The organism is Psychrobacillus sp. FJAT-21963 (genome assembly GCF_001420585.1).
GTDB lineage: Bacteria > Bacillota > Bacilli > Bacillales_A > Planococcaceae > Psychrobacillus.
The window spans coordinates 1-57671 of record NZ_LJIY01000001.1; the positions used below are offsets into that span (position 1 = coordinate 1).

Genomic DNA, 57671 nt, shown 5'->3' on the forward strand with positions numbered 1-57671 from the left:
CTTCATCATCCGCTCGACTTGCATGTATTAGGCACGCCGCCAGCGTTCGTCCTGAGCCAGGATCAAACTCTCCATAAAAGAGAACTTAAAAAGCTCATTTTGTTTTGCCGGCATCATCATTAAATGATGTCAAAATTGTTTTGCTATCCGACTAACCGAAGCTAGTCTATCAAGCTATATGTCTTAACGTTTTGCATGTTCAGTTTTCAATGTTCATGTTTAAAATTTATTGTGTTGTCGTTTTGGCGACTTTAATATCATACCAAATCTCGTTATCTATGTCAACAACTTTTTTTATTTTATTTTCGATGTGAATCAGTAATAAAAATGACAACTTGATTACTATACCACCCTTTTAAACTTATGGCAAGTCTTTTTCTCGAACTTCTAAATGAAGATGGTTGCATCATCAATCTTTAATACTTAAGTAAAATAAAAAGTACCAGAATATAGCTAAACGTTTAGGAATTGATGTGTTTTACAAAATGGCTAAAGATTACGTTTACTAAAATCTATATTATAGAAGAAACTCTAATGATGATGAAAATATTTCTTATCAACAATTAAAGAACAAGTAAGAAAGAAAGTTATTGATTAAAGCACTTGTTATTTAGCAAATAGATGTCACCCTTGGCACTATGTAGACCCACAATAATCAAGTGCTTATAATTAATTCTGTAACACAATCCTTAACATTAAGAAACTGGCCCCATAGATTCAGTAATAATAAAAATATGTTCCTTCAATTTGACTTTTTTTAAATTCTCTACTTTTTCTACCCCCGGAGTGTACCCAAAACACTCGTCATAGTTAGTGGCACTGTATTTACTAATCGCTTCAGGATAAGGTTGCCACATTAATTCATCGTTCATAAAGTCATTATCTTTTAAGTCATCAAAAAAGAATTCAAATCTGGATGAAACAACATTAACAGATCCTTTCCTAAAGTATAATAAATTTACATACTTATCTTTTTCCCATAATATAATATCACCCATTGCGGTTGTAAAAATAGGAATCGCCTGCTCATGCCTTAGATAACTTCTCTCTAAAATCTAAATAATCGTCTGGATTAATAACTTTTAAAAAGTCATTTACGAAAGTACCAAAACCATTTTTTTCCAGGTTTCTATTAATTCTTCAGGAAGTTTATCCTTATATTTTAAAATAACAACTTCATCAACTGTTTCATTTTTTATAAAATCGCTAAATATTGTTTCCAATTAAAATACCCTCCTTTGATTATTGAGTTAATTCACATTTAAATAAGTATTCTTTAGCTACTAAGGTGTCATATTCTTAGCAATTTCCCTAATTTGTTCATCAACAACATCAACTCTATATTTCCATTGTGAACCTATCGAGGAATTTACTCTTCTATCCCCTAAACCTCCAATAATGTCTTCTCTTCCTCCAGCTATTTGATCTGGATTATGAAGTGCTACTTATGTTTCCAGCCATTCTGAAGCTTACTGTGTCGCATCTGCTCTGGAAGGTCCTTGCTTTCGCAGTTTAGCAATTTTATCTTTAAGTGCTTCTTGTCTAGCTGATAATTTACTGGTTATTTATAAGAGATGAAATACATTAAATAGGGTATACGTTTTAAAGGTGTTGTAAGTACTATATAATTTGTTAATACATCATCAAGGGATTATAAGGGTTATCACTATTCTATTATTCTACAAGCGGTTTATTTGACACTCCGTACCACCTAAACTATAAAAAATGACCTTGATATAATTTCAAGGTCATCAATAGAAGGGTATTATTTATAAGCTTTCTATATAAACATCTGAATTAGTTTTTAGTCCCTTCTCTAATGCTTTCATTAACATATCTATTAAGTCCTCACCCTCACTTGTTATAAAGTAATTAGATAAGTTTGTGATATCCTTACTAATATTATCACCCCAAGGTGGTCTTTTAGATAGATCTTCAATATCCCATATTACTTGTGATGGACTATAACTCTGTAATTTCTTTTTTATTACTTCTAATTCAGTTATAGCACTATCAATATTCTCATTCTCAAGTTTCCCGTTATAGAGTTCATTTAATAAGAAGGGATACTCAGTTCCCCAACCATTTCGCTCTAAATGATAGTTTATTGTAGAGAAAAAAGAGTGTAAGAAATCGCCATGCCCGACTTGATACCAGTAATATTTCACCTTAAATCCCACAGCCATTCTTCTCACCTCAATCAATTTGTTTTAAATCTTATATCTACTTTACCATTTGTTTTATTCATAATCTTTTCATACAATTCATCTAAAATTTCATCTGATACATTTTGTCCTCTAATATCAATTATAACAGACTGTTTTGTATCGTTAGGCAAATCACTTAATCTTTTTTCTACCTGCTTTGACACGTTATTAACTAATCTACTACGTCCGCTTGAAGTAGTAATCTTATAATTTTTCACCTCAATACTATGCCCGGTCTGATACAAATCTGGTCTAGAACTACCTTTTTCTCCATAAGGTACTTCTTTACCATCTTTAAAAGACTTTTGAGCATTATACTCAGGGAAATCCTTCTCTACATCAATTTCAGATTGTCTCCATGACAGTCTAGTTTTATCTATACCCTTACCAGCATCCTTAGCATTTTCCCTAGCCTTCAATAAATCATGGCCAGTATCCGCGACTTTTAAAGGTTTGACGAAAGTAAAGGCAGCTGCTTCTATCCGTTCGTTTACTGTCGCTTCAGGTCCCACGATGGTTGCAATGTCTCCTAAAAAGAAGTCATAGGAGGCCATTGTAAATGGCGCTAAACCATCGGGTGTTCCTGATCCATTTCCGCCCATAACTTTTCTTTTGCCTTCGAAAGTGACCATAATTGATATCAATCTCTAATGTCTGCTTAATATTGATTATAATATTGCTTAATTTAATCATAAATGCCTTTAACAAAAAACCTTGAAAAGCATATAGCAAATCAAGGTTTAAATATCATTATATTTTTATTAACGTAGGTATGTTTATTTAGTATTATTGTTAATATTTTTTTATACTCTTCAATTATCTTGAAATCTCGTTGTCTATTCTCGTTTGGGATGATGCCTAATTTTTCATATCCCCAAATTACTTGTTGCTCATAACTGTCATCATTTTCTAAATTTCTATAATTATAGTCAATATTAAATTTTCCATTTGAAGTTAATTCAAATGTTAAATTAGTCCATTGTTCTTGTTTTTGATTTTTAAATTCAAACCATAATTCTTTTAGATATTCATATAATTAGTGTAATTGCCTATTAAATTCGCCTTCATTAATATTATCCATATCTTCAATATCTAAACTATAAATAGGTGTTTCTTTTTTATGAGGATAGTAGTAGAAATAAGTTCGATTACTCCACTCTGTTACTTCGGAATATAATAATACTTTATCCCAAGATTCAGGAATAATAAAATTTAAGTGTTGTCCTATTTTTTGATACAGTTGCTCCATTTTTTCTTTGTTCATTTATTTACCTCCATATATGTTTTCCAAGACTTCCACAGATTTTTTACCATCAATTTTATACTTCATTTCAAATCTACTTGGTCGTAAAGACTGACCTTCATATATTGGTTTTACATCTACCGACACTTGTTGACCTTCTTTCAAAGCTTTTGCCCAAGAATATTCAAGTTTTTTATAAGCACTTACATTAACATTCCCATTCATTGCAACTATAAATCGTCTTTTTGATATCGATATCCATTTGTTTCATATTTTACATTCGGCTTTAATTTAAGTTCATCTAAAAAATGACTATCATCTTTAATAACATTATTAACAATCTTACTACCTTCACCCGTACCCTTACCAGCATCCTTAGCATTTTCCCCAGCTTTCAATAAATCATGGCCAGTATCCTCGACTTTTAAAGGTTTGACGAACGTGAAGGCAGCCGCTTCTATCCGCTCGTTCACTGTCGCTTCCGGTCCAACGATGGTCGCAATGTCTCCTAAAAGAAAAGGTGCGAAACCATCTGGAGTTCCTGATGATGGCGTTGAACCATAGATTTTAATTAACTCTTATCTTCTACTTAAAGTTCTATTTTTTCATCAGAATCATAAAATAAATAGATTCTAACTTTTAATGTGTAAAGGGGACAAGAAGATGTTTGCTGTATTTTTTTATGAAAATAATTCTATTGTATTAAATCAAGCTTTAAGAAATATACCTTCTATTGATGAAGATATTAGAATTAAGGGACGTAAAGGAAAAGTTACTGGTGTTCAGGAGATGGAAGAAAACATTATTCATGTACAAGTAGAGTTTGAAAAAATAGTGGATAAAAACAAAAATGCTCTGAAAGATCTTGGGAAAAATAAAAAGAGATAACTCACATTGAAAAACTTATCTATTCGTTTAGAATTGGAAAAGCCCTCACGTGCTTAATCACTGAGGGCTACAAACATTATTAAGTTTCGAAATTACCATGACAAATTATTTAAGATTTAGTAATCTTGAATATTAGCTAGTACTAAAACTACTACCTAATACGTCACGAACTTCATGGACGACAACAAATGCCTGATCGTCAACATTGCTGACGGTCTGTTTCAATTGGACTAATTCCTGTTGGTTGATGACAATATAGAGAACATCTTTTTGGTTCTGGCTATAGCCCCCACGACCTTCCAAAATCGTCACGCCGCGTGTCATGTTATCTAAGATAAATTGACGAATCGCTTCTGAGTGCTCTGAAATGATCGTTACTGCTGTCCGGTTATTGAGCCCTTCAATTACATAATCGATTACTTTAGATCCTAAGAACACCGCAACAAGGGTATACATCGCTTTTTCCTGACCGATAATGAATACCGAACCAGCAATAACAATAATATCAATCACGAGGACACCCTTCCCCAGACTCCAGCCTAAATATTGATTAGCTAAACGTGCTAGAATAGCAGATCCTCCTGAGGTTCCACCTGCCCTAAACATCATGCCGAGACCCAGACCTACAAACACTCCTGAGAATAAAGCGGCAAGCAATGTATCTCCATTCAACTGATGGCCAACGTCTTCAGTTATGAATAGAAAAAATGATGAAAAAATAATCCCGAGTACTGTATAAATCATTGTTTTTTTATCGAAAAACTTATAACCTACCGCTAAAAGAATTGCATTGATCAGAAGGTTCACGATACCAGGTGACCAATCAAATAAATAATGAGTAATCACCGTGACCCCGATGATGCCTCCTTCGGATAATCGGTATGGGATTGCGAAATAGTTAATACCGATTGCGAATAATAGAGACCCTATAACAATTAATAATATTTCCTTGATACTTTTCTTTGTCATTTAATTCCTCCTACAAATTGAACCCGGCAAAAAATAGGGCGTTTAGCCGCGATTCGGCCAAACGCCACGTTATGTAGTTTACTGTTGGTCTTCCAGCTCCCATTTCTTTGCATGTTTCTGAATTATTTCCATTAATATTTTCATTGCTGGCGTCACCCACTTATCCTTATGAAACGCAAGTTGAGTAGTCACGAATTCCTCATTGTGCACCCAAGGCAACGCAACCAGACTACCTCGTTCCAGCTCATCTTTTACAGTCATCAGGGGTAAATAGGATAGACCTAATCCGCATTTGACTGATTGCTTAATGGCCTCGATATTCCAAAAAGTGATACGCGAACAGCTTACTCCCTCTTCTTTGATCCATCTTTCAAGCAAATCTCGATAACTGCCCGACTCCGTAAGAAGTAACACTTCTCCCTCTAATTCGGTTGGAGTAATTACTGCTTTGTCACATAAACGGTGACCTGGTGGAGCAATCATCACCAATGTCTCTTTAACTAAATCGCTTGTGACAATATCTGGACCTAATTTTTCAGGATTTGTAAATAATGCTAAATCAAACTTTCCGGATTTCAATTCATTGTTAAGTTCCTGGCTTTCGGATGGTTGCAAAATAAGATGGACATTTGGGTAAGTTCTCTTAAACTCGTACAGTATTGTTGGCAACCTGTATACCATTAACGATTCATTTGCACCAATCAAGACGGTACCAGAAGGCTCCATATTTAACCGTGAAGAATCGATTGCTTCCTGGTAAAGCTGTAGTATTTCCTTTGCATACGATGCTAGATGTGTCCCAGCATCCGTCAAAACAACAGTTTTTCCTAGCCGGTCAAAGAGACGATTCCCAACAGCTTCCTCCAGTGCCCTAATATGATTAGTAACCGTGGATTGTGTATAACCCAATTGTTCACCAGCGCGCGTAAATCCACCACACTCCGCGACAACTAAAAAGGTTTTTAGGTTACGAAGCTCCATAGTTATTCCCCCTATACGAATAATATTCTTCATATTGTATAGGAATCAGATCGGAAAGACGATATTTTTTACTCCCAACGAATAGTATAATATTCGAATCTAAATTAATGAAATGAATTAATTTAATTAAAATCATTCAAAATTTTAGGGTTAATGTTAAAATATTTAATACGAATTATAAATCTTTTGAAATTAAACTATTAAAGATAAGTTTTTGTTACAATAGCCTTTAAATACTTTATTAAGGAGAACCACAATGGAAAAATTACAGTTTTTGTATCAACTTAAACTTATTCCTTCCTTATTAGATCAAGCAAATTGGACTGAAAAAGAAAATTCAATCGTCCAACACCATTTTGAGGTGCTACAAAATCTACAAGAGGATGGAAGGCTCCTGTTAGCTGGTAGAACTTTGAACTTAGACCCAATCGGAATTGTTATTTTAGAAGTTGACACAGAGGAAGAAGCATTTGAACTTATGCATAACGACCCCGCTGTAAAAGAAGGAATAATGGAAGCACAACTATTTCCTTACCGAGTTGCTTTATATAAAAAGTAAAAACAATGAATAAATCTGCATATTAACGAGAAAGAGCCCTCCTTTTTTTATCGGAGAGCTCTCTTTGTTTCATAATTAATTCCAACGTCATGTCAACAATTCATCAATCCATCTTTGTACTTTCAACCCTTCCTCAAACGAAACAACTAGGGACTCCCTACCGTTTAACAAGCCATGACATGCGTCCAGAAGACTCTGTGGCTGATTGTCAGGTACAACTTGAACAGCTTCTTGGTCCTTTTCACTTACCCAGAGTTCTGACCAATTTCGGATTGTCATTACTTTTTTTGTTCCCATAACCTTAAATTCTAGAAGTTCTTCCTGTCCAATTCCTGACAGGCTATTTAAAACAATCGGTATCCCACTTTCTGTCTTAGCAATTGCAGACACACCTGTTTCACATAGATCCTCATTTTCTGGGTAGGTTGTATAGTGGGAGGAAATCGTAAAATTACCGAAAAGATGATACATAAGTTGTAAGTAATGTGGAAATATTTCTCTTATGAAGCCTCCTTGTTCTCTTGAAGCAATCCAAGGATTTTGTTGCCATTTCCTTGGCCAATGTGGAAAATATGTATGCAGCTCTATCTTAACAATATCACCAAGAGAAGCTGACGTAATCTCTTTTTTAAGACTTTGTATAGCAGGACTATACATTAACGGAAAATGCATCGCTGTCTTAATATTTGCTTCCTCTGATGCTTTTACCATTCTGCATCCATCGTCCGTATCATGAGCAAGAGGTTTTTCAGAGAGAATATTTAAACCATGCTCAGCTATTAGCTCAGCTAGTGGAGCATGACTTACCGGTGGTGTCCCGATATATACCCAATTTGGTTTTGTTTGTAAAAGCTCGTTTAATGATTCAGCCATCGGAAGTTGGTATTTTGTTGATATTTCCTTTAGTCTTAGCTTGTTCTCATCGAAAATGGAAATAATTTCGCAATTAGGATGAGCCAAAATCTGATTAATAATACGCTCCCCAACGATTCCTGTCCCAATTAACGCAAATGTAGTTTTCATAAAATTACTCCCTTTCTTCCTTTACTTATTTATTTTCACTTTTTTCCTTTATCCATTTCTTCACTTCATTTGTTGTTCGATTCGGTTCATCCCACTGGAGCATATGCCCTGCACCCTCCATTCGTATCACAGTTAGATCATCTATATGATCCTTTAACTGCGAAATCCCAATTGCTCTTGCATCATCCAAATTTTCAGGATTAGTAGCATGAATTAACAGGAGTGGAACCTTAATAAAAGGATAAACTTCCACAAAAGGTTCTTCAAAAAATGCTTTTATAATGGATAAGACAGTGAATTTAGAAGCGACTAGCCCAAATCGTACATCTTTCTTTTTGAATAGAGATTTTTGAATAGAGATGCGACATACCTCTCTTTGTTTTCATCCCATTTTTTCGTATATGTATTATACTCTTCAAAGATACTCTCTAAATCAGTAAACACAGAACGATCCATATAATCATTCCATCCAGCAATCGCATAGTCAAAATCCATTGCAAGTTGGTTTTGCGGAAAGGTGAAGCCTCCATCGATGCAGAAAACAAATAATCACTTTCTTTATCGAATGAGGATGTTCATTACCTTCCCTAATAGTCTTTTTAGAATCGTAATCGCAACTTGTTAAAACGAATAATCAGCAAACGATTGGGGATTCTAATGTTGAATTGGAATGAACATGTTGCTCAAATAAGTTATAAAAAATTAATCAATCACATGTTTACATTAGATTTTTGAACTTCTTTCATTTCTTGCATAAATGATCGGAACCAAAAATCTATATATTCCCTTTCACAAGAAATGCATTCACTTGTTGTAGTATCTTTAATCCAATAGTAGCATATCTACCGTATTACTAAAGCTCATTTTTGATAATTCAGATAGGAGGAATTCCAAACAAATGACCAATAAACCACAACAAAACATCGGTTCAAAAAGTGCATTTACTCGTTTCATGATGGGATCAGTGATGACCGCATACGGTACTGCACAACTAATGCGAAATCCTAAAAGCAGAAGCGGTCAAATGCTCATCATGTTTGGTGCAATGACAGCTGCGGAAGGTGCAACTAAATATTGTCCATCAAAAGCAGTGGGTTCAACCATGTTGAATAGTAACATGATACAAAAAATGATGAACAAAAATGCTTCTCAAAGTACATTAGCTGGGGCCGGCGCTACTAGCAGAACTCAATTATTGCAAAGTTCTACAAGTGGAAATACTACTCAAGCAAGCGGAAACATCATGCAAATGATAGGAAATTTTGCACAAAAATTAACTAGCGGAAATGCTTCTCAAAATAATAAGGCAGGAACTCAAAACATGAGTAGTGGTAATCAACAAAATGGCCAGAGTGGCAACATTGCTCAGACAATCGGAAATGCTGCCCAACAAATGACAAGTGGAACTGCTGCTCAAACTATTGGTAACACTGCTCAAACCGTTGCACCACAAGTTGGTCAAATGATGAATAGCGCGGCTAGTATGACTGGAACACAAAATCCTGCTGGAACGAATAATGTTAAGAAACAAGCATCTGCTACAGATGGAGCATCAAAGACGAACGGTATTGCAACAAATGGGACATCTAATGTACAGAAAAATGCTTCTGCCAAATCAACTAATAGTAATAACAAGCAAGCTACATCCTCGAATGGGAACAACAATCAAAATACAAATGCAACAAAACCTCTTTTAGACGGTGCAGCTAATAAAGATATTGCAGCTTCATCGGTCATAAATGCTTCAAATTCAACTGACAAAAATACAACTACATCGAATATTTTGCAATAATGATAAAACCTGTCACCACACATATTGTGGAGACAGGTTTTTAGTATGCATAAAAAGTGTAATAAGCAAGATAATAGGAAACAAAAAAACTTAATTTTTTGACACTTCAATACTATAATGATAAATATGTAATACTTGTAATCTTTTATTATAACTAGGAGGCGGAATAATGAACTTTAAAACGACTGATTTATGTGATGATTTTTCAAATGAGATTCAAGTAATCGGTTCGGATTTTACATCATACGGAAAAAAGAAAAGTTTTTCAGGACCTATTAGTACTGTCAAAGTATTTGAAGACAATGTCTTAGTAAAGCAATCTCTCGAAACCATACCATCAGGAAATGTTTTAGTAGTAGACGGCGGAGGATCTCGCAGATGTGCTTTATTAGGAGATCGTCTTGCTGAAATCGCTCAAGATAGAGGATTAGCCGGAGTCATTATAAATGGTTGTGCACGCGATACTTCAGAGCTATCCAAATTGGAAATTGGCATTTTTGCATTAGGAAGCAACCCATTAAAAAGTCAAAAAGCAGGAAAAGGTGAACAAGACGTAGCTGTTCAATTTTTAGGAGTCGAATGGAATCCAGGTTACTTTGTATACGCCGACGAGGACGGCGTCATCGTTTCTAAACGAAAACTAGTAGATTAAAGAAAAAATCAACTACTAATAATAATTATCAAAAAAGACCTGCATGAGCATTTCATGCAGGTCTTTCAAGTTTCACATTCTTGCAAACCGATTATAAACATCATGCAATGTTTCACATCCAATTAGTTGCGCTTTTTCTAAGTAAATGCTCCATAGTTTTGCGGTCATTTTCGCATCACCTAATGCGTGATGACGACCTACTACAGGAATGTTGTTGTGACTACATAATTCTTCTAACGTCGTCATATTCATTTTAGGTTCAATTATTTTAAAGAGAAAAGATGTATCTACAATTCGATGTTTGAAAGGTGTGCGAAACAATAGAGAACTTGCAGATTGTAAGAAGTTCCTTTCATGAGTAGCGTGATGAGCAACTAATGTGCAGTCTTGTTTATATTCAAGAAATTTTATAAAAACATCTGCTAATGGCTTCGCTTCTAATACTTGTTCATTAGTAATGCCAGTTAATTGCACAATATGCTCTGGTATTTCCTTTTCATAACGGACTAAAGAATAAAAATTATCTTCTTCGAGAATGGTCGTGCCATACATTTTTGTTGCACCAATGGAAAGTATGCCATCTCCTTTTTCTGGAGAAAAGCCAGTTGTTTCTATATCAAACACGACGACATTTAACTCATGTAAGGGTATATTTAAAGCATCTTCTTGATTCATTTCTTTCTGCAAATGTCGTAAAAAGGCCATTTGTTGGGTATTTCGTATATCTCCAAGACCGATATTCGTCCGCTTTCCTTGAAGCCCACGTAAAATTTGCATAAATGGTTCAAATGCCATCTCTAACACCCTTTTTCTGATCAAAAACACCTTAGCGTAATTGTGTACAAATTCATGCCACCATACTATCACTATTCAAAATTCGTTACTTCCTCTGTAACAGTTAACATGAATCATTATTTGGATAAAGTGAAAGCTATCACTTCATCATGAAGCCTTTTACCATCCTTTATTATTCTCTTTATTCCTTTACGCTCTTCTTTAGATAATTTTTCTATATTTAAATAATGCGTATCTGTATAAGTTTCAGCTCGAAATAAAGACAAACGATAGTTTAATAAGTCTGCAAAATTTTTTTCACAATTATGCAGAAGTTTTTCATAACCACTTTGGCGGATCAATGTGTTCATTCGGGTTAATGTAGAATTTTCATAAATCCCCTCTTTAATAGAGAGTAATCGAACAGAGTTAACATAAGGTAAAAAGGCTGCATACTTCAAATTCACACATCCTTGATAAACACCATGTTGCTCCACTAAAATTTGCCCAAATGGTCCTATGACATTTTTTACATGCATAACATTAGCGATAAAACGATGGAAGAGATTCGGGCTTTGCAATTGATATTGATAAATGAAGTATTTTAATCGATGGATATAGCCGAGTTTACCGTATAATACTCTTGCATCAAAAAAAATTTTTAAATACCTAATATTCTCCCAGCTTTCATTTTCCATCCATTCCCGAAGTTGTGTATGCCAGTCTTGAAATGACTTGCACCAGATTGGATTAGAGCTCATAATATTCCCTTGACAATACGGATAACCAGTAATATTAAGTCCATATGATAGTTCTTCACCAAGCTTTTTAAAGTACTCATCATTTTCTTCATTCGATATTGCATAAACGATACCATGATCCTGATCACTTATAACGCCCTGTTCAAATCGTCCGCCACTCCCTGTTATAAACCATGTAAAGTCGCATGGAGGACTCTCACTTTTCATTTTGCATTTGGCTATTCCCATTACTTTGTGCATCACAAGATCATGAAAATCATTGAGAGAAACAGTATCATCTAGAAAGGTAGTAATATTTTCATCCTTCCATTCTCTAATAGATTCATACGTTTCCACAATAACACTTCCTTTTATGCCAAAAGCCCCTGATACAGAGGCTTTTTATTGTTGAGTTATAATTATTTTATGATTTCGATTCCTCTAAAATCATTTGTTCTGGATACCCATAATTACCGTGTTCGCTCATATCTAAGCCCATGATTTCTTCTTCTTCAGAAACACGAATGCCACCCATTACTTTTTTCATTATAAATAAGATAGCATAGGAAACTATGAAAGCAAATAGACCACAAGCGACAACCCCCATTAATTGGACCCCTAATTGATCCAATCCACCACCATAAAATAATCCTGGTTTACCAACACTTGCAAGCTCTGGTGTGGCAAAGAATCCTGTTGACAAAGTACCCCACACACCCGCCGCTCCATGTACTGATAGCGCATAAATTGGATCATCAATTTTTCTCTTTTCAAAGAATCTAGCGCTGTAGAATACAAGTACTCCAGCTATAAAACCAATAATAACAGATGCCCAAACATCTACAAATGCACAGGAAGCTGTAATGGCAACTAAGCCTGCTAATGCACCATTTAATATAGTTGTGATATCTGATTTTCCTAATACGACCCAAGAGATTAACGTTGCAGCAACTGCGCCTGCACCAGCAGCAAGTGTAGTATTTAAAGCAACAAACCCAAAGAATGCTCCATCTACTGATACTGTACTTCCTGCGTTGAATCCAAACCAACCAACCCAAAGGATTAATACTCCTAATGTCGTATAAACTTGGTTATGACCTGCAAGATTATTAGCTGACCCGTCTTTGTTGAATTTGCCGATTCTCGGTTTAAGCAACATTGTTGCAGCTAACGCTGCCATTGCCCCAGTTAAATGAACTACAGTAGAACCCGCAAAATCTTGCTTACCGTGCTCCGCTAACCAGCCACCACCCCATACCCAGTGAGCAATAATAGGATATACAATAATTCCGAAAAGAATGGTAAAGATCACATAAGCTGAAAATTTTGCACGCTCAGCAAATCCTCCAAGAGCAATTGTCACAGCAATGCCTGCAAAAGCTAGTTGGAATACAAAAAATACAGTAGTAGCAAGACCAGCATCTTCGATAAGACTCCCATCGTAGAAAAAGTCTGACATTCCAACAAAGAAATTTGCATTACCCCCAAAAATAAAACCGTAACCTAGTGCCCAAAACACTAATGAAGCTAATCCAAATGTGAAAATGGTTTTCCCCGCAACGTGACCCGCATTTTTCATCCGTGTAGATCCAGCTTCCAGAAGGATAAATCCTCCAACCATAAAAACAACTAAAATTGCAGCAACCATCGTCCATAAACTGTTCATCAAAAACATGACTTCTTCCATTAAATTTCTCCCCCTTTTTATTATGTTATGTTATATAACTAATAAATGTTAGGAAACATAACATAGTTTANATGTTATATAACTAATAAATGTTAGGAAACATAACATAGTTTATATATTAATTATTTTACTTGTATTTTTCTTTAAGTCAATACCATTATCAGAATTTATTTTATTTTATGTCAATAAAAGTGACATGCGAAAGAGTTACTAGTCCACCTAACTTTACTAAGGATTTAAAGGAGGGGTAAAAACCGAAAAATATTGATCGTAAAAGCTTACTTCATATCCTTCTCTTTTCTTTGTTTGCTTTAGGTTGTGGATGGGTTGGTCGATCCGTGGACTTGCAAGTGAGAACAACTATTCGGGAGATGCGATTGTCGATCCTCTATAACGTTTAAGAGTTCGTCTAGAAGGCATCATAACGATTGTGATATAACAGCCATTGTCAGTTTATGGCTGTACACAAGGAATAAGGAAGAGTAATCCCTTTCAATAATTTTCTATAAAAGGACTACACCCAAGTCGAAGCATTAAGCCATTAGGATAGTCATTCTTGGAGGGGAAATAATTATGTCACAAAATAACAACGAGATGCCTTATCCCTGATTGAGGCATTTGTCCCTTCAACAATAAATACGTTGCGTATTATAATCTAAATCTGTTATTAAGGAGGTGCCTGTTATGGGAGGAAAAAAAGGAAATAGTGGTAGTTCATCTTCTGGAAGCTCGTCTACTGGTTCTACATCTTCAAGTCACTCTTCAAGTAGCTCTTCTAGTCGCTCTTCAAATCATTCTTCAAGTAGTAAATCACATGGCAAAAAAGGTAATAGTAGTAGTTCTTCTACTGGTAGCTCGTCTACTGGAAGTTCATCTACCCACAGCTCGTCTTCAAACAGTTCTTCAAGTAGTAAATCACATGGCAAAAAAGGTAATAGTGGTAGTTCGTCTACTGGTAGCTCGTCTACTGGAAGTTCATCTACTCACAGCTCTTCTTCAAGTAGTTCTTCAAGTAGTAAATCACATGGCAAAAAAGGTAATAGTAGTAGTTCGTCTACTGGTAGCTCGTCTACTGGAAGTTCATCAACCCACAGCTCGTCTTCAAGAAGCTCTTCAAGTAGTAGCTCACGTGGCAAAAGGAAATAGTAGTAGTTCGTCTACTGGCAGCTCGTCTTCAAGTAGTTCTTCTTCATAAATCACATTTGCTATAAACCCATCTAAAAGAAAAAGATAGAAGTCTTCCTTTAATCAATTTCCATTAGGTTAAGGGAAGCTTTTAATCCTAAGTAGTTGATTAATGCTAAATTCTATTCATTTTACTGACTACTAACATAGCCCTCGTAAAAAGAAATGTACTAAGGCTATGTTAGTAGTCAGCTCCAGCCATAGCATAGCATTTTACTAGCCATTAAATAGCAGGAGGTGATTACATGTCAAATCTAATTCCTTCTTATTTCTTAAAGATTAAAGAAGAAGACCTAAACCGTTTAAGAAAGAATCTAAGAAATGATGACTCTGTTTCCAGCAAGTTGAAGGTTGATAAAACCGTTTATGATATAAACATTGCCTATCGCGGTGCTTATACACGAAAGTTTCGAAAACGATCCTATGTGATTGATTTCGATTCTGAAATGTTTTTTGGAGCTCGTAAAATACATCTTAATGCAGAATACAGAGATCCGTCTCTTATTCGAAATAAACTATCGCTCGACTTCTTTCAAGACCTTGGTGTTCTTTCTCCAGAAAGTCAGCATATAAACTTTTACAGAAACGGAACTTTTAAAGGGGTATATCTTCAATTGGAATCCGTAGATGATCTATTTTTGAAAAAAAGAGGGTTACCAGCTGGTCCCATTTATTATGCCATCAACAATGATGCAAATTTTTCCTTTACGAGAGACGAGAAGCCAAAGGAATCGCTTTTAGACGGCTATATACAAGCGTCAGGAGATCCATCAGACGATGACTTTCTTCATGATTTGATTACCATCGTAAATACGACGCCACAATCTAAGTTTCTCGAAGAAGTCTCCCAGTATATTAATATGGACAAATACTTGAACTGGTTGGTCGGGGCAATTTGCACAATGAACAACGACGGTTTTACTCACAACTACGCCCTTTATCGCAATAGTGAGACACGTATGTTCGAAATACTCCCTTGGGATTATGATGCGACTTGGGGTCGAAAAGTCAGCGGTGGAATCATGGAGCATACTTACGTTCCTATTGAAGGCAAAAAAGGAAATCATCTATTATATCTTCTCATCCAATTACCGGAATTTCGAAGGCTTTATAAAGAAGTATTAGAAGAAATCTTGGAAACTAAGTTTACGGTTAAGTACATGGAAAATAAAGTACTAGATTTACATCAATTAGTCCGTCCCAACCTCCTTCTAGATCCTTATAAAAATAATAAGGTTGATATTTTTGATAATGAGCCAGAAATCATTTTTCAATTTATTCGTGACCGAAATAATTATTTAAAAGAGCAATTAAAGAATCTTAAATAAATAATATTTCTATAGTTTTGATACGCTTTTAATATTACAGAAAGGAGTTTTCACAGTGGGACCCTTTTGTATTAAAGAAACGGGGAAGTATGGAAAAGGATTATTTGCTACACGTGACATTAAAAAGGATGAACTTATCGAGGTATCACCTGTTATAGTTTCACCTAGAAATGAATGGAAATATATGAAGAAAACCATACTTTTAAATTACTGCTTCCATTGGGGTAAACGTACTGCAATCGCACTTGGATATGGAGCACTTTTTAATCATTCCTATACTCCTAATGTAAGATTTGTTAATAATAAAAAAAATCTATCCATTGACTTTTATGCCATAGATGATATTAATAACGGGGAAGAATTAACCATTAATTACAATGGGGACCCCGAAGATAAATCAGAACTTTGGTTTGAAGTAATTGAGTGATATACATTCTGCTCACAAACTATCCATAAACATTATTTCTATTAATTCATAATTTAACATTAGCCCGTAATAACTCATTTACTTATGAAGCGGAATCTCCGTTATAAGTAAAATGAGTTTTTTTGCCTGCCCCAAAGCGACTTAGAATGAAAAGAAAGATATATTTAATAAATTAAAGCTATCCCCTTCTCTTGATTTATTTTGAAAAAATTTAATTACTTGTTGAGTAATAATTACTGATGTAAGAGAGTGGGAATCCCACTCTCTTCATTTATTTCACCACTACTACAGGAGGTTTTGGACAGGATACATACCACTAAATAACTCGATAAGTTGATCGTTATATACACACTCCAAGCGTCAAAGATCAAACATTAAAAGAAATAATGAAAATAAGAATATTCTCGGCTACGTTTCATACATTAATTGTGCTCGCAATGATTTACTAATTTTTTTATTAGAAATCACAAAAAATACTAAATTATCAAATTTATAAGTGTATTTACAAAAATCATACGCTATAATCCAAAGTAGAAGGGGGATAGAAAATTGATAAAACAATCAGTTATAGAAAATGTATTGGAAGCTGCTCTATCGACGGGCGGTGATTTTTCGGAAGTTTTCATTGAAGATAAGTATGTGAACAGAATGGAAATGCAAAGTGGAAAGATAGAGAAAAGTATTTCCGGTCGTGATTTTGGAGTAGGTATCCGAATATTTTCAGGTTTACAAAGTATCTATACCTATACGACTGACTTTACGGAAGAAGGTTTGCTACTAGCTGCAAAGCGTGCAGCACATGCCATAAAAGGGGGATCCCACGGAATTATTCACCCGCTACAAAGAGAGCTGTATAATCCGATTCACCAAATTGCACAAATGCCACAAACGGTTGAACATGCAAGGAAGGTCGCTATCATTCGGAAAGCAAATGAAATCGCTAGAAATTATGATGAACGCATTCAACAAGTTGGTCTTCGCTATTTCGATGAGGAACAAAATGTACTGATTGCAAATTCGGAAGGTAAATTTGTTGAAGATACCCGAGTTCACAGTAGACTATCTATTCAGGCTACTGCTACTGACGGAGTAGAAATGCAGACCGGCTTTTATGGGCCAGGAGCGCATGCAGGGTTTGAATTTATCGAAAATCTTAATCTTGAACATTATGCAGGTGAAGCTGCACGAATCGCTGTAACTATGCTTGGTGCGGATGAATGTCCAAGTGGTAAATTTCCGGTAATTATTGACAATGAGTTTGGAGGGGTTATCTTCCATGAAGCATGTGGACACGGATTGGAAGCGACTTCTGTAGCAAAGAATAATTCAGTTTTTGCTAACCGTATAGGCGAGAAGGTAGCACCAAATATCGTGACTTATATAGATGATGGTACCCTACCAAACGAATGGGGATCTCTCAATATAGATGATGAAGGTGAAAAAACACGCAAAAATGTATTGATTGAAAATGGTATATTAAAGGGCTATTTAATTGACAAGTTTAATGCACGCCGTATGAAATCAGAAGCAACTGGTTCTTCTCGTCGTGAATCTTATCGTTTCAATCCAACTTCTAGAATGACTAATACGTATATTGCACCTGGTACTTCAACACCTGAGGAAATTATCGCTTCCACTGAGTATGGACTTTACACAAAATACATGGGTGGAGGTCAAGTAAATCCTGCAACAGGTGATTATAATTTCGCAGTTATGGAGGCGTACCTTGTGAAAAACGGGAAAATAGATCGTCCGGTTCGAGGTGCAACACTCATTGGTAATGGCGCTAAAACATTACAGCTTGTAGATCGTGTTGGAAATAATCTTGCCCATGGTGCAGGAATGTGCGGTGCAACAAGCGGAAGCCTTCCTGTTAATGTCGGGCAGCCAATGATACGTGTCAGTGAAATAACAGTTGGTGGTACGAAGGTAGTTTAGAAAAATGAATATTACTGAATTTCAAGAAGAACTTCTTAATAAAGCAAAAAGCGTTGGTTTCACCGAAGCTGAAGTATATTATGAACGATCTGAATCCTTCCAATGCATGATTTTTGAGGGAGAAATTGATAGCTATGAAACTTCGGAAGACGCAGGATTTGGTCTACGAGGTCTATATAACGGGAAAATGGGGTACGCGTATACAGAAAAAGTGGATGAAAACTCTATTCTATTTTTAATAGAAAGAGCAAAAGAAAATGCCGAAGTACTGGACGATAATGATGGTACAGATATTTTTGAAGGTAGTAATGAATATGCTGGCCATAATTTCTATAGTGAAGAGCTAGCATTAGTCCAAATTCCTGACAAAATTAATTTTATCAAATCAATTGAAAAGAAAGTATTGGCATACGATCATAGAATCATCACGTTAAACTATTGTATTTTGCAAGACTTTTCTGGAGAGAGATTGTTAACAAACAGTAAAGGCCTCTCATTGAACGAAAAAAAGAACGGACTCATCATTTTCATTTCTGCTGTTGCAAAAGATGGTGAAGAAATGAAGACAGGTAGTTACATTAAAATGACTCGAGATTTTCATTCTTTGAATGCTGATGACATCGCAAAAATGGTAGCTGAGGAAGCTCTATCTAATCTTGGTGAGAAATCAATTCCTGCAGGTAAATACCCAATTATTTTGCGAAACGATGCAGCAGGGTCACTACTTGCCACATATTCACCGATTTTCTCGGCAGAAAACACGCAAAAGGACCAATCACTTTTAAAAGGCAAAGTTGGACAAAAGGTCGCAAACGATTTATTCACATTACTTGATGACCCTTTCCATCCAGAAGCAGTAGCAGGCTCAAATTTTGATGGAGAAGGAGTGGCGACCAAAAGACGCACCATTGTTTCAAATGGAATACTCGAGACTCTTCTGCATAACCGTAAAACCGCTAAAATGGAAGGAAGCGAAACAACCGGGCATGCTCATAAACCATCTTACAAAAGCACCCTGACCGTTGCCCCTTTGAACATGTATATTGCACCCGGAGAAAGAGCAAAGGAAGACCTTATATCTTCCCTTGCAGAAGGTGTTTTGATAACAGGTTTGTCAGGGCTTCACTCAGGGACTAATGTAATTTCAGGAGATTTCTCCGTAGCAGCAACTGGTTTTCATATTAAAGATGGAAAAATATCATCTGCTGTCAAACAAATGACTATTGCAGGTAATTTCTTTGATTTAATAAAGGGGATAGAAGAAATTGGAACCGACCTCCACTTCCTTCCAGGTGGATATGGTTCACCTTCATTACATGTAAAAGAGCTTTCTGTTACGGTGGATTAAATAAAGTATAAGAAATTATCAACAATCCAACGATTTACAGAAACGAAGAATTCAAGTGTTTTTTTTACAGAATGAGGCATCCTCAACTAGGGAGGGTGCCTCTTTTTATTTCCTCCGTATTCTTAAAAAACCAGTGACGATTCGGTCTTTCTAAAGGAGTAACATTCATAATAAAATATCCGATTATTAATATTAAAATAACTAATGAATACAGTAATGTGTCTATAGGGTGGTCATGCTCTACAATAATGAGTCGAATCATAGCGGTAATTCCAACATACAAAAAATAACGTAGCGGAAAATGGTAGTCTTCTTTAAAATATTTTACAATCATTGTTATAAATTCAAAATACAAAAAGAAAATGAGGATATTTGCGAGGAATTGCTTGTAGTCATTGCTCCCTTCCACCATCAACATCTTTACAAAGATAGTGAGCTCTTTGATGAGGAGGAATGATAATATTAGTGCCAAAAGCACTAAACAGAAATTCAAAAAAATTTGCAACACTTTAGGTATAACCTCTAGTACATCTGATAGCCCTACTCTTTTCTTAGACATTCAATTCCCCCATTCATTTTTCTTCACATCGAATGATATGATTAATTAGTATATGTTAGGTTTTCTTACATGTCTAGAATTATTTATGTGAAAATTCAAAAAGAAGACCCTTTTATTATACAAATATATTGTAAACGAGGTGTTAAATTAATAAAACCATTCCTCCCCCACCAGGTAAAAGTGGAGATAAGAATGGTTTTAAATTAATTTGACTTTGGTTCATCAAAATCTTTCTCGAGTCGTTTTACAAACTCTTCTGCAGCACTATACCCTTGTTGTTTTAAGTACCAATTATTTGCTGCTGCTTCAATTAAACCAGCAACATCACGTCCAGGCTGTAGCTGAATTTGAATATGCGGGATTTGAACCCCCATGTAATCAATAAACTTCGTCTCCAGCTCTAACTCATTATTCAGCGCATTATGCTCCCACTTTGTTAATTCAATATCAAGTGCTATCCTTGTTTCTTCTTGAAACGCCTTTCTTCCATAAAGACGAACAACATTTAGCAATCCGATACTGCGTAACGCCAAAAATTCCTTGTTCTTTTCATTATGTGATCCTAATAGGGTTTGAGGACTTAACTTTTTCAATACGACAATATCGTCTGCTACTAGACGATGTCCTCTACCAATCAACGTATGGGCAGTTTCGCTCTTTCCGACCCCTGATTTACCACGTAGTAAAATACCCATTCCCGAAACGTTGACACATACACCATGGATAGCTATTTCGGGTGCCATCGATTTAATGACAAAAGCATCAATTTTCTCACTGACTTCACTTGTAGAGTCAGCAGTGCGTAATACAGGAATTTTCTCCTCCACACAATAGGAGATTAAACCAGGTGGCTCCTCTTGATTGGATGTTATAACGATACATGGTGGATCATAACGTACAATATTCCCTATGCGTAGCTTTGATTCGTTTTCAGAAAGAGTATGTAAATAGTTTATTTCATTTTTCCCCAATATTTGTACATGATCTGTCGCTATAAAATCAAATTTATCCATAAATTCAAGACCAGGACGTCGCACTTTAGATTGCTTTAATACGCGGTTTAAGTGACCATGTCCACTTAACACCTCAAACGAAAACCTGTGGACAATATCTTTTACTGTCATTGTTTTCATAGTTATAACACTCGCCTTCTAAATATCATCGTTAATCGTGCTCTTTTCAGCATTTTCAGATGGTAAAACATAAGATTATATGTGTAATGACAATTCATTATACTATGAGAATTCATCGGATGAAACTAAAGAATGCTTAAAATAACTAATAAGGGGTATATTCTTGTAACATTGCATCACGGAGGTGTACAAGTATGTACCTTGATATAGTTATCAAAATAGTTGTTGGTCTTTTAGCGTTGATGACTGTAATCCGCATTCTAGGTAAGAAAGAGCTAGCTCAGCTAACTCCATATGATGTCATATATACACTTGTATTAGGAGGAATTCTTGAAGAAAGTATTTTTGACGAAAAAGTGAAAATTTCTCATTTCCTTTTGGCTATAACAACCTGGGCACTATTAATATTTTTAATTGAAAAAGCGACTAAAAAATGGGACCCTATTCGAGTTCTATTAAAAGGAGAACCTGTTAAGCTCATCAGTGATGGTAAGCTTGATATGAAGAAGTTTGATAAAAATCATTTAGAAATGGAACAATTACGTTCAGCTTTAAGAAAACAAGGTGTGTTTTCTCTCCGCGAAGTAAAAGATTTGTTTTTAGAACCCGGAGGCGATTTAACTATTAATAAATACGTTCAGTATGAGCCAATAAAAAACGGAGATTTTCCAACAAAGGCATCTGATCAAGATCCAACGGTGCTCCTAATAGATGAGGGTGTAGTAAAAGAGGATATCTTAACTTATATTGGTAAAGATAAAAAATGGTTATTAACAAAGCTTTCTGAACAAGGGGTTACTGATATCAAAAAAATTGCTTATTGTGAATGGTCGGAAACAGAAGGTTTATTTGTACGAAGCTATTAGGAGGCAAACAAATTTAAAATTGCAAAAGGCGTCTATCATGTTGATGGACGCCTTTTCACTAGCAAAGTCATACAAATTGGTTTTCTTTACTATCTGATTTTGATGCGTCAATCATTAAGAAAATAGCTGTAAGTATATGCATGATCATTCCAACAAAGGGAATCCACGCGATACAGGATGTAACTATTCCCAATATGCTGCCAGTAGTAGACCCTCCTTCCTTATTAGTAATTACTAGAGTAATAATATGTAGGATTAACATCACAAATAATGGTATCCATAAAAATGAGAGTACAATTGTTGCCCCTAGAATAGGAATTCCTAAAATTGCTTCAAGGCCACCGGTGACCCACTTTAAAACTTTTGAAGATGACATAAAATTCCCCCTGTTTATTTTTCTGAAATACTATAATAACGTTAAATATACCACATTTTCCAAAATATATCTGTCAATTTATGATATTGTTCCTATGTCAATTAACTTATATTAATTTACTTTGAAAATTCGACAGATATTAAACTTCTTTTCAGTACATTCTTTACAATATTCTATAAAGTTACCATATTATGTTGACATTATTCGATGGAATCATACAATAGAATTAGAACATAAGGAGTTTTGTATGTATTTTTATTATTTTAAACCAATTACTTTTGTAGCATTTTTTACGAAGAATTATTTTTTGCAAAATTATTAATAAATTATTAGGAGTTGAAATTATGTCAAGTGATAACAAAAATAAGTCAATGGGTTGGTTGAAGGGAGTTCTTACAAATCAAAATCATTTTCCCGAAACAGAACAAAAAGGAAAAGAAGAAGTCTCTATTCAGCTAATAGAAGAGTATAGTAATATGGAGGATTCCTTTCCTCCAGAACAGCCTAGTAAAAAGTACATATTATCAAAAGATAACCAAGATAAGTTATCTTTAGATTTAATTGTTTCGTTAGAGAACCTACTAAATGATCGCCAATTGATGTTTTATAAAAATGAAGGACTCGAAGAACAATTACAAACTGCAAATGAATCAAATAGTCGTTTAAAGCATGATTTGGTAAAGAAAGAACAACTTGTTCAAGACAAAAATAAAGAAATACGTACACTTGAAAGTAATCTTACAAACAAACAAATGAGCTATGATCAGCTCCTAGAGGATTATAAGGAGTATCAAAGCACTTCAAGCAGTGATTTTGACAATATTTCAATTCAACTTGAGAAAGAGATCAATAAATACAACATGCTTAAAGAAGAGTCCTCCAATAATCAGTATCAAAACATGCTATCCATTAGAGAGCTGGAAGAGAGAATAAGAGAATTGGAAGTTGAAAATCAAAAATCCATTGAACAATATACACAAGTACTAGAGGAAAAAACTGAATTAATGAAAACAATCAATGATTTTACTGAGAGAATGTCTTTTTCATTCACTACTAAAGTAACTAACAAAGATTAAAAAAGGAACTCTCCATTCACTAGTAGAGAAAGGAGACAACTTATGTCAGTCTATCTAGTAAAATTAGTAGAATTAATATCAATCAATATAGAATCAGATCAATCATTTTTGCATATTAAATTTACAACTGAAAAAGATGTAGAATTACTTTGGAAAATTGATGATTTTACAGCTGAGAATCTGAAGGCATTGACTGTGTTTGGTGAACATCATAAATACAGGCTATCCTTTTATAGCTCATGGGATTCAACTAAAAATCAATATATTAGTTATTTAACAAGGACTTTCCTAGATCAAAGTGAAAAAATCTATTTTGCTTGTTCAGAAGCATACGTAAAAGGATTAAAAGCTATTAAAACTGACGAAGTAAATAGCCAGATTCTTTTACCGTCGATTGCCAATTCTTTATCTATTGAACCTGAAAAAAAGAAACATAAAAAATCTTTGCAAAGTTTTGCCTGGGTATCCTTAGTCTTTATGAGTGTTTTGACGATCGTTCTTGTGGCAAATTCACTCTTATCTATGGCAGAAACGAATGAAAATAGTAAAGAACTTAAAAAAAATAAAACGCAAGAAATAGAAATACCTATCGCTAGTTTGAAAGGAAAAACCGACTCTTTTCAAAAAACTAATATTCCCGAACAAGAATCGGTCCTGCCTTTAGTAGAACTAAGTGAGAACGTTAACTTTAGCATTCAGGAAGGAAATGTTGCCCTGACTTTCGATGATGGCCCTTCCAAATTCACTAAGGAAATTACAGATATTCTAAAGGAACATGATGTTGGTGGAACATTCTTTTTTATTGGAAAAAATGTAGAGAAGTATCACGATTCTATTCAATATGTCAAATCCAATGGGTATTCTATTGGAAGCCATTCTATGCATCATCACAATTTTACTAATCTATCTGTAGAACAACAGGAATACGAACTCTTACATACAAACAAATTAATTGAAAATATAACTCAGGAGAAAATAACTCTTTTTAGACCACCATACGGCTCTAAAAATGAAATTACAATAGAATTAATGGATAAAACGAACACCAAGATGGTACTTTGGAATGCTGATACGGAAGATTGGAAAAGTCAAAATGCAAACGAAATTGTTAATTATGTTGTCAATTCTAAAACCTCAGGGTCAATAATCTTACTACACGAATCACAGGCAGTTATTGAAGCATTACCAAGAATAATTGAGCATTTGAAAAATCAAGGTTTACATATTGTTAGTCTAAACTAAAGATAAAATAATATATATAGGAGTTGCCTTTCAAACTAAAGGCAACTCCTTTATTAGTCACATTTAATAATACCTTTACCAGCCAAATACGGACTTCATGTCGCTTATACTTTTCTCTTGTTGTTTTAAGCTTTCTAAATATTCTTCTCCAGTTGTCGTGTTTACTTCCATACCTAAGTCATCAATACGCTTGATATGCTCTGGATCTTGAGCTGCTTTTGAAATTGCATCTGCTAGTTTTTTGGCTATTTCTTCATCTAGACCTGCTGGAGCACCTATTCCTCTACTTAACATACGATCAATTTTTGTTCCTGCAATTTCGTTCAAAGTTGGAACATCAGGTAGAAACTATCATCATTCTTAATGAAAAAAAACATTTTATAGCATGCTTATTATTTGTAGGAAAATCAACCTTTAGTTGGGATATATTCTTATACAGTTAGAAAATCAGCATATGTAGTTGGGATAATGGAAATTTGTCGCAAACAATTTTATTCCAGACAAAAAAGGAGTTGTCCCTTATCGGACAACTCCTTTTTGATTATTTCAACAAGCCTTGCTTCAAATCACTATGCCACTTAGTCAGCAGTGGTAAATCTTCTTCTGCGATTGTTCCAGCTTCCTTTGCTGCATACACGAGTGCATCATAATTTGTTAAACTTACGAAGGTTATTCCTGCTTCTTTGAATGCTTCCTCTGCTTTAGGAAGACCGTATGTAAAAATACTTACAACTCCTAGAACATCCAAGCCTTCTTTTTGCAGTGCTTCCACTGCAACTAAGCTGCTTCCACCTGTAGATATTAGATCTTCAATTACAACTACTTTTTGTCCTGGCACAACTTTACCTTCAATTTGATTGCCACGACCATGCTCTTTGGCTTTCGAACGAACGTACATCATTGGTAGTTCTAATACGTCGCTAACCCATGCGGCATGTGGAATTCCGGCTGTTGCTGTCCCAGCTACCGCTTCTGTTCCTAGAAAGTTTTTTTCAATTGCTTCTGCTAACCCTTTTGCAATTTCTTTTCGGATTTCAGGAGAAGACATCGTAATGCGGTTATCACAGTAGATTGGAGATTTAATACCGGAAGCCCATGTGAAAAGGTCATTTGGCTTTAGCTCTACAGCTCCTACTTGAAGTAATGCTTTTGCGATTTTATTTTCTAATGTCATGCGTTTTCCTCCCACATGTTTAATACTTTTTCATACGCGAATACTGGATTTTCTGCTTTTGTGATTGCACGGCCTACTACAATGTGAGATGAGCCAAGTACTCTTGCATTTGAGGGAGTAGCAACACGAACTTGATCGTGTGTGTCTCCTTCTGCTAAACGAATTCCTGGTGTCACACGTAAGAAGTCATTGCCGCAAGCTTCTGCAATTTTTTTTGCTTCTAAAACGGAACAAACGACACCGTCGAGATTTGCTTGTTTTGCTAGTTTTGCATAGTGAACAACAGACTCATCAATTGTCGCTTGAATGAGTTGTTCCTCTTGCATTTGCTTCTCAGAAGTTGATGTGAGTTGCGTTACTGCAATAATAGAAGGTCTTCTATTTCCAGCAGCTGTACCTGCTTCTAACCCCTCTCTTGCCGCACTCATCATCGCTTCTCCACCAGCCGCATGGATATTAACGAGGTCTGCTCCAAGTCGAGCAAGTCCTTTCATCGCTTGTCCTACAGTGTTTGGGATATCATGCAATTTTAAATCTAGAAAAACATCATGACCCATTTCTTTTAACTTATAAACAATGGAAGGGCCTTCTTGTAAATATAGCTCCATGCCTACTTTAACAAATAGTGTCTGTTCAAAAGGAGACAAGAATTGATATACATCTTCTGCAGTAGCAAAATCTAATGCAATTATCGGACTGTTTTTCATAAACGATGACTCCTTCCAACTAGTTCAGATACCGTATTAAAACCTAATTCATCTAATTTATTTGGGAGCTGGTCAATTAGAGTCGGGCAAACAAAAGGATCTACAAAGTTTGCTGTACCTACTGCAACAGCACTAGCCCCTGCACTTAAGAAGTCAATGACATCTTCAATAGTAGCAATTCCACCCATACCAATAATCGGAATAGATACTTGCTTTGCTACATCATATACCATTCGAAGTGCTACAGGTTTAATTGCTGGCCCTGATAATCCTCCAGTTACATTTGCTATTACAGGTCTTCCTGTTTTAGTATCTAATCGCATCCCGAGCAGCGTATTAATCATCGTTATTCCGTCTGCTCCACCTGCTTCCACTGCTTTTGCAATGTCATTTACATTTGTAACATTAGGTGAAAGCTTTACATATACCGGAACGGAAGATACTGCTTTCACTGCTTTCGTTAATTCTTCCGCCACTTTCGGATCTGTCCCAAATGTAATACCACCTTGTTTTACATTCGGACAGGAGATATTAAGTTCCAGTGCATGAACATTTGGTGCTTTGGAGATTGCTTCTGCAACTGTAACATAATCTTCTGTAATATAACCTGCTACATTTGCGATAATAGGCACATCATATTGATCTAGCCAAGGGAGTTCATTTTCCATTACTTTCGTTAAGCCTGGATTTTGTAAGCCAATTGCATTTAACATTCCAGCAGGTGTTTCAGCTACACGAGGAGTTGGATTTCCTAATCTCGTTTCTGGTGTAGTTGCTTTAATCATAATTGCTCCAAGCTTAGAAAGATCATATAACTGCGCATATTCTTTTCCAAATCCAAAGCAACCCGAAGCTGGCATTATCGGATTTTTCAAGGAAAGGCCTGGTAATTCGACTGCTAATCTATTCATACTCGAATCACTCCTGACTCAAACACTGGTCCATCTGAACAAACTTTCACATAATCAGCATCTGTTTTTTCTGTAGTTTCGCACACACACGCAAAGCATGCACCTATGCCACAACCCATTCTTTGTTCAAATGATAGATATCCTTCTTTTTCTGGATACATTTTCTCAAGCGCAGCAAGCATAGGCGTTGGACCACAGCTATAATACACTGAAAAATCATCCTCTAATGTTTCAAGCACATTTGTAACAAATCCTGCATGACCAAAGCTACCATCAGCTGTTACGATAAATGTTTCACCGAGTTCCGTAAATTGTTTCTCATAGAAGACTACATCTTTTGTTTGGAAACCTAGCACATGAATTGGCTGTACTCCTTTATCAACCAATCTTTTCGACAGCTCATAAAGTGGAGGCACTCCAATTCCACCTCCTACAAGTAAAGCTTTTTGACCCGCTTGTATTTTATCAATTGAAAAACCATTTCCAAGAGGTCCAAGTACATCAACCTGGTCCCCTTGTCTTTTTTCAGAAAGAAGGATAGTCCCTCTTCCATCGGCGCGGTAAATCATTGTAAATTCTAATGTTTCTTTGTTAATAGAAGATATACTGATTGGTCTTCTAAGCAAAGGTTCCATTTGATCAGACACACGTATATGGACAAATTGACCTGGCTGATTCATTTCTAATGCGAGCTGTCCACTTAATGTTAGTTCAAAAATGTTCGTCGCAATTTGTCTTTGGTTTACGACTTGCATTTGTTCTTGTCTGATCATGCTCGAACCTCCTGTTTCTGCATTATTTCTGTAGAGAATGTCATAGACTCAATTACTCTCAACATTGCTTCTGCTGTATCTAAAGAAGTTAAACACGGTATACCATTTTCTACTGACTCACGTCTAATGCGGAAGCCATCTCGTTCTGGTTGCATGCCTTTAGTTAGAGTATTAATAACAAACTGTGCATTTCCTTTTTGAATGACATCTAGAATTGTTGTGCCTTTTGAGCCAATTTTATCTACAATATCAACTGGAATGCCCGCCTTTTGGATTATATCTGCTGTTCCTTCTGTTGCTATAATACGGAAGCCTATATTATAAAATCTTTTTGCAATCTCAGTAGCTTCTTCTTTATCTTTATCTGAGATGGTCATTAGGACAGAGCCATGATCTTTAATTTCCATTCCAGCTGCTACTAAACCTTTATATAAAGCTTTTTCTAAGGTAATGTCTTTCCCCATTACCTCCCCGGTCGATTTCATCTCTGGTCCAAGTGTAATATCCACTCGGCGAAGTTTTGCAAAACTAAATACCGGTACCTTTACGTATACTCCTGGGCTATTTGGAGCAAGCCCTGGTTTGTATCCTTGTTTTACAATGGATTGACCTAATATTGCTTTTGTCGCAATGTTTGCCATTGGAATTGATGTAATCTTACTTAAGAAAGGTACTGTACGACTTGAACGTGGATTTACTTCAATCACATATACTTCATCTTTTGAAATGACGTATTGAATGTTCATTAACCCTACAATATTTAATCCTTTAGCAAGACGAGTTGTGTAATCTACCAGTGTATCGATATGTTTTTGTGATAGTTTTTGCGGTGGATACACAGCGATTGAGTCACCAGAGTGAACTCCTGCTCGTTCAATATGTTCCATGATTCCCGGAATGAGTACATTTTCCCCGTCACAGATTGCATCAACTTCGACTTCTGTTCCAGTTAAATAACGGTCGATTAACACTGGTTTTTCTGGACTTGCTTCTACCGCATTTTCCATATAATGTTTGATTTCATCTTCGTTATATACGATTTGCATCGCACGACCACCAAGCACATAGGAAGGTCTTACTAATACTGGATAACCAATTTCATTTGCGATTACAATCGCTTCCTCTACAGAAACTGCAGTTTTTCCTAATGGTTGTGGAATTCCGATTTCGTGCAGGGCAGCTTCAAACTTATTACGGTTTTCCGCTCGATCAATATCCTCTAGTGTAGTACCTAGAATTTTAACTCCTCTTTCTTCTAATGCATCAGCTAGGTTGATAGCTGTTTGTCCTCCGAATTGAACAACAACTCCTTTTGGTTGCTCTAGGTCCACGATATGCATTACATCTTCTATTGTTAATGGTTCGAAGTATAATTTGTCTGAGATAGAGAAGTCAGTTGAAACTGTTTCCGGATTATTATTAATAATGATCGCTTCATATCCTGCTTCTTTAATTGCCCATACAGAATGTACAGTTGCGTAGTCAAACTCTACCCCTTGCCCAATACGTATCGGACCAGAACCTAATACAATGACACTTTCTTTTTCCGAACGGATGGATTCGTTTTCTTCTTCATATGTGCCATAGAAGTAAGGTGTTTCCGACTCAAATTCTCCTGCACAAGTATCAACCATTTTGTATACTGGTACAATTCCATGTTCTTTTTTGAAGTCATACACTTCTATTTCTTTTACATCCCAATATTTTGCGATTGTTTTATCAGCAAATCCCATACGTTTTGCTTTGTATAATACTTCTTGATTGAAAGGATTTTCTTGAATAACCTTCTCATATTGCACAATGTTTTGTAGTTTGTTTAAGAAAAACATATCGATTTGGCTCCACTCATGGATTTGCTCTACCGATACGCCTCTACGCAACGCTTCTCCGATGAAGAACAAACGCTCATCACCTGCACGTCGAATACGTTTTTTCATCCACTCGTCTGTAATGGATTCACTGTTTTTCATTTCTAAATGGAAGTGTCCAGTTTCAAGAGAACGAACTGATTTTAAAATTGCTTCTTCAAACGTACGACCAAGTGACATTACTTCACCAGTTGCTTTCATCTGTGTTCCAAGATTACGTTTTGCAGATTCGAACTTATCGAATGGCCATCTAGGAATTTTAGCAACAATATAATCGAGAGCAGGTTCGAAGCAAGCGTATGTTTTTTCTGTTACAGGATTCATCATTTCATCCAATGTTAATCCGACAGCTATTTTTGCAGCTAGTTTTGCTATTGGGTAACCAGTTGCTTTTGATGCAAGCGCTGAAGAACGACTAACACGTGGGTTAACTTCAATAATGTAGTAGTTAAAGCTATGTGGATCAAGTGCTAGCTGAACATTACATCCACCTTCAATTTTTAATGCACGAATAATTTTTAGCGATACATTTCGTAGCATTTGGTTTTCACGATCTGATAATGTTTGAGTTGGTGCAACTACGATAGAGTCCCCTGTATGAATTCCAACTGCATCTACGTTTTCCATATTACATACAACAATTGCATTATCCGCAGAGTCACGCATTACCTCATACTCTATTTCTTTATATCCAGCAATGGATTTCTCAAGAAGACACTGCGTTACTGGGCTATATTTTAATCCGCTTGTTACGATTTCCAATAAGTCTGCATCATTATGACAGATTCCACCACCTGTTCCTCCAAGGGTGAATGCCGGGCGCACGATTACAGGGTAGCCAATTCTTTCAACAAATGCTTTTGCTTCCTCTAAATTATGAATGATATCACTTTCTGGAACTGGTTCATTTAATTCATTCATCAATGTACGGAATAAATCACGATCTTCCGCTTTATGGATTGCCTCCAGTTTTGTACCTAGAATTTCAATACCTAGTTCATCCAAAATACCTGATTCATCCAGCTGAATGGCCATATTCAGACCAGTTTGACCACCTAGTGTTGGAAGTATTGCGTCAGGACGCTCCTTACGAATAATTTTGCTTACAAAAGGTAGAGTGATTGGTTCGATATATACTTTATCTGCTATTTCTGTGTCAGTCATAATTGTCGCTGGATTAGAATTTACAAGGATTACTTTATATCCTTCCTCTTTTAATGACATACACGCTTGTGTTCCAGCATAGTCAAACTCAGCTGCTTGACCGATTACAATTGGACCAGATCCGATAACTAAAATTGTTTCTATATCTTTACGTTTAGGCATTTGAATTCTCCTTTTTGTCTCTAGCATTCATTAGTTCGATAAACTGATCAAATAGATGAGTCGAATCTTCAGGTCCCGAAGATCCTTCAGGGTGGAACTGTACACAGAACACCGGGAACTTTTTATGTCTTACACCTTCAACCGTACCGTCATTCAATGCAACATGTGTAATTTCTAAATCTGTATTTGCAATCGAGTCTGCATCAATTGCATAACCATGGTTCTGAGAAGTTAACTCCGTTCTTCCAGTAGTTAAATCTTTTACCGGATGATTCCCTCCACGATGTCCAAATTTTAATTTAAATGATGTTGCTCCACTTGCTAGAGAAATAAGCTGATGACCAAGACATACTCCGAAAATCGGAACGTTTCCAATTATTCCTTTCACCATTTCGATAGCCTCTGGAATATCGGTTGGATCTCCAGGTCCATTTGAAAGCATTACACCATCTGGATACATACCTAAGATTTCTTTTGCGGAAGTGTTATATGGCACAACTATAATGTCGCAATCGCGTTTGTTTAATTCTCTTAAAATACCGTGCTTCATACCAAAATCTACTAATACTACTCTTTTTCCGCGTCCTGGACTTGGATATGGACGTGTTATGGAAACCTGTTCTACAACATTTCTTGGTATTTCAGTAGATTTCAATGTCTGAACTATTTCTTCTACCTTAACTTCTTCTCCAGCTTTTGTTAGCTGCCCTTTTAAGGACCCGTGTTTACGAATAATACGGGTTAACTTTCTTGTATCGATTCCTTCAATTCCTGGAACATTTTTTGCTGCTAAAAATTCACTTAATGAGCCAGCACTTCTAAAATTAGATGGTTGTTCTGCAAGCTCTCTAACAACTACACCAGAAAGTCCAATCTCAATAGCTTCAAAATCATCAGGGTTGACACCATAATTACCAACCATTGGGTAAGTAAACGTTAATATTTGACCACAGTTGGAAGGGTCAGAAATAGATTCCTGATAACCGGTCATAGCCGTTGTAAATATTACCTCACCAATTGTCCCTTCCTCACTTCCAAATGCATTTCCTTTAAATACAGTGCCGTCTTCTAATATTAAATATCTTGTTTTCATGCGTTCTCCTCCTGCCATACGATTTCTCCGTTGAAAATAGTTACTTGAGGCCATCCATTACAAGCCCAACCGTCAAATGGTGTATTTTTACCTTTTGATAAAAATGCTTCTTTATCAATCGCTTGTTCTTTTTCTAAGTCAATCAAAACTAAATCAGCGGGTGCCCCCTCTTCTAGTTTTCCAAACTCAAATCCAAAAACCTCAGCAGGCTTTATCGTTAAGTAATCTAATAACTGTTTCAAAGTCCACTCACCAGTTTTCACAAAATGTGTATACAAGAGAGGAAATGCTGTTTCTAGTCCGACAATTCCAAATGGTGCTTTTTCGAATCCATTTGCTTTTTCTTCTTCTGTATGAGGAGCATGATCTGTTGCAATAAAATCTAGCGTACCGTCAAGCAATCCAGACCGAAGTGCAAGCATATCGTCTTTCCCTCTTAATGGTGGATTCATCTTCCAAACGGCATTATTCGATGGAATATCATCCTCGCAAAGCAATAAATGATGAGGACTTACTTCTGCTGTCACTTTTACTCCAGCTTTTTTAGCATCTCTAATTACACGGACAGATTCCTTCGTACTAACGTGACAAACATGATAATGTGCTCCCGCTGCTTCAGCGAGTAAAATATCCCGGGCTATATGTACTGATTCTGAAACGGAAGGGATTCCTTTTAGTCCAAGTTCTTCATTTCGTTTTCCTTTGTGCATAACTCCACCGTATATAAGTGAGTTATCTTCACAGTGAGCTACTACAGGAATTTGAAAATTTGCTGCTTCCTCCATCGCTTCTAGCATTGTGCCAGCTGCTTGCACGCCTACTCCATCATCTGTTAAAGCAAATGCTCCTAGCTTTTTCAATGCTTTAATATCTGTTCTTTCTTTTCCAGCTTGGCGAATAGTGATAGATGCATACGGCAACACTCGCACAAGCGCATTTTTCTCTATTAAGTCTAAAACATGGGTGAAGTTTTCAACTGTATCTGGTACGGGTCTCGTATTTGGCATTGCACAGATGGTTGTATATCCACCTTTAGCTGCTGCTTTCGTTCCACTTTCAATCGTCTCCTTGTGCTCACCACCTGGCTCACGTAAATGAACATGTACATCGATGAAACCAGGAGAAAGTAACATACCTTTACCATCAATTACTTGTGCATCATTTATAGTTTCATTCGTCCCAATTTTAGTAATTACTCCGTTTTCTATCACAACTGAAGTGTTTTCTAAACTTCCTTCATTGTTAACTATTTGAACGTTTTGAATAATTTTTGTCATCCTATTCTCTCCCTTTCAAAATCATTTCAATGACTGCCATTCGAATGAAAACACCATTTTCTATTTGCTTAAAGATTCTTGAACGATCCACTTCAATTAGTTCACTCGCTATTTCAATATCTCTATTAAATGGACCTGGATGCATAATGATTGCATTTTCCTTCATCCTTTTTTCTCTTTCTACAGTCAATCCATACGCTGCATGATAACTTTCATTTGTAAAGTATGATTTTCCATCATGTCTTTCATGCTGTACACGAAGCATCATCATTACATCACTTGTCTCAATTATTTCATCCATATTGTTGACAGCATCAAATTCTGCTTGCCACTCGGGTGGGCATACAAAATTAACTTTCGCTCCAAGTCTTATAAGCGCATCTGCATTTGAACGGGCAACTCGGCTATGTGCAATATCTCCAACTATAGTTATTTCCTTATTTTCAAACGTCCCGAATTCTTGTTGGATAGTCAATAAATCAAGAAGACTTTGTGTAGGATGATTCCCTGTTCCATCTCCACCGTTAATAATGACAGGTTTTACTTTTTCTATTAATTCATCAAAGAAGTTATTTTGTTCATGTCTGATTACAACCGCATCAACCCCAATTGATTCCAAGGCTTTCACCGTGTCATATAGTGTTTCTCCTTTTAAAGTGCTAGAAAAGCCAGCCTCAAATGGAAGTACATTTAAATGTAACTTTCTCTCGGCCATTTCAAAGCTCATTTTTGTTCGTGTACTCGGTTCAAAAAATAAGTTAGCCATTGTGTAGTTATGTTTTAACGTGGATTGTTCGCCTTCACGAAATGCTTGAGCAAGTTTTAAAATATCCATAATTTGTTCTTTAGATAATTCTTTCATCGATACTAAGTTTTTCATCTATATCCCCCTATATTAAATGCATGTTGGCATATTTGCGTTCAGATTTTTATCGATTTAGCTCGATAAATTCCTCGAAAGATCTATGACATCCGCCGGAGGCTTTAACTTTATTCAGAAATTTGTCTCAATGAAGTTAAAAACCTTCTCGAAAAGTCTCGAGAAGGTTCGTTTTTGCATAGACAAGTAAAGGATCTTATGGAAAATCCCTACTCTGCTAGCCGAACCTTTTGTTGACTCTCTGTTCAACTTCTTAAAAGGTTAATTATTCTTTTTGTTCCATACCTGCAATTGGTTCTTCTTTTCTTCCTGGAAGCACTAGGTTTAAAATAACCCCAATAATCGCTGCTAATGCCATTCCTTCAATACTTAATGATTCTGATACAACAAACTTCGCACCACCGATACCTATTACTAAAATTACAGATGCAATTACTAGATTACGATTATTACCGAAGTCAATATTGTTTTCTACAAGCATTCGAAGACCACTTGATGCAATAATTCCGAATAGGAGTATGGAAACTCCACCTAGAACTGCTGTTGGAATCGATGCGATCACTGCCATAACTTTTCCAAGGAATGAAATAGCTATCGCAACGACTGCTGCACCTAAAATTACATATACACTATATACACGTGTGATGGCCAAAACTCCGATGTTTTCACCATAAGTCGTTTTAGGTGGACCACCGATTAGTGAACTAACAAATGTTCCTAAACCATCACCTAGTAAAGAACGATGTAAACCTGGTTCTTTTATATAATCACGTTCAACTACTTTACCAAGTACTAATTGATGACCTATATGTTCTGAAATTGTTACAATTACGATTGGAACCATAATTAGCAACAACTTAGAAGTTATTACAAAATCATAATCTATTCCTGGAATTAAGAAGTCAGGAACTTCAAACCACTGCGCTTGTTTTACTGCTGTGTAATCAATAATCCCAATGGCAGCTGAGTAAATATAGCCTACTATTAAACCGATTAAAATTGGCATAGTGCTTAAAATGTTTTTAAAATAAATGGTGCAGAAAATCGCTGTAAATAATGTTACAAGAGCAGCAGAGAAGTGTGTAAAGCTATATACCGAGTTACCATCTACTTTTATATTCATCGCCATATCTACAGCTACTCCAGCAAGTCCTAATCCAATAACCATGATTACGGGACCAACTACAATTGGGGGTAGTAGTTTCATAATCCATTTATACCCGCTTTTCCAAATAACCAGGGCAACTATTCCGTACGTAATTCCAACAAACATCCCACCGATCATTGCACTTCCGGCTCCACTAACTTTTGTTGCTAAAATAATTGGAGCAATGAATGCAAAGGATGAACCTAAGTATGCTGGTACTTGAAATTTCGTGATTAAAAGAAAGAAAATCGTTGCTATACCGCTAGTAAGTAATGCAATTGCAGGACTTAACCCAACTAGCTGTGGCACTAAAATAGTGGAACCAAACATCGCAAACATATGTTGAAAACTTAATGTTATAAGTTGTCCACCTGATGGCTTTTCGTTTACGTCTAACACTGCATTTGTCATGGGTTTTTCCTACCTTTTTCCATAAGATTTATTATTCAAAGATGGTAACTGCATCAACCTCATCTGTTTCTACTACTTTTACAACAATTCTTTCACTACTTGATGTCGGAATATTTTTACCAACATAATCCGCTCTAATTGGAAGCTCACGATGCCCCCTGTCAATTAATACCGCTAATTGAATTTGAGCAGGTCTACCTAAATCCATCACTGCATCCATAGCAGCACGGACCGTTCTTCCTGTGTATAACACATCATCTACTAAAATAACTTTTTTATTTGCTACGTCATGCGTAATGTCCACTTGTTGAACGAGTGGCTCATTCGATTCATTTTTTAAAGATAAGTCATCTCTGTATAACGTAATATCCAGTTCTCCAGTTTTGATTGCATTCCCTTCGATACTTTCAATTTTTTTAGCAAGCCTTTTTGCTAGAAAAGCACCTCTTGTTTTTATCCCTACTAGAATACATTCTTCAATTCCTTTATTACGTTCAATTATTTCATGTGCAATTCTTGTCAAAGCCCTATTAATAGACTGTTCATCTAAAATGCTAGCTTTCTCCGCCATATGTACCCTCCTTTTATTGATAAAAAATAAAAAACCTCTTGAGCTAGAGATGCCCAAGAGGTTGTATGTGCGTAATAAAATAGGGTGCACCCACAAAATAAGTCCGCAGACAAATAGTGAGTCACTTTCACATGTACCTTCTCAGCCTCTCTGGACTGTTATTAAAGGTGAAGCTATTTACTTTTCTTTGCTTAGTATAAAGCATTAATCTTCTTTAATCAATGATTGTTTTCGTAAATCTTGTAATAAATTTGTGAAATCCTCTGGAAGTGGGTATGAAAACTCCAAATATTCACCTGTTTTGGGTTGAATAAACCCTAGTACCCCTGCATGTAAAACTTGTCCATCGAAATCAATTGTTTTCTTTGGACCGTACTTCGGATCTCCTGCTAGTGGATAACCAATATACTTCATGTGTACACGAATTTGATGCGTTCTTCCAGTTTCTAACTGACATTCTACTAATGTAAATTTATCAAAACGTTCTAAGACACGGAAATGCGTAACTGCATGTTTTCCATTGTCTACAACTGCCATACTTTGTCGGTCTTTTTTGTCTCGACCAATGGGAGCATCAATTGTTCCCTTGTCATGAGGGATACGACCATGTACAACTGCAGTGTATTTCCGTGTTACTGTTTTCTTTACTAGTTGATCAACTAACGAAACATGCGCAACATCATTCTTTGCTACCATTAATAATCCAGTTGTATCTTTATCGATACGGTGAACAATTCCTGGACGTAAAACACCATTAATTCCTGATAAATCTGTTATTTGATACATTAGACCATTTACAAGAGTACCAGTTACATGTCCTGGAGCAGGGTGTACAACCATACCACGTGGTTTATATACAACTGCAACATCTTCATCCTCATAAATAATTTCTAAATGTAAATCTTCTGCAACAACATCAAGTTGCACTGCTTCAGGAGGAGTTACGACAATTACGTCTCCTTCCTTCACTTTATAGTTCGATTTAGCGGCCTCTGTATTCACAAGTACATGTCCATCTTTTATAAGATTTTGGATTTGTGTTCGCGACCATTCTGTGTCAAATGATGCTATCGCTTTGTCGATTCTCTCTTTTGCAAGTTCTTTTTCAATAATAAACGTTAATTCTTCCATTACTTCACCTTTTTCTTTTCAGCTCGTTCTTCTTTCAGTATAAATAATATGACAATTACAACACCGATTGTTAATGCTGCATCTGCAACATTAAAAATAGGAAAATCATAATTAATGATTGGGATTAAGACATCAACAAAGTCCACTACTTCATTTCTCCAAAGTCGATCGATAAAGTTTCCTATCGCTCCACCTAATAGTAGCATTAAACCAGACTGAAACATTGGTTTACCTTTTGCTTCTTTATGAAAGTAATAAATAATACCAATTATGACGACAATCGTTACGACTGTAAATAAACCAATTTGGCCTTGTAACATTCCCCAAGCGGCTCCACGATTTCGGTGAGAAAGTAATCCAATATAAGGATCCAATATTGGAATTCGTTCTCCTAATTCCATATTTTTAACTATTAACCATTTAGTCCACTGATCAAGCGCAATTACTAACGCTGCCAATCCATAAAATTTCCACACAACAATTCCCCCGCAATCAAATTCACCTTGGCGTTTTTACACCAGATTTTATCGAACAAGAATCTGTGGTATTTCCGCCGAAGGTTTTAACTTTATTGATCTTGTGCATAGTAAGACCTACCCAATAAAATTAAAAGAATCTACAACAGTTTACCATACATTCTATATATACGTAAAAGATGACCTATCTAAGAAAAGCGCAAGCGACTATGTCAGCCCCGACAAGCAAATGTTCTTCACACAAAGAAGTCGCTCTTTGACTTCATTGTGTGAAGGTTATTTGACCTCGAGGGGCTAGGCGCTGGAGCTAGACAGCATAAGAAAAGCGCAAGCGCAGAAGGAATACAGTCTAAGTTCGCGACATCGTGTCGCAACGACTGTATGACCCACTTCCTGTGGCCCTCCGACAAGCAAATGTTCTTCACACAAAGAAGTCGTTCTTTGACTTCGTTGAGGGAAGGTTATTTGACCTCGAGGGGCTAGTCGCTGGAGCTAGACAGCATAAGAAGAGCGCAAGCGCAGAAGGTATACAGTCTAAGTTCGCGACATCGTGTCGCAACGACTCTATGACCCACTTCCTGTGGCCCTCTGACAAGCAAATGTTCTTCACACAAAGAAGTCGCTCTTTGACTTCATTGTGTGAGGTTATTTGACCTCGAGGGGCTAGTCGCTGGAGCTAGACAGCATAAGAAAGCGCTAATATCCCCTTAAGACATTACCTGTTCTCAATCGTTATCGGAGGCTTTGGACAGAATTTGGCTACATGATTAATGCGGGATTATTTTGAAGGGGTGGTCGTGACTGTCGTCACGACCACCTCTTCTTTTTTCGATAATCTTGTAATAGTTGTCTGATTCAACGCACAGAATATTCGCTAGCATACTCTTTATAATAGTTTAGACTTTCTAACTGAAAAAAATGTGGTCCTACTATTACGGACCACATTGATTTTATTAGATATAATGTTGCTCTACAACATCTGCACAACGAGTACATAATGTTGGGTGTTTTTCGTTTGCTCCCACTGTTTCGGAAATTGTCCAACAGCGTTCACATTTTTCTCCATCTGCTTTTTCCACCAAAACAGAAGCATTTTCAAGAACTAAGCTAGCTTCTGTAGCATCTTGTTGAGAACCTGCAAGTTCAAATTGAGATACGATAAATAATTGAGCAAAATCAATTGTATCAGTATCAAACAATGGTTTAAATTCATCTTTCACATATAACGTTACTTTAGCCTCTAAAGATTTACCAATTGTTTTAGCATTTCGTGCTTCTTCTAATGCTTTTAATACATCATCACGTAAATCCATGATTTTACTCCACTTAGCAGCTAATGCTTCATACTCTGGGTATTCAACTGCGTCTGGCATATCTGTAAGTTGAATGCTTTCTTCAGTTTCATTCTCTAAATAAGACCAAAGCTCATCTGCTGTATGAGGTAAAATTGGTGTCATTAATTTTAATAGGGAAAGAAGTGTATCATACATAACTGTTTGCATTGCACGACGATCTTTATGATCTTGACCATAAATGTATACTACATCTTTTGCAATATCCAAATAGAATGAGCTTAGCTCACCTGAAACAAAGTTATTTACTGTATGATAAACGCTAGCAAAGTCGTAACGTTCATAAGCAGCTCTTACTGTTTTAATGACTTCTTGAAGTTTCATGTATACATATTGATCTACTTCACGAAGATCTTTAAATTCAACACGATCATTCACTGGATGGAAATCGCTAATATTACCGTGTAAGAATCGGAATGTATTACGGATTTTTCGGTAAACCTCTGTCACTTGTTTAAAGATTGCATCCGATACTCGAACGTCTGCTGTGTAATCAACAGAAGCTACCCAAAGGCGAACGATATCTGCACCAAGTTGGTTCATCACTTTAGAAGGCACAATAACATTACCTAATGATTTACTCATTTTACGTCCTTCACCATCTAACGTAAATCCATGGCTTAATAACCCTTTGTAAGGTGCATGACCATATACAGCCGTGCTTGTAATTAATGAAGAGTTAAACCATCCACGATATTGGTCTGAACCTTCTAGATATAAATCAGCAGGGAATACTAAATCGTCACGTTCAACTAAAACTCCTTGATAACTAGAGCCAGAGTCAAACCATACGTCCATAATATCTGTTTCTTTTGTGAAGATTCCATTTGGACTTCTTGGGTGTGTAAATCCTTCTGGAAGTAATTCTTTCGCTTCTTTTTGGAACCAAATATTTGAACCATGTTCTCGGAATAATTTTGATACATGAGAAATAGTTTCTTCAGTAAGGATTGGCTCTCCATCTTCCGCATAAAACACAGGAATTGGAACACCCCAAACACGTTGACGAGAAATACACCAGTCTCCGCGATCGCGAATCATATTGTATAAACGAGTTTCACCCCAAGTAGGAGTAAAATTAGTATTACGAATCGATTGCAATAATTCATCTCTAAAAGCTTCAATTGATGCAAACCATTGTGCAGTAGCACGATAAATAACTGGTTTTTTAGTACGCCAGTCATGTGGGTATGAATGCGTAAAGAATGTAAGTTTTTCTAAAGCCCCAACTTTATCAAGAGCTTCTGTAATTGCTTTATTAGCATTATCATAGAAAAGACCTTCGAAACCTGGAGCTTCTGCAGTCATAACTCCTCGGTCATCCACTGGACATAAAACGTCTAAACCATATGCTTTACCAACATAAAAGTCTTCTTCCCCATGACCAGGCGCTGTATGAACACAACCTGTACCAGATTCTGTCGTTACATGTTCCCCAAGGATAATTAAGGAATCACGATCATAAAGTGGATGTTTTGCAACAAGACGATCCATTTCTTTTCCGACTAATGTACGCTCAACAGAATATTCTTCCCAACCTAGCTCGGATGCAACAGATTCCACTAAGTCTTTTGCAACAACAAATTTTTTATCTCTTACTTGAACTACCGCATACTCTACAGATGGATGAAGGGAAATTGCTAAGTTTGCCGGAATAGTCCAAGGTGTTGTCGTCCAAATAATAAATTTAGTTCCTTCTTCTAGAACGCCTTTTCCTTCTGTTACTGAAAAGCTTACATAAATAGAAAGCGATTTTTTATCTTGATATTCAATTTCTGCTTCTGCTAGAGCAGATTCACTAGAAGGTGACCAGTAAACTGGTTTCAATCCTTTATAAATATACCCCTTCTTCGCCATTTCTCCGAATACCTCGATTTGACGAGACTCAAATTCTGGTTTTAGCGTAACATATGGGTTTTCCCAATCGCCACGAACACCTAGACGTTTAAACTGATTGCGTTGGTTATCAATTTGCTCGTAAGCATATTCTTCACAAAGCTTACGAAACTCTGCTAAAGTCATTTCTTTTCGTTTTACACCTTTATTTGTAAGTGCCTGCTCAATTGGTAATCCATGTGTATCCCAACCTGGTACATAAGGTGCATGAAATCCAGTCATTGATTTATGTCGAACAATCATATCTTTTAATACTTTATTTAGTGCATGCCCCATGTGAAGATCACCATTTGCATATGGAGGACCATCGTGTAACACGAAAAAAGGACGTCCTTGTGTTCGTTCTTGTACTTTTTTGTAAATATCCATTTCTGCCCATTTTGTTTGGATATCTAACTCTTTAACAGGTAAATTTCCACGCATTGGGAAATCGGTTTTTGGCATTAATAACGTGTCTTTGTACTCCATTTTAATTCCTCCTTATTTTTGAAAAAGCGTAAGGTGCTAGAAAAGAGCTAGAAAATAAAAAAAACCCTCATCCCAAAAAGGGACGAGAAGTTATAGCTCGCGGTACCACCCTACTTGCGATTTTTTAGAAAATCGCCGCTTAGTATGTCATAACGGGACATAATCCGAAGACACTTACTAGTTAACTTTCAGTGCCTTTGCTCAAAAGGGATAATCTAAAAAAGTTTCATTGCCTGAGCTCTCACCATCCTCAAGTCGCTTTACGAAATCTAATTTAGAAGTCTTTTTCAACGCATATTTATATGATATGAAATTATTATAGGAAAAGTAAGTGCATCAGTCAAGAAATGTATTAGTCCTCTTTAATAGATATGCGATCTATTTCTGTTGTATCTACGTCATATTCCATTAAATGATTCCAATCATCTGTATTAATTAGGTCTAGCTGTGCTTCTACAAGCATTTTAAAACGATTACGGAAGACTTTCGATTGTTTTTTCAGTTCTTCAATTTCTAGCGCTATTCTTCTCGCTTTCGTAAGTGCTTCATTAACAATACGATCCGCATTTTTTTCTGCTTCTTTAACAATCAACTTAGCCTCTTTTTGGGAGTTACGACGAACTTCTTCTGCTGCCTCTTGTGCTACAACGATAGATTTATGTAAAGTCTCTTCAATCGATGTGAAATGTCCTACTTTTTCGCTTGACGATTTCAGTTGTAATTCAAGTTCTTTTTTTTCTTTCATCACAATTTCAAGGTCTTTCATAATTTGGTCTAAGAATTCATTTACTTCATCCTCATTATACCCTCTGAAGCCTTTACTAAATTCCTTGTTATGTATATCAAGTGGGGTTAGTGGCATCTATTCCATCTCCTTTACTATCCTATCATTCTTTCCCTCTATTATACATTTAGAAGAGAGGGAAAACATCAAAATTCGAACATAATTTATAGATTATTTAATTTTTTACATCTAAACGACCAATTTGTAGTCTAATTTTGTCTTTTTTTGTACGACCTTCAATCATTAAAAGTTTAACTCTTCCCAAACCTCTTATAGAAATTAGGTCTAATTCTTGTAACTCTAAAGAAATTTGATCTTTCTCCGTCCAGTTTACTTTCACTTTTCCACTCTGAATAAGCGAGGAAGATTTTTGTCTGGATATGTTAAAAACAGCTGAGATGACAGTATCAAGTCTTAATGAACTGACAGTTAAAGTTTCTGAGGACCATTCCTCCTGTTGTACAAAATAATTAGTAGGATTTTCTACTATTTCAATATGTACTTTTACTTTGCCAATCGCAGTAAAGTTGGCACGTACATAGTCTAACACTTCAGTAGCTACCACAAATTGTATAGAACCATCTTGCACTCGAATATCTCCAAATTTGCTACGATCAATTCCTAAAGACATCATAGAACCAAGGACGTCTTTATGTCGTAATGTCACAAACTTTTTAGGATATTGAACTTCCACTACAGTCATCATGAAGTCTTCTAGAGTAGGTACAAAATAGGATGGGTATAAAAGTAATCTTTTGCGTTCTACTTCATCTAAAGCTCCATTCGACGCTACATCTATATCTCCATACTGTCTTCGAATAGAGTCTACAATAAATTGCTGTCTTGGATCTAAAAAATCAGTTAGCTTTGGAGCATACCGATCCTCTACTTCTCGCATCATATTCACTACCTGTTCAATGAAAGGCTGCTCTTCTCTTCTAAAATGCTGCAATACATTTTCCATATAAAAAATTCCCTCTCAGATATAGTAAAAACCTCACGAATGTGAGGTTTAAAATAAGTATACTAATGATACTATACCTCTAAGTGCAATATTTAACACAAAGATTGCAACGATAGGAGATATATCGATCATTCCAATTGGTGGAATAATTTTTCTAAACGGTTCTAAGTATGGTTCACAAATTCTTCCTAGTAACTGACCAAAACTCGATTGTTGAATACTAGGAACCCATGACATTAATATATAAATAATCAATGCATATGTGTAATATTTAACAACATAACTTAACAAAATTAAAACTATGTCCATAAGATTGTTTACTCCTCTATCAATTTAGGTCATTATAATAATAATCCGATATTGCACCAGCAACTTCTACTGAATCGGGTGCACAGAGGAATATATCTGTACCTATTCGTTGAATGTCTCCTCCTAAAGCGTACACTGTTCCACTTAGAAAGTCGATAATTCTGATTCCCTGATCTTTATCAATCCGTTGTAAATTCACAATTACAGCTTTTTTACTTTTTAAGTGTTCGGAAATATCTTGAGCTTCTGCATAAACACGTGGCTCTACTAATATAACTTTAGAAGACTTTTGCACATTTTGAATACTTACAAGATTTGATGCTGCCACTTCTTTGGAGGCAGTATTAAATTTACGTTCCTTTGTAGTAGGTTTTATCGGTTGCTGTCTCATTTGATTTTCTACTTGCTGCTGTTGTTGTTGAGGTCTTGGCTGCTGTCCTGTTGAACTTTCTTCGTCCTCTTCTAAGTAGAAGAAATTTTTCATCCAGTTTTTCATGCTCATTGAATTTCCTCCCTCTCTTTACCGACTAAAGCTGTCCCTATTCGTACAAATGTTGCTCCTTCTTCTATAGCAATTTCATAATCTCCAGACATACCCATCGATAATTCAGTACACGGGGCATACGGTAGTTTTTGGAGAGCGATTCTTTCCTGTAATTGCTTTAACTTACGGAATACATTACGGATAATATTCTCATCTTCTGTATTAGGAGCCATCGTCATTAAACCAATTACTCGTATTCGAGAATATTTGTCTAGCTCACCGATAAAGGATTCTACATCTTCCATCGATAAGCCATGTTTGGATTCTTCCTCAGATACATTGACTTGAACAAAGCAATCCTTCGTTGAAGTTGCCCTTTTTTCAATTTCTTCAGCTAAACTTATTCGATCTAAAGAGTGTAAATAGTCTATGTGATTTATTACTGACTTTACTTTTCTTGTTTGAAGTGTACCTATGTAATGCCATTTAACATCATTTTGAATGGCATCTATTTTTTTGTTTAAACCTTCTGGTCGATTCTCACCTAGGTGTTGTAATCCAGCTTCAATTACTTCAACTGTTCTTTCAACGGATACTTCTTTTGTAACAGCAATAATCGTAACATCAGAAGTTTCACGATTTGCACGTGCTAGAGCCTTATTCATTTGATCTTTAATTGTTTTTAAATTTTGCTTAACATATGTCATCGAAAAACCAACTTTTCATCAATTGTTTTTGTTTATTGTATCAATGAAAGGCTTATTTATCAATGATGAATACATACTAGAGTGTATTTTTTGATACAATTATAACATCTTTACCAATTATAGCTATATTTTGCACGGCAATTTTTTTAGTTTCGCTTTTTTTATTAAAGAATGCTGGATATGAACCTTGTGCTTCTACAATAAATGAAGTAATAAATCCTGTATCCTTATCAATTTCCGCATCAACAATATACCCCAATAATTGGCCACTTGTTGCTTCTATAACTTCCTTTTGTTGCGCATCAGAAAATTTCATCATCATCCTCCTTTCCCCATTATATGAATTGAAAAATAAAAAAACGCTTTTTCATTTGAGAAAAAGCGTTTTTTATATGAGAATGTTTTGTATTACTATTCTTTCGGATTTAACTGCCCTTGGATAATAGATAATGCGCTTTTCTCTAGCCTTGAAATTTGAGCTTGTGATAAGCCAAGATCGCTTGCTATTTCCGTTTGGGTAGCCCCGTAGTATATTCGTTTTGTTAGGATTTTCTTTTGCCTAGCATCTAACTTTTGAAATGTATCTTTTACTGTAAAATACGTTACCCATTGTTCTTCCGATACATCATTATCACATAATTGATCCATCATATAGATAGCGTCTCCTCCATCGCTAAAAATTGGTTCTTGTAACGATACTGGATCCTGAATCGCATCTAATGATAATAAAATATCTTCCACTGGAATTTCTAATATTTGTGACAAATCTTCAAGTGTCGGTTCTTGTAAATTATCGTTAATATACTGTTCTTTTGCTTTCATTGCTTTATATGCGATATCTCTTAAAGATCTAGAAACACGGACAGAATGATGGTCGCGTAAATGCCTTTTAATTTCTCCAATTATCATTGGTACGGCATATGTTGAAAAACGGACGTTATGCTTTAAATCAAAATTTTCAATTGACTTGATAAGACCAATACAGCCAACTTGGAAAAGGTCATCAGCCTGTTCACCACGATATGCAAATCGTTGAACAAGACTTAAAACTAATCTTAAATTACACATGACTAGCTCATCTTTTACAGATTCTTCGCCTGCTTGTAATCGAATAAACAGTTCTTTCATTTGTTCGTGGGAAAGTAAAGGAAGCTTAGATGTATCAATGCCGCATAATTCTACTTTTGTTCTCGTCATAGATCTTCCTCCGGACTCTTTTAATAGTTCTTAATCAGTTTGTCCGAGAGAATGAACTTTATTCGAAAGGTGCGACATCCAATTTCACCCATTAGGCTATTGGTTCATTTAAAAGCTCTTTTAAATCCAATATTATTTTCTTCTCTAAACGAGAAATATAAGATTGAGAAATGCCAAGATGATCTGCTACTTCTTTTTGAGTCATTTCCTCTTTTCCATTTAATCCAAAACGACATTGCATAATATATTTTTCTCGATTCCCCAATAGATTAATCGCGTCAAACACGTGTTGTCGCTCTAACTTTTTCTCGACATCTTCAATAATCAAATCTTCACTTGTTCCTAAAATATCTGATAGAAGGAGCTCATTACCATCTGAATCAGAATTCAAAGGTTCGTCAAAAGAAACCTCCGATTTCATTCGATTCGTTTTTCTCAAATGCATTAATATTTCATTTTCGATGCACCTTGATGCGTATGTTGCCAGTTTAATACCTTTATCCAAATTAAAAGTTTCCACCGCTTTTATAAGACCAATCGAACCAATACTTATTAAATCCTCTATATTCGTATTAGTTTGATCAAATCTTCGTGCTATATAAACTACAAGACGTAGATTTCGTTCTATTAAAACATCTCGTGCATATTCATCTCCATCCATAAAAGCAAGGAGCATCTCTCTCTCTTCTTCTCTTGTTAGTGGTTTTGGTAAAGATTCATTTCCACCAATGTAGTGTACACTACTCTTCCTTAGAGAGATTATCCAAAAATAGATTCGACGAAAAAACTTTAACAACATTAACTGACACTCCTTTTCTTTAGATGATAGTAGGAAGAGCTATGTAAGATTCCTTCAGCTCCATGTGGAAATTTATCACGCAACCTCGTCATGACTATATAACCTCTTGGTAAATTTTGTTCGTTCACTTTCCACTCATCATACTTCATCCCTATGACCCATGTTTTTTCTTGTTGAATCGTAGTAATTGGTATTAATCTTAATTTGCTTATGAACTCTTTTGGCAGGTTGTCCAAGCCAACTTTTCGATCGAACTCCCAATCACAAATTGCTTGAAACAAAGACTCTGGAAGAATATCTTGTAACATTTCTGCAGCAACAAAATGAACCGGATCATTAGAAAGTGGTTCTTTGCAAACATTCCCTGAGTCTATAAAAAGGGTTAATTCCTTTGTTTGTCCAAACAAACGGAGATGTGAGGAGAATAACAGCTCTCTTTCTGAATTAGCAATATTAATATGCAATACATGCTTTGTTAATAAATACAAGCCTCCTGTGGCAATCAAAGCGAAGTTTACAAACATGAAGAGACTGCTACTGGTGTGATAGAGTGGAGCGATAGCTGTAAGTAAACCTCCAGCAAATAGACTTGCAAGTAAAGTAAGTGCAATAGCCTTAATGATTTGTGAACGTTTACGCCAAAAAGCTATACCGATCATAAGAAAGAAAGATAAGAAAACAGTAATGAAATAGTGTGAGAATGTGACTGTAATTGTTCCTGCGATAAAAGCGGATAAAAACAAATATCTTTTTTTGTTTTCTATCCAGCCAATACGATTTGCAAATGCCAAAACAGTGTAATTAAAAAAAGTATTGGTTGCAATCATTACTTCTGCATACATAGCTTCCCTCCTTTTGATTAAATCGTAACATGTCATTTGTAAGAAAAATGTCAAATCAGGGGAGAGAAATCATTCTTTTTTTACGACAAGAAGTGCTATGTAGAATAACTAAATTTAAGTGAAAAGGGTAATAGAAGAGAAAGAGGCAAGTTAAAAATATGAGGTTTATTATCAAATTAGTGAAAAAGTAAGATACGAAAGGCAAAGTCACTATCTATAGGCTTTCGCGCTGGCCGCACGTCCGCATGAGCCACTGTATGCGCCTGCACACACAGCTGACGTCATACGGCTGACTAAGCAACGAATGCAAGTGACTCCTATTAATAGGAAAGAGCGTTACTATTTAATGAATTTCGAGTAATGGTCTCTGTTATAGTGAAATTGGTCTCGGTTATGCTGCGATTAGTCTCGGTTGTGCTGCGATTAGTCTCGGTTGTCATTGAATTGGTCTCGGTAACGCTATAAATAGTCTCGGCTGTAACTTAATTGGTCTTGTTCCGACATTTCGTGTCATTTTTAGTGAAATATTACCAATTAAACTAGCTAACTCACATAGAGATAACTCTTCACTTATCATTAACAAGTTACTTCTGACGAGGCTCATGCGTAGGATACTGCAAGCGCACATCCGCGTTCAAAATTATAAGGTACTGATTTGTTTTTGTTTTTCTAAACGCACATAATAAAAAAAGCAACCACCTATTCGTGATTGCTTCTCTGTTTTAAAATTAGTTTCTTCTTTGACGATTTCTTAAGAATGTTGGTATATCTAATGCATCCTCTTGCTGGTGTTGTACATTCGGTCGCTCTTGGTGTAATGGTTGATGTTGTTCTTCTTTACGTTGCTCACGAAGTGGAGGAGGAGTAGTTGCCGCTTGTTGTGCACGTGCTGCTCCAAACCCAGTATTTCTTGGTTTATTTTGAGTAAGCAATTCTTCATTGAAACCAGTTGCTATTACCGTAACGATAATTTCATCCTTTAAATTATCATTAATAACCGAACCAAATATCATATTCACTTCTTCATCTGAAGCAGAAGCAACGATATCTGCAGCTTCCTGAACCTCAAATAGACTTAAATTTGATCCGCCTGTAATATTCATTAGGACTCCTGTAGCTCCATCAATTGAAGTTTCTAGAAGTGGGCTTGAAATTGCTTTTTTTGCAGCTTCAGCAGCTCGATTATCTCCACCTGAAATACCGATACCCATTAGAGCTGCACCTTTGTTAGACATAATCGTTTTAACATCGGCAAAGTCAAGGTTGATCAAACCAGGAACAGCGATTAGATCTGAAATACCTTGAACCCCTTGACGTAATACGTTATCTGCTTCTCTGAATGCCTCTAGCATTGGAGTATTTTTGTCCACAATTTCAAGAAGACGATCGTTAGGAATTACAATCAGTGTATCTACAGCTTCTTTCATCATACCAATACCGCCAATTGCCTGAGTCGAACGTTTACGACCTTCAAAAGTGAATGGACGAGTCACAACTCCTACAGTTAACGCACCAATATCACGTGCGATTTGGGCAATTACAGGAGCTGCTCCTGTTCCAGTTCCACCGCCCATACCAGCTGTAACAAAGACCATATCAGCGCCTCGTAATGCTTCCTCAATTTGCTCTTTACTTTCTTCTGCTGCTTTCTTACCAACTTCCGGATTTGCACCTGCTCCAAGTCCACGAGTAAGTTTTCCGCCAATTTGTAATCTAACTTCTGCTTTAGACATGTTAAGCGCTTGGGCATCCGTGTTTACAGCTATAAAGTCAACGCCCTGTACTCCATGTTCGATCATTCGATTTACTGCATTATTACCGCCGCCACCTACTCCAATAACTTTAATGATGGCTAATTGGTCATCGTTCGTTTCAAATTCTAGCATGCTATTGCCTCCTATATTCTTTCAACTATGATAATGGTTTTGTTATTCAAAAAACTTATCGAAAAATTTCTTGGCTTTGGTAATTGCACTTTCTTTGTTTTCATTGTTCCCGTTTTGAACGGTCTGTTTTTGTTTCTTAGGACTTGGTGTTGATTCAGTTTGTGCCATTTGTGATAATGCATGGCTGCTACCAATTTTACCATAGAAAAGATCTTCTTTATAGGCATATCTTATAAGACCAACAGCAGTTGTATATTGTGGTTCACGAACACCAATATAATCCGGCGTGTATAAACGTACTCTTGTTTGTAGAATATGTCTTGCAAGTTGTCCAATACCTTCTAGCTTGGCAACTCCACCAGTAATTACAACACCACCAGGTAAGTCTTGTAGACCCATTCGGTAAAATTCTTCTAAAACCAACTCGAAAAGCTCTTCTAAGCGAACACCAATAATTTCAGCTATATATCTCTGAGAATATTGTTCTTTCATATCTGCACCAATGACTGGTACTTCAAAAAGCTCATCATCTGATGCATCATCATAGAAGGCATGTCCATATTGAATTTTAATTTTTTCAGCTTGTTCTGTAGGTGTTTTTAATACAATCGATAAATCTTTCGTAATATGATCGCCACCTACTGGTATTACGGAAGTATTAATTAAATGTCCTTCGCTAAAAATGGCGATGGTGGTAGATCCTCCACCTATATCTATATAGGCAGTACCGTGATTTTTTTCATCTTCGGTTAAAGCAAAATAACCACCAGCTAATGGCTGTAAATATATCTCTCTTATTTGTAACCCAGCTCGTTCCACACATCTTAACACATTATGTAAAATTGTTTTTGATGTAGTCATCATGATTCCATCCATTTCTAGACGGGTTCCAATCATTCCTCGCGGATCTTTAATTTCATCAAGATGATCGACGATAAATTGCTTAGGAGCTATATTGATCAGTTCACGTTCAGGAGGAATTGACATTACTTGAGCAGATTCAATCACTCTATCTAAATCTGTATCTGTAATTTCTCTGTCCTCACGATTAACAGCGACTACACCTTTTACGTTTTGAATGTTTGCTAGATTAGCAGGAATACCAAGCACTATTTCTTGAATTGACATCCCAATCATACGTTCAGCTTCACTAATAGCTTTCTTAATGGACTGCACGGTTGCGTCTATATCTACAATGGAACCTTTACGAATCCCATTTGATTTAACATTTCCTACACCAATAACATGCAGCGAGTCATCACTCATTTCACCGATTAAAACTTTAATCGATGACGACCCAATATCTAATGATACGTACAATTCTGATTGATTCAACCCGTGGCACCTCCTAAAAACTCTTTATTTATTATTCTATTGTAAAAAACTAATAAAGTCTAAAAATTTCTAATCAAATAGTCGATATTTCATGACTTTACGCAAATATGACTATGTATTATTTCTTTCAGACCACTTTGTCAAAATTAACCGACGTATAACCGCAATATTTTGGAATAAACGAACTCCAAAAGCAAAGATTGCAGCTAAATATAAGTCAACACCTAAATGTACTCCTAAAAAAGCTAGGGCGGCTGCTAAAACTATGTTAAAGAAAAATCCAGAGACAAATACCTTATCATCATACACCCCTTGTAAATGGGCCCTAATTCCTCCAAATAAAGTATCTAATGCTGCAAGTACAGCTATAGACAAATAATTTTCATATATCTCCGGGATTTGTATATCTGTTAAAAGACCAAGTGAAATTCCAAGTATTAGACCTAATAACGGCAACCACATTTATTTACTCTCCTCCTGGAATTTCAAATAAAAATTGTTTATTGATTGATTGATCATAAGCACCTATGTCTAAATCGGTTACCGGTTCTCCAACTACTAGTTTTAAGTTATCAATGTAAAAGTCATCTCCGATAGTCGAAGCCTCTAATTGATTATACATTTTTTTAGCGTCGTCGTAAGTGGTTGTGCCAATTTTTATCGTAAATGGAGCCGTTTTTATAGCAAGATTATTAACGGTTGTCCTTCCATTCACATCCCTTATTGCTGAAGAATAAATCATCCTTTTTCCATCGACTTCAATCGCTTTAGCTTTGAAATGATTAATTTCATTTATAAGACGAACAAGTAAATCAGGAGTTATTCCTTCAATAGCTTGTCCAACAGCAATACTTTCTAAGGATGGTTCCACAGTTATTGTTAAGCCCGGGCCATTAAAATCTTTTAATCCAATGTCTTGTTTCAACTGTTCAACGGTTTCATTCAAAGCAGTTTTGGGACTTTCGTTTACCATATTTTCATATTTATCAATCGTTTGCTCCAACACACGCACTTCCGACAATAATTCTGAATGTAATTCAGTTTCTTTTGCAAGTTCTTGTCGTATTGCCCAAACATCCCTAGTATCTCGTTCCTCAGGTTTTTGTACAGTATTGTACTGGACTGCTAACATAAAGCCAACTATTAACAAAATTAATGTAAACCGAATATAGACGGTTTTTTTCATTTATTCGGCCTCCTTCACCTTGTTTAATTTTTGTCGTCACGTAAAGCAGGCATCGTTATTCTCCCTTTTTCCTCCACAGTTACGATAATGTTATCACTTGTTAATTGATCAACAACACCTCCACCTAGATTGACAGAAGCAAGTAATACCTCTGGATCGCCTACAGCCTCAATCGTAAAAGGTGCTGGAAACGTTTTACCGTCAACTGTAATAACTGGACCTGTACAACGAATATAGGAATTTGAATGGAGTCTTTGCCCATTGATAGATACAGCTTCTGCACCAGATATTTTTAACTCATTAATGACCTTAAATACATGGCTCTCATGGACAATATAATCATTTGGATTCTCTTGTGACGGGTTATAAGCACCATCTTGAAGAGAGACTGCAATTCCTTTTCCTTCGGAAGGAATGTCACCGATTAATAATCGTAACATTTCTGCCTCATCCACTAACTCTTCAACGTTCTCTTCACTATTCACAAAAGACTGTTCAAATTCTTTGATTTCATGCTGTTTCTCATTTATTTCATCCGAGAGCTCATTATTTCTTTCTTTTTGCTCGATTAACTCTTTTTTGTATTTTTCCTGTTCATTAAAATTTACTGAGTTTTTAGCTTGTTCTTTGTTTGCAGAAGAAATACTATACGAGTATGCGAGTATAAAACCTAACACTAAACTTACTAAAGAAATTAGTACTAGTCCTCTCGAAGGTATTCTAAGGAGTTTGTTCTTCTTCAACCTCCACCGCCTCCTCTTCAACAACATTGTTATACACTTCTTTATACGGTTGGAAAAAGGAGCCAACTTCAAGATCAATAATTCCTTTTATATCTGGTTCAAGCTGAGACACGATGGATGGATAGAAGTTCATTTTTTCAGAGAAAGAAGGAATTATAGCTTGAACCTCATTTCCATCATTCATAAAAACTTGAATCGAATATGGGTCATTCTCTGTCGGCTTATAATTAATTTGAGAAATAGTTAATAATACTTCGGAGTCCAAGTTTTTTAACTCTTTTATGAGCCTTACCCTAATTTTCTCTTTATTAAAACCTGATAGGATAGGGCCATCTATTGGTACTACTTGTCCTTCAGGTTCTATAGTCTTCCCATTCTCTAGAATAATATGAAGACCTTCACCGTTTTCCTCATAACCAACTTTTTTATATTCTTTTATTTGAATTTCTACACCAGTTAACCAAGTGCGTTTAACTTTAGCAGATTCCACCCAATCATTTTGTTCTATCATTTCTGTCACTTTGTTTTCTCTAAAGCCCCACATCGATTCTCCTAGTTGTAGTGTGCTTTGTTCTATATATTGTTCATCAGACAATAAAGAAGCACCACTAACTGTGATTGATTGAATCTGACTGTAAGAGGATTGAAAATATAAAACTATCAATAGTGTAGTAACGAAGAGAAAAAGTAGAATGGAAAACTTTTTATTTGTTCTTCGTCGTCTACGTTCTTTAAAGGTTGGTATTCGATCTTCAATATCTATTACTTTTTCCATTCTACCGCCTCCCTTCTCTTATAGAATCATTTGCTAAGTTTAAGATAATACCAATTATCCCCCATGTGGTAACCAAAGAAGATCCACCGTAGCTGATAAATGGTAAAGTAACCCCTGTAACTGGTAGTAAACCTGTAACTACTCCCATGTTTAAAAATGTTTGTACTGCCAATAAGGAAGTGAAACCAATAATAGTTAATTGATAAGCACGTGTTTTGGTACGCGCAGCCATTGCAAAGCCAGTAGTAAAAAATAGAACAAAAGCTGAAATAATGATGAAACCTCCGATGAAACCCGTTTCCTCTAAAAGGATAGAGAAAATAAAATCATTCTGCGGTTCCGGTAAGTATAAAAACTTTTGTCTACTGTTTCCATATCCAAACCCAAACAGTCCGGCCGGTCCAACCGCAAGTAATGATTGAATCGCTTGAAAGCCAGTACCTAACGGATCACTCCATGGATCAAGAAATGATTGAATCCGATCAAGCCTATAGGGAGCCGAAGCAATTAATGCGACTAGAGCTACTATTCCTGTTATTCCAACGGTAACAAAAAATTTCAAAGGCAATCCTGCTGCAAACAGCAGGAAAAAAGATGCAACGATTAGAACGAATGCTGAACCAAAATCTGGTTGTATCATAATAAAAGAAATAGGCAGCAATAAAATTACGGCACTTTGGAAATAGATTTGACCTTTTGTTTTTTTCTCATATGCCAAAGAAAATGCAAGCATTCCTAATACTGCAATTTTAGCAAGCTCAGCAGGCTGAAAGTTCATAAATCCTAGCGAAATCCAACTTTGTGAACCATTTCGAACTACCCCAATACCTGGAATAAGTACACCTATTAAAAATAATATAGAAAACACATAGATGATTAACCAAAATCTAGGAAGCCTTATAAAGCTTTTGTTTCGTATAAATAAAGCACCTAAAATACCAACTATTAAATAACTGCCTTGCTTGAAAGCAAATGGTAATTGGTCTTTATAATGTACTTGACTCCAGTAGGACCCTGCTGAGTGTACGAAAAGTATTCCGACAATAGATAAAAAAAGGACAGATGCTAAAAATAGAATTGTTCTTTTATCGTTCGTTTAGTTCATCCCTTCGTTAATCTTTTAATGCTAGCACTTGTTCAATAAATTCATCTCCACGAATCTCAAAGCTTTCGTATTGATCCCAACTAGCGCATGCTGGAGAAAGTAGAATAACATCTCCCTCATTAGAAATTCTAACTCCTTCTGCAATTGCATCTACTAAGTTACTTACTCGTATTACGGATGGAATTCCTTGCTGTTCACCAAATATTTGTAGTCTATCAGCAGTAGCACCATAGTGTATGAGCGCCTTCACATTTTGTAAATGTGGAACTAATTCATCAAAAGAATGCCCACGATCTACACCGCCTGCAAGTAATATAACAGGTTCTGAAAAGCCTTCTAAAGCACTTTTGGTAGCAAGCGCATTTGTAGCTTTTGAATCATTATAAAACTTTCTATTTTTCCACTCACGAACAAATTGTGTTCGATGTTTAACACCATGAAATGTTGAAAGAACATGAACAATACTATCTAAAGAACATTCCATTAAAATGGCAGCTGCGGTCGATGCTAACACATTTTCTAAATTATGTTTTCCACGTAGTGCAATGATAGATCGTTCAAATAATTTTTCTCCATTCCAATATACATAGGTATCATCTGCACTTATTCCTTCCTCTGCTTTTTTACTTACATAGAAAGGTACTTTCTTTGCATTACTTTTACTAGCATAATCTTTCACAATTTGCTGCTCACCATTATAAATAAACCAGTTCGAAGAGTCTTGATTTTTAGTAATGTTAAATTTTGCATCTGTATATTCTTGAAAATTAGTATGATAGTCTAAATGAGCTTCATATAAATTCATCAAAATGGAAATATGTGGTTTTAGTTGTTCTGTACCCATCAACTGAAAAGAGGATAACTCCGTCACAATTACATTTTCTTTTGTTGCTTCTGATGCGACAGCACTTGCAACAGTACCAATATTACCTGCAACTAATGGTTGTTTACTTCCTGCTTCTAACATCTCAAATACTAAAGTTGTTGTTGTAGTTTTTCCATTTGACCCTGTGATGCCAATCATTGGAGCATCACTTATTCGATAAGCTAATTCCACCTCTGTCCAAACTGGTATTCCTCTCTTTTTAGCTTCAGCAATGACAGAATTTGTGTAAGGAATACCAGGGTTCTTTACTATAAGACTGAATCCCTCGTCTAAAAGATCCTCCGGATGACTTCCACAAATGACTGTTAACCCTTTAGAAAGTAAGTACTGTGCATGTTCATTTTCATCAAAAGGTTTCGAATCATTAACTGTAACAAATGCTCCTAAATCATGTAAAATTTCGGCAGCAGCTGTACCGCTTTTCGCAAGTCCTAATACAAGGATCTTTTTATGATATACCATTGGTAATTGCTTCATTTTATACAACCTCCAAAATAACAACTAGCATTGCTGCTATAAAGCCGATAGCCCAAAATACAGTTACTATTCTTTTTTCTGACCATCCAGAAAGCTCAAAATGGTGATGAATAGGGCTCATTTTAAAAATACGCTTACCTGTTGTTTTAAAACTAATTACTTGCAAAATAACAGACAACGTCTCTAATACAAAAATAATCCCTACTAGTAACAATAAAAGCTCTTGTTTTACAAGAATAGAAACCATTGCTAAGGCTCCACCTAATGCTAGTGACCCTGTATCACCCATAAAAACTTTAGCGGGGTTCTTATTGAACAGAAGAAATCCTAATAATGCACCTGACACACTAAAGGTAAAGATTGCTATATCTGTTTGCTCATATGCGAGAGCAAGCACACCAAACGTAGCAAAAGCAACGGAGGCTGTACCTGATACTAAACCATCTAAACCATCTGAAAGATTTACAGCATTTGAAAATCCAACTAACCAAAAAATAAGGAATGCTACATAAAATTGTCCTAGGTCCATCTCTGTATTTGTAAATGGTATAGAAAGTGTTGTGTCAAATGGTCCAAGCTTTAATAAGAAATATGCCCCAACGGAGATGACAATTTGACCTATTAATTTTTGAATAGAAGTTAAGCCTAAATTTCTTTTTAATACTACTTTGATAAAATCATCTAAAAAGCCAATTAATCCGAATCCGACTAAAATTATAAGCAACACGATAGATTGCG

At 35.9% G+C, this 57671-nt stretch carries 58 protein-coding genes, 1 rRNA gene, 4 pseudogenes and 1 other annotated feature (1 of these 64 running past the window's edge); of the genes and pseudogenes, 12 read left to right on the plus strand and 51 right to left on the minus strand.

What is annotated here, in order from left to right; all coding sequences use genetic code 11:
* From AN959_RS00005 to AN959_RS21620, 8 genes and pseudogenes are all read right to left on the minus strand, one after another.
* Positions 1-78, minus strand: a 16S ribosomal RNA gene (locus tag AN959_RS00005); the annotation flags it as partial.
* Between the two features lie 617 nt (positions 79-695).
* Positions 696-1223, minus strand: a pseudogene (locus AN959_RS00010) (T6SS immunity protein Tdi1 domain-containing protein).
* A 60-nt stretch (positions 1224-1283) separates the two neighbouring features.
* Positions 1284-1430: pseudogene (locus tag AN959_RS21610) on the minus strand (polymorphic toxin type 15 domain-containing protein); the annotation flags it as partial.
* A gap of 339 nt (positions 1431-1769) precedes the next feature.
* Entirely contained in the window at positions 1770-2186 is a 417-nt protein-coding gene (locus AN959_RS00015) for an immunity 70 family protein (protein WP_056827303.1), read from the minus strand.
* A 14-nt stretch (positions 2187-2200) separates the two neighbouring features.
* Positions 2201-2851, minus strand: a complete 651-nt coding sequence (locus AN959_RS21990) for a hypothetical protein (RefSeq protein WP_371256449.1) — start codon at positions 2849-2851, stop codon at positions 2201-2203.
* 89 nt (positions 2852-2940) lie between these two features.
* Positions 2941-3471 (minus strand): annotated as a pseudogene (locus tag AN959_RS00025) (immunity protein YezG family protein).
* Positions 3472-3675 carry a DNA/RNA non-specific endonuclease gene (locus AN959_RS21615; protein WP_056827305.1) on the minus strand — a complete coding sequence of 68 codons (204 nt, stop codon included), beginning with the start codon at positions 3673-3675 and terminating at the stop codon, positions 3472-3474.
* Between the two features lie 5 nt (positions 3676-3680).
* Positions 3681-3923 carry a hypothetical protein gene (locus tag AN959_RS21620; protein ID WP_056827307.1) on the minus strand — a complete coding sequence of 81 codons (243 nt, stop codon included), beginning with the start codon at positions 3921-3923 and terminating at the stop codon, positions 3681-3683.
* 190 nt (positions 3924-4113) lie between these two features.
* Here AN959_RS21620 and AN959_RS00040 point away from each other — a divergent pair, with 190 nt between their 5' ends.
* Positions 4114-4338 (plus strand): hypothetical protein, encoded by a 225-nt coding sequence (locus tag AN959_RS00040; RefSeq protein WP_056827309.1) that lies wholly within the window; start codon positions 4114-4116, stop codon positions 4336-4338.
* A gap of 132 nt (positions 4339-4470) precedes the next feature.
* On the opposite strand, the gene AN959_RS00045 is transcribed toward AN959_RS00040, so the two are convergent.
* Positions 4471-5307, minus strand: coding sequence for a YitT family protein (locus tag AN959_RS00045; RefSeq protein WP_056827311.1), 837 nt, complete (start codon positions 5305-5307; stop codon positions 4471-4473).
* A gap of 78 nt (positions 5308-5385) precedes the next feature.
* Positions 5386-6288 carry a LysR family transcriptional regulator gene (locus AN959_RS00050; RefSeq protein WP_053590049.1) on the minus strand — a complete coding sequence of 301 codons (903 nt, stop codon included), beginning with the start codon at positions 6286-6288 and terminating at the stop codon, positions 5386-5388.
* Between the two features lie 256 nt (positions 6289-6544).
* Between AN959_RS00050 and AN959_RS00055 the strand changes: the two genes are divergently transcribed.
* Entirely contained in the window at positions 6545-6847 is a 303-nt protein-coding gene (locus tag AN959_RS00055) for a YciI family protein (RefSeq protein WP_056827313.1), read from the plus strand.
* An 87-nt stretch (positions 6848-6934) separates the two neighbouring features.
* Here the strand turns inward: AN959_RS00055 and AN959_RS00060 are convergent, their stop codons facing one another.
* From AN959_RS00060 to AN959_RS21185, 3 genes are read right to left on the minus strand one after another with little or no spacing between them, the layout of a single operon-like run.
* A complete protein-coding gene (locus AN959_RS00060) occupies positions 6935-7870 on the minus strand; it encodes a Gfo/Idh/MocA family protein (RefSeq protein WP_056827315.1) in 936 nt (311 codons plus the stop codon).
* Positions 7871-7895: 25 nt separating this feature from the next.
* Positions 7896-8123: an alpha/beta fold hydrolase gene (locus tag AN959_RS00065; protein WP_056827318.1), complete on the minus strand. Its 228-nt coding sequence runs from the start codon at positions 8121-8123 to the stop codon at positions 7896-7898.
* Between the two features lie 56 nt (positions 8124-8179).
* Positions 8180-8365, minus strand: coding sequence for a hypothetical protein (locus AN959_RS21185; protein WP_056827320.1), 186 nt, complete (start codon positions 8363-8365; stop codon positions 8180-8182).
* Between the two features lie 403 nt (positions 8366-8768).
* Between AN959_RS21185 and AN959_RS00075 the strand changes: the two genes are divergently transcribed.
* Together AN959_RS00075 and rraA are read left to right on the plus strand one after the other, a co-directional pair.
* Positions 8769-9662: a YgaP-like transmembrane domain gene (locus tag AN959_RS00075; RefSeq protein ID WP_056827322.1), complete on the plus strand. Its 894-nt coding sequence runs from the start codon at positions 8769-8771 to the stop codon at positions 9660-9662.
* A gap of 169 nt (positions 9663-9831) precedes the next feature.
* Positions 9832-10314, plus strand: coding sequence for a ribonuclease E activity regulator RraA (gene rraA, locus AN959_RS00080; protein ID WP_053590053.1), 483 nt, complete (start codon positions 9832-9834; stop codon positions 10312-10314).
* Positions 10315-10386: 72 nt separating this feature from the next.
* Here rraA and AN959_RS00085 read toward each other — a convergent pair whose 3' ends face one another.
* The 3 genes from AN959_RS00085 to AN959_RS00095 all read right to left on the minus strand — a co-directional run bounded on the left by AN959_RS00085 (position 10387) and on the right by AN959_RS00095 (position 13515).
* Positions 10387-11109: an exonuclease domain-containing protein gene (locus AN959_RS00085; RefSeq protein ID WP_056827324.1), complete on the minus strand. Its 723-nt coding sequence runs from the start codon at positions 11107-11109 to the stop codon at positions 10387-10389.
* 116 nt (positions 11110-11225) lie between these two features.
* A complete protein-coding gene (locus tag AN959_RS00090; RefSeq protein ID WP_056827326.1) occupies positions 11226-12185 on the minus strand; it encodes a DUF294 nucleotidyltransferase-like domain-containing protein in 960 nt (319 codons plus the stop codon).
* A 67-nt stretch (positions 12186-12252) separates the two neighbouring features.
* Positions 12253-13515, minus strand: a complete 1263-nt coding sequence (locus AN959_RS00095; RefSeq protein WP_056827328.1) for an ammonium transporter — start codon at positions 13513-13515, stop codon at positions 12253-12255.
* 706 nt (positions 13516-14221) lie between these two features.
* On the opposite strand from AN959_RS00095, the gene AN959_RS00100 reads away from it, so the two are divergent.
* From AN959_RS00100 to AN959_RS00120, 5 genes are all read left to right on the plus strand, one after another.
* Positions 14222-14710, plus strand: a complete 489-nt coding sequence (locus AN959_RS00100; RefSeq protein ID WP_056827329.1) for a hypothetical protein — start codon at positions 14222-14224, stop codon at positions 14708-14710.
* A gap of 235 nt (positions 14711-14945) precedes the next feature.
* Positions 14946-16028: a CotH kinase family protein gene (locus AN959_RS00105; RefSeq protein WP_056827331.1), complete on the plus strand. Its 1083-nt coding sequence runs from the start codon at positions 14946-14948 to the stop codon at positions 16026-16028.
* Between the two features lie 55 nt (positions 16029-16083).
* Positions 16084-16455: an SET domain-containing protein gene (locus tag AN959_RS00110; RefSeq protein ID WP_056827333.1), complete on the plus strand. Its 372-nt coding sequence runs from the start codon at positions 16084-16086 to the stop codon at positions 16453-16455.
* Between the two features lie 549 nt (positions 16456-17004).
* Entirely contained in the window at positions 17005-18393 is a 1389-nt protein-coding gene (locus AN959_RS00115) for a TldD/PmbA family protein (RefSeq protein WP_056827335.1), read from the plus strand.
* 4 nt (positions 18394-18397) lie between these two features.
* Positions 18398-19741 (plus strand): TldD/PmbA family protein, encoded by a 1344-nt coding sequence (locus tag AN959_RS00120; protein ID WP_056827337.1) that lies wholly within the window; start codon positions 18398-18400, stop codon positions 19739-19741.
* 82 nt (positions 19742-19823) lie between these two features.
* Here the strand turns inward: AN959_RS00120 and psiE are convergent, their stop codons facing one another.
* The gene (gene psiE / locus AN959_RS00125; protein ID WP_056827339.1) at positions 19824-20300 is read right to left on the minus strand and encodes a phosphate-starvation-inducible protein PsiE; all 477 of its coding nucleotides are present in this window, start codon (positions 20298-20300) and stop codon (positions 19824-19826) included.
* A 203-nt stretch (positions 20301-20503) separates the two neighbouring features.
* Positions 20504-21433 carry an HPr(Ser) kinase/phosphatase gene (gene hprK, locus AN959_RS00130; protein ID WP_056827340.1) on the minus strand — a complete coding sequence of 310 codons (930 nt, stop codon included), beginning with the start codon at positions 21431-21433 and terminating at the stop codon, positions 20504-20506.
* A gap of 194 nt (positions 21434-21627) precedes the next feature.
* Here hprK and AN959_RS00135 point away from each other — a divergent pair, with 194 nt between their 5' ends.
* Positions 21628-22299, plus strand: a complete 672-nt coding sequence (locus AN959_RS00135; protein ID WP_056827342.1) for a DUF421 domain-containing protein — start codon at positions 21628-21630, stop codon at positions 22297-22299.
* A 67-nt stretch (positions 22300-22366) separates the two neighbouring features.
* Here AN959_RS00135 and AN959_RS00140 read toward each other — a convergent pair whose 3' ends face one another.
* Complete coding sequence (locus tag AN959_RS00140; protein WP_056827343.1) at positions 22367-22675, minus strand: hypothetical protein; 309 nt, start codon at positions 22673-22675, stop codon at positions 22367-22369.
* A 344-nt stretch (positions 22676-23019) separates the two neighbouring features.
* Between AN959_RS00140 and AN959_RS00145 the strand changes: the two genes are divergently transcribed.
* Positions 23020-23751, plus strand: a complete 732-nt coding sequence (locus AN959_RS00145; protein ID WP_056827345.1) for a hypothetical protein — start codon at positions 23020-23022, stop codon at positions 23749-23751.
* A 42-nt stretch (positions 23752-23793) separates the two neighbouring features.
* Complete coding sequence (locus AN959_RS00150; protein WP_056827349.1) at positions 23794-24993, plus strand: polysaccharide deacetylase family protein; 1200 nt, start codon at positions 23794-23796, stop codon at positions 24991-24993.
* A gap of 75 nt (positions 24994-25068) precedes the next feature.
* Here the strand turns inward: AN959_RS00150 and AN959_RS00155 are convergent.
* From AN959_RS00155 to mraY, 32 genes and pseudogenes are all read right to left on the minus strand, one after another.
* Positions 25069-25326: pseudogene (locus AN959_RS00155) on the minus strand (hypothetical protein); the annotation flags it as partial.
* A gap of 208 nt (positions 25327-25534) precedes the next feature.
* On the minus strand, positions 25535-26167 hold the full coding sequence (pyrE, locus tag AN959_RS00160; RefSeq protein WP_056827352.1) for an orotate phosphoribosyltransferase: 633 nt from the start codon (positions 26165-26167) through the stop codon (positions 25535-25537).
* Entirely contained in the window at positions 26164-26874 is a 711-nt protein-coding gene (gene pyrF, locus AN959_RS00165; RefSeq protein ID WP_056827354.1) for an orotidine-5'-phosphate decarboxylase, read from the minus strand. Before pyrF ends, pyrE begins: the two co-directional genes overlap by 4 nt.
* Entirely contained in the window at positions 26871-27785 is a 915-nt protein-coding gene (locus AN959_RS00170) for a dihydroorotate dehydrogenase (RefSeq protein ID WP_056827356.1), read from the minus strand. The genes pyrF and AN959_RS00170 overlap by 4 nt, the downstream gene beginning before the upstream one ends.
* On the minus strand, positions 27782-28558 hold the full coding sequence (locus tag AN959_RS00175; protein ID WP_056827358.1) for a dihydroorotate dehydrogenase electron transfer subunit: 777 nt from the start codon (positions 28556-28558) through the stop codon (positions 27782-27784). The genes AN959_RS00170 and AN959_RS00175 overlap by 4 nt, the downstream gene beginning before the upstream one ends.
* Complete coding sequence (gene carB / locus AN959_RS00180; RefSeq protein WP_056827361.1) at positions 28555-31752, minus strand: carbamoyl-phosphate synthase large subunit; 3198 nt, start codon at positions 31750-31752, stop codon at positions 28555-28557. Before carB ends, AN959_RS00175 begins: the two co-directional genes overlap by 4 nt.
* Entirely contained in the window at positions 31745-32845 is a 1101-nt protein-coding gene (locus AN959_RS00185) for a carbamoyl phosphate synthase small subunit (RefSeq protein WP_053590074.1), read from the minus strand. The genes carB and AN959_RS00185 overlap by 8 nt, the downstream gene beginning before the upstream one ends.
* Positions 32842-34122, minus strand: a complete 1281-nt coding sequence (locus tag AN959_RS00190; RefSeq protein WP_056827363.1) for a dihydroorotase — start codon at positions 34120-34122, stop codon at positions 32842-32844. Before AN959_RS00190 ends, AN959_RS00185 begins: the two co-directional genes overlap by 4 nt.
* Position 34123: 1 nt before the next feature.
* The gene (locus AN959_RS00195) at positions 34124-35002 is read right to left on the minus strand and encodes an aspartate carbamoyltransferase catalytic subunit (protein WP_053590076.1); all 879 of its coding nucleotides are present in this window, start codon (positions 35000-35002) and stop codon (positions 34124-34126) included.
* A gap of 265 nt (positions 35003-35267) precedes the next feature.
* Entirely contained in the window at positions 35268-36560 is a 1293-nt protein-coding gene (locus tag AN959_RS00200; RefSeq protein ID WP_053590077.1) for a uracil-xanthine permease family protein, read from the minus strand.
* A gap of 31 nt (positions 36561-36591) precedes the next feature.
* The gene (gene pyrR / locus AN959_RS00205; RefSeq protein ID WP_053590078.1) at positions 36592-37131 is read right to left on the minus strand and encodes a bifunctional pyr operon transcriptional regulator/uracil phosphoribosyltransferase PyrR; all 540 of its coding nucleotides are present in this window, start codon (positions 37129-37131) and stop codon (positions 36592-36594) included.
* 204 nt (positions 37132-37335) lie between these two features.
* A complete protein-coding gene (locus AN959_RS00210; protein WP_053590079.1) occupies positions 37336-38262 on the minus strand; it encodes an RluA family pseudouridine synthase in 927 nt (308 codons plus the stop codon).
* On the minus strand, positions 38262-38738 hold the full coding sequence (lspA, locus tag AN959_RS00215; protein WP_053590080.1) for a signal peptidase II: 477 nt from the start codon (positions 38736-38738) through the stop codon (positions 38262-38264). The genes AN959_RS00210 and lspA overlap by 1 nt, the downstream gene beginning before the upstream one ends.
* 953 nt (positions 38739-39691) lie before the next feature.
* On the minus strand, positions 39692-42454 hold the full coding sequence (gene ileS, locus AN959_RS00220; protein ID WP_056827365.1) for an isoleucine--tRNA ligase: 2763 nt from the start codon (positions 42452-42454) through the stop codon (positions 39692-39694).
* Between the two features lie 75 nt (positions 42455-42529).
* Positions 42530-42754, minus strand: a binding site (T-box leader).
* Between the two features lie 52 nt (positions 42755-42806).
* Positions 42807-43316, minus strand: a complete 510-nt coding sequence (locus tag AN959_RS00225) for a DivIVA domain-containing protein (protein ID WP_053590082.1) — start codon at positions 43314-43316, stop codon at positions 42807-42809.
* Positions 43317-43413: 97 nt separating this feature from the next.
* On the minus strand, positions 43414-44202 hold the full coding sequence (locus tag AN959_RS00230; RefSeq protein ID WP_056827367.1) for an RNA-binding protein: 789 nt from the start codon (positions 44200-44202) through the stop codon (positions 43414-43416).
* A gap of 48 nt (positions 44203-44250) precedes the next feature.
* On the minus strand, positions 44251-44511 hold the full coding sequence (locus tag AN959_RS00235) for a YggT family protein (protein ID WP_053590084.1): 261 nt from the start codon (positions 44509-44511) through the stop codon (positions 44251-44253).
* A 19-nt stretch (positions 44512-44530) separates the two neighbouring features.
* The gene (locus tag AN959_RS00240; RefSeq protein ID WP_056827369.1) at positions 44531-45013 is read right to left on the minus strand and encodes a cell division protein SepF; all 483 of its coding nucleotides are present in this window, start codon (positions 45011-45013) and stop codon (positions 44531-44533) included.
* Positions 45010-45702, minus strand: coding sequence for a YggS family pyridoxal phosphate-dependent enzyme (locus tag AN959_RS00245; protein ID WP_056827371.1), 693 nt, complete (start codon positions 45700-45702; stop codon positions 45010-45012). Before AN959_RS00245 ends, AN959_RS00240 begins: the two co-directional genes overlap by 4 nt.
* Before the next feature lie 76 nt (positions 45703-45778).
* Complete coding sequence (locus AN959_RS00250) at positions 45779-46018, minus strand: PRC-barrel domain-containing protein (RefSeq protein ID WP_053590087.1); 240 nt, start codon at positions 46016-46018, stop codon at positions 45779-45781.
* A gap of 95 nt (positions 46019-46113) precedes the next feature.
* The gene (gene sigG, locus AN959_RS00255) at positions 46114-46899 is read right to left on the minus strand and encodes an RNA polymerase sporulation sigma factor SigG (RefSeq protein ID WP_053590088.1); all 786 of its coding nucleotides are present in this window, start codon (positions 46897-46899) and stop codon (positions 46114-46116) included.
* A 91-nt stretch (positions 46900-46990) separates the two neighbouring features.
* Positions 46991-47698, minus strand: coding sequence for an RNA polymerase sporulation sigma factor SigE (gene sigE / locus AN959_RS00260; RefSeq protein ID WP_053590089.1), 708 nt, complete (start codon positions 47696-47698; stop codon positions 46991-46993).
* The gene (locus AN959_RS00265) at positions 47698-48540 is read right to left on the minus strand and encodes a sigma-E processing peptidase SpoIIGA (RefSeq protein ID WP_056827373.1); all 843 of its coding nucleotides are present in this window, start codon (positions 48538-48540) and stop codon (positions 47698-47700) included. The genes sigE and AN959_RS00265 overlap by 1 nt, the downstream gene beginning before the upstream one ends.
* A gap of 728 nt (positions 48541-49268) precedes the next feature.
* On the minus strand, positions 49269-50426 hold the full coding sequence (gene ftsZ / locus AN959_RS00270; RefSeq protein ID WP_056827375.1) for a cell division protein FtsZ: 1158 nt from the start codon (positions 50424-50426) through the stop codon (positions 49269-49271).
* Positions 50427-50468: 42 nt separating this feature from the next.
* Complete coding sequence (gene ftsA, locus AN959_RS00275) at positions 50469-51761, minus strand: cell division protein FtsA (protein ID WP_056827377.1); 1293 nt, start codon at positions 51759-51761, stop codon at positions 50469-50471.
* 111 nt (positions 51762-51872) lie between these two features.
* Positions 51873-52223 (minus strand): small basic family protein, encoded by a 351-nt coding sequence (locus AN959_RS00280; RefSeq protein ID WP_053590094.1) that lies wholly within the window; start codon positions 52221-52223, stop codon positions 51873-51875.
* Between the two features lie 4 nt (positions 52224-52227).
* Positions 52228-52947, minus strand: coding sequence for a DUF881 domain-containing protein (locus AN959_RS00285; protein WP_056827379.1), 720 nt, complete (start codon positions 52945-52947; stop codon positions 52228-52230).
* A 23-nt stretch (positions 52948-52970) separates the two neighbouring features.
* Positions 52971-53690 carry a DUF881 domain-containing protein gene (locus AN959_RS00290; protein ID WP_053590096.1) on the minus strand — a complete coding sequence of 240 codons (720 nt, stop codon included), beginning with the start codon at positions 53688-53690 and terminating at the stop codon, positions 52971-52973.
* Positions 53668-54465: a cell division protein FtsQ/DivIB gene (locus tag AN959_RS00295; RefSeq protein ID WP_053590097.1), complete on the minus strand. Its 798-nt coding sequence runs from the start codon at positions 54463-54465 to the stop codon at positions 53668-53670. The genes AN959_RS00290 and AN959_RS00295 overlap by 23 nt, the downstream gene beginning before the upstream one ends.
* Before the next feature lies 1 nt (position 54466).
* A complete protein-coding gene (locus AN959_RS00300; protein WP_156350701.1) occupies positions 54467-55543 on the minus strand; it encodes an FtsW/RodA/SpoVE family cell cycle protein in 1077 nt (358 codons plus the stop codon).
* A gap of 34 nt (positions 55544-55577) precedes the next feature.
* Complete coding sequence (gene murD, locus AN959_RS00305; protein ID WP_056827381.1) at positions 55578-56933, minus strand: UDP-N-acetylmuramoyl-L-alanine--D-glutamate ligase; 1356 nt, start codon at positions 56931-56933, stop codon at positions 55578-55580.
* Between the two features lies 1 nt (position 56934).
* Positions 56935-57671: the 3' portion of a phospho-N-acetylmuramoyl-pentapeptide-transferase gene (gene mraY / locus AN959_RS00310; RefSeq protein ID WP_053590099.1), read on the minus strand. The gene runs 235 nt beyond the window's last position; only the last 737 of its 972 coding nucleotides appear in the window; its start codon lies off the right edge, out of view; it ends in the stop codon at positions 56935-56937.

What these genes read in the sequence shown, in the direction of transcription:
- AN959_RS00015 (WP_056827303.1), bottom strand. Translation starts at nt 2,186, where the DNA reads ATGGCTGTGGGATTTAAGGTGAAATATTACTGGTATCAAGTCGGGCAT.
- AN959_RS21615 (WP_056827305.1), bottom strand. Translation starts at nt 3,675, where the DNA reads ATGAATGGGAATGTTAATGTAAGTGCTTATAAAAAACTTGAATATTCT.
- AN959_RS00040 (WP_056827309.1), top strand. Translation starts at nt 4,114, where the DNA reads ATGTTTGCTGTATTTTTTTATGAAAATAATTCTATTGTATTAAATCAA.
- AN959_RS00045 (WP_056827311.1), bottom strand. Translation starts at nt 5,307, where the DNA reads ATGACAAAGAAAAGTATCAAGGAAATATTATTAATTGTTATAGGGTCT.
- AN959_RS00050 (WP_053590049.1), bottom strand. Translation starts at nt 6,288, where the DNA reads ATGGAGCTTCGTAACCTAAAAACCTTTTTAGTTGTCGCGGAGTGTGGT.
- AN959_RS00055 (WP_056827313.1), top strand. Translation starts at nt 6,545, where the DNA reads ATGGAAAAATTACAGTTTTTGTATCAACTTAAACTTATTCCTTCCTTA.
- AN959_RS00060 (WP_056827315.1), bottom strand. Translation starts at nt 7,870, where the DNA reads ATGAAAACTACATTTGCGTTAATTGGGACAGGAATCGTTGGGGAGCGT.
- AN959_RS21185 (WP_056827320.1), bottom strand. Translation starts at nt 8,365, where the DNA reads ATGGATTTTGACTATGCGATTGCTGGATGGAATGATTATATGGATCGT.
- AN959_RS00075 (WP_056827322.1), top strand. Translation starts at nt 8,769, where the DNA reads ATGACCAATAAACCACAACAAAACATCGGTTCAAAAAGTGCATTTACT.
- rraA (WP_053590053.1), top strand. Translation starts at nt 9,832, where the DNA reads ATGAACTTTAAAACGACTGATTTATGTGATGATTTTTCAAATGAGATT.
- AN959_RS00085 (WP_056827324.1), bottom strand. Translation starts at nt 11,109, where the DNA reads ATGGCATTTGAACCATTTATGCAAATTTTACGTGGGCTTCAAGGAAAG.
- AN959_RS00095 (WP_056827328.1), bottom strand. Translation starts at nt 13,515, where the DNA reads ATGGAAGAAGTCATGTTTTTGATGAACAGTTTATGGACGATGGTTGCT.
- AN959_RS00105 (WP_056827331.1), top strand. Translation starts at nt 14,946, where the DNA reads ATGTCAAATCTAATTCCTTCTTATTTCTTAAAGATTAAAGAAGAAGAC.
- AN959_RS00120 (WP_056827337.1), top strand. Translation starts at nt 18,398, where the DNA reads ATGAATATTACTGAATTTCAAGAAGAACTTCTTAATAAAGCAAAAAGC.
- psiE (WP_056827339.1), bottom strand. Translation starts at nt 20,300, where the DNA reads ATGTCTAAGAAAAGAGTAGGGCTATCAGATGTACTAGAGGTTATACCT.
- hprK (WP_056827340.1), bottom strand. Translation starts at nt 21,433, where the DNA reads ATGAAAACAATGACAGTAAAAGATATTGTCCACAGGTTTTCGTTTGAG.
- AN959_RS00135 (WP_056827342.1), top strand. Translation starts at nt 21,628, where the DNA reads ATGTACCTTGATATAGTTATCAAAATAGTTGTTGGTCTTTTAGCGTTG.
- AN959_RS00140 (WP_056827343.1), bottom strand. Translation starts at nt 22,675, where the DNA reads ATGTCATCTTCAAAAGTTTTAAAGTGGGTCACCGGTGGCCTTGAAGCA.
- AN959_RS00145 (WP_056827345.1), top strand. Translation starts at nt 23,020, where the DNA reads ATGTCAAGTGATAACAAAAATAAGTCAATGGGTTGGTTGAAGGGAGTT.
- AN959_RS00150 (WP_056827349.1), top strand. Translation starts at nt 23,794, where the DNA reads ATGTCAGTCTATCTAGTAAAATTAGTAGAATTAATATCAATCAATATA.
- pyrE (WP_056827352.1), bottom strand. Translation starts at nt 26,167, where the DNA reads ATGACATTAGAAAATAAAATCGCAAAAGCATTACTTCAAGTAGGAGCT.
- pyrF (WP_056827354.1), bottom strand. Translation starts at nt 26,874, where the DNA reads ATGAAAAACAGTCCGATAATTGCATTAGATTTTGCTACTGCAGAAGAT.
- AN959_RS00170 (WP_056827356.1), bottom strand. Translation starts at nt 27,785, where the DNA reads ATGAATAGATTAGCAGTCGAATTACCAGGCCTTTCCTTGAAAAATCCG.
- AN959_RS00175 (WP_056827358.1), bottom strand. Translation starts at nt 28,558, where the DNA reads ATGATCAGACAAGAACAAATGCAAGTCGTAAACCAAAGACAAATTGCG.
- carB (WP_056827361.1), bottom strand. Translation starts at nt 31,752, where the DNA reads ATGCCTAAACGTAAAGATATAGAAACAATTTTAGTTATCGGATCTGGT.
- AN959_RS00185 (WP_053590074.1), bottom strand. Translation starts at nt 32,845, where the DNA reads ATGAAAACAAGATATTTAATATTAGAAGACGGCACTGTATTTAAAGGA.
- AN959_RS00190 (WP_056827363.1), bottom strand. Translation starts at nt 34,122, where the DNA reads ATGACAAAAATTATTCAAAACGTTCAAATAGTTAACAATGAAGGAAGT.
- AN959_RS00195 (WP_053590076.1), bottom strand. Translation starts at nt 35,002, where the DNA reads ATGAAAAACTTAGTATCGATGAAAGAATTATCTAAAGAACAAATTATG.
- AN959_RS00200 (WP_053590077.1), bottom strand. Translation starts at nt 36,560, where the DNA reads ATGACAAATGCAGTGTTAGACGTAAACGAAAAGCCATCAGGTGGACAA.
- pyrR (WP_053590078.1), bottom strand. Translation starts at nt 37,131, where the DNA reads ATGGCGGAGAAAGCTAGCATTTTAGATGAACAGTCTATTAATAGGGCT.
- AN959_RS00210 (WP_053590079.1), bottom strand. Translation starts at nt 38,262, where the DNA reads ATGGAAGAATTAACGTTTATTATTGAAAAAGAACTTGCAAAAGAGAGA.
- ileS (WP_056827365.1), bottom strand. Translation starts at nt 42,454, where the DNA reads ATGGAGTACAAAGACACGTTATTAATGCCAAAAACCGATTTCCCAATG.
- AN959_RS00225 (WP_053590082.1), bottom strand. Translation starts at nt 43,316, where the DNA reads ATGCCACTAACCCCACTTGATATACATAACAAGGAATTTAGTAAAGGC.
- AN959_RS00230 (WP_056827367.1), bottom strand. Translation starts at nt 44,202, where the DNA reads ATGGAAAATGTATTGCAGCATTTTAGAAGAGAAGAGCAGCCTTTCATT.
- AN959_RS00235 (WP_053590084.1), bottom strand. Translation starts at nt 44,511, where the DNA reads ATGGACATAGTTTTAATTTTGTTAAGTTATGTTGTTAAATATTACACA.
- AN959_RS00240 (WP_056827369.1), bottom strand. Translation starts at nt 45,013, where the DNA reads ATGAGCATGAAAAACTGGATGAAAAATTTCTTCTACTTAGAAGAGGAC.
- AN959_RS00245 (WP_056827371.1), bottom strand. Translation starts at nt 45,702, where the DNA reads ATGACATATGTTAAGCAAAATTTAAAAACAATTAAAGATCAAATGAAT.
- AN959_RS00250 (WP_053590087.1), bottom strand. Translation starts at nt 46,018, where the DNA reads ATGAAATTTTCTGATGCGCAACAAAAGGAAGTTATAGAAGCAACAAGT.
- sigG (WP_053590088.1), bottom strand. Translation starts at nt 46,899, where the DNA reads ATGACGAGAACAAAAGTAGAATTATGCGGCATTGATACATCTAAGCTT.
- sigE (WP_053590089.1), bottom strand. Translation starts at nt 47,698, where the DNA reads ATGTTGTTAAAGTTTTTTCGTCGAATCTATTTTTGGATAATCTCTCTA.
- AN959_RS00265 (WP_056827373.1), bottom strand. Translation starts at nt 48,540, where the DNA reads ATGTATGCAGAAGTAATGATTGCAACCAATACTTTTTTTAATTACACT.
- ftsZ (WP_056827375.1), bottom strand. Translation starts at nt 50,426, where the DNA reads ATGCTAGAATTTGAAACGAACGATGACCAATTAGCCATCATTAAAGTT.
- AN959_RS00280 (WP_053590094.1), bottom strand. Translation starts at nt 52,223, where the DNA reads ATGTGGTTGCCGTTATTAGGTCTAATACTTGGAATTTCACTTGGTCTT.
- AN959_RS00285 (WP_056827379.1), bottom strand. Translation starts at nt 52,947, where the DNA reads ATGAAAAAAACCGTCTATATTCGGTTTACATTAATTTTGTTAATAGTT.
- AN959_RS00295 (WP_053590097.1), bottom strand. Translation starts at nt 54,465, where the DNA reads ATGGAAAAAGTAATAGATATTGAAGATCGAATACCAACCTTTAAAGAA.
- murD (WP_056827381.1), bottom strand. Translation starts at nt 56,933, where the DNA reads ATGAAGCAATTACCAATGGTATATCATAAAAAGATCCTTGTATTAGGA.